Below are 56,042 nucleotides of genomic sequence, written 5' to 3'. Positions count from 1 at the left end.
AAGCCGCTGGTGATGGCAGTTCAGGGCACCTGTCTGACGCTCGGCGTCGAGCTCGCCCTGGTGAGTGACATCGTGATTTCGGCGAAGAACGCGCGCTTCGGCCAGATGGAGGTGCGGCGCGGAATTCTGCCGTTCGGCGGCGCGACCACACGGTTTCCGGCGCGGGTCGGATGGGGCAACGCCATGCGCTGGATGCTCACCGGCGAGACCTTCGACGCGAAAGAGGCCCTCCGCATCGGCCTGGTGAAAGAGGTCGTGTTCAACGATCAGGTTTACAACCGCGCGATCGACATCGCTCACCGGGTTGCGGCCCAAGCACCCCTCGCCGTGCAGGCCACGCTCGCGAACGCCAAGCTCGCCGGCCGGCAAGGCGAGGAAGCAGCCCACGCCGCGCTGCAGGGCGAGCTCGTTCGGTTGATGGCGACCGACGACTCAAAGCTCGGGATGACGTCGTTCCAGAACCGAGGGGAAGCGGAGTTCACGGGGCGGTAGAGCAAAGGATCCGCGGATCCTCGTGGTCATTCGGCCGAGACGCACGAAAGCCCGCCACCGCGCTTGGCGGGACGGGCTTTCGTGAGGGGGAGGTAGATGTCAGCTCTTGAAGACGTCTTTCACGTCTTCGCCGGTCTTCTTCACTGAAGCGGAGGCCTGGTCTTTGTGACCCTCAGCTTCGAGGTTCTCGTTGTTGGTCTTGTCGCCGATGACCTCTTTGGCCTTGCCGGCGATGTCTTGTGCTGCGTTCTGGATCTTGTCTCCGAGTGCCATGAGTGCCTCCTCGTCGCGATGAATTGACACGGGTCCGTGTCTGAAATGGAAAGTACTCCCTGTCCCCCATGCCGCTCTCAGCGAATACTCCGGGATGACACGCGCGGGGTCGACGGCGGGGCGATACGTTCGTGTCATGACCACTACCTACGACCTCATCGTGATCGGAGCCGGCGCGGTCGGCGAGAACGTGGCGGACTACGCCACGCGCAATGGCCTCAAGGTCGCCCTCGTCGAAGCCGAGCTCGTCGGCGGTGAGTGCTCCTACTGGGCGTGCATGCCGTCGAAGGCCCTGCTCATGAGCTCGACCGTGCTCGATGCCGCCAAGGCAGTCGGCGGTGCCCGCGAGGCCGTTACCGGCGAGGTCGACGTGCAGGCCGTCCTGAACCGCCGCAACTCGTTCACCAGCAACTGGGACGACTCGTCACAGGCCGACTGGGTGTCGGGAGCCGGCATTGATCTGATTCGCGGGCACGCGACCATCACGGGCGTGAAAGAGGTCACCGTCGACGGCACCGTCTACACGGCCACGCACGCCGTCGCCGCGGTCACCGGGTCGAGCGCCCTGCTCCCCGACATCGCCGGTCTTGCCGCGGCGAAGCCCTGGACGAGCCGCGAGGCGACCAGCCAGCAGAGCATTCCCCAGAGCCTGATGATCATCGGCGGCGGGGTCGTCGCGGCCGAGATGGCGACGGCGTACCAGCAGCTTGGAGCCAAGGTGACTATCGCCTCGCGCAGCGGCCTCCTCGGCGGCCAGGAGCCCTTCGCCGGTGAGTTCGTCACAGAGGCACTGACGGCTCTCGGCGCAGACGTGCGGTTGAACACGTCGCCCACCGGCGTCGTGCGCACTGAGCACGGCCTGGTCGAGACCACCCTCGACTCGGGTGACGTCGTCATCACCGACGAGATCCTCGTCGCTACCGGCCGGGTCCCCCGCACCTCCGACCTCGGGCTCGAGAACGTCGGCCTGACCCCGGGCGACTGGCTCGAGGTCGACGACACCCTTCTCGTGCACGGCACCGACTGGCTCTACGCGGTCGGCGACGTCAATCACCGCGCACTCCTCACCCACCAGGGCAAGTACCAGGCGCGCGCTGCCGGCGAGGTCATCGCGGCCCGCGCGAAAGGAACCGACCTGCACACCGAGCCGTGGGGTGCTCACGTCGCGACGGCCGACAATGCCGCCGTACCGCAGGTCACTTTCACCAGCCCCGAGGTGGCGAGCGTCGGCCTGACCGCCGACGCCGCCGGCAAGCAGGGCATCGACGTCAAGGTGATCGACTACGACCTCGCCGGGGTCGCCGGCTCGGCGCTGAAGTCGGACAGCTACAAGGGTCAGGCGCGCCTCGTTATCGACGAGTCGCGCAAGGTCATCGTCGGCGCCACCTTTGTGGGCCCCGAGGTCTCCGACCTGCTGCACGCCGCGACCATTGCCGTCGTCGGCGAGGTGCCGATCGACCGCCTCTGGCACGCCGTCCCCTCGTACCCGACGGTCAGCGAGGTCTGGCTCCGACTTCTCGACACGTACGGGCGCCCGTAGCTCGCGATGAAGAACCCTCTGCTCGACTCTTCGGTCTCCCGCGCGGGAGCTGCGTTCGCCACGGCGGTCGGGCTCGCCGTGGGCGTGCCGTTGAGCACCGGGCGGGTGCGGGTCGAGGGTGACCTCATCGTCTGCCGGGGCCTGCCCCGCTGGGCATTCCGGCGCGGGGGCACCTGCATCGGCCGGGTGTACCTGACCCGCGACAACGATGGCCCCGACGTGCTCGAGCACGAAGCCGTTCACGTCGCCCAGTGGCGCCGCTACGGAATGCTCATGCCGCTCCTGTACGCGATCGCGGGACAGGATCCACGCAAGAACCGATTCGAGGTCGAAGCCGGTCTCGAGAAGGGCGGCTACTAATGACTTCAGGATCCGCGCACGACCCCCGCACGATCATCATCACCGGCGCCTCGAGCGGAATCGGCAAGAAGGCCGCGGTCGCCCTCGCCGCGGGCGGTGCGACCGTCGCGGTCGTCGGCAGGCACCCCGAACGCACGCGGGCTGTCGCCGAGGAAGTCGGTGGCATCGCCTACGTCTGCGACTTCGACCGACTCGACGCCGTGCGCGAGCTCGCGCAGAAGCTGCTCGACGCTCACCCGCGCATCGACGCGCTTGCGAACAACGCCGGCGGGCTGGTCAGCCAGAGGGCGGTGACCGCCGACGGCTTCGAGCGCACGTTGCAGTCGAACCATCTCGCGCCGTTCTTGCTGACTCGTCTGTTGCTGCCCCGGATCCTCGAGTCCGACGGTCGAGTGATCTCGACTTCCAGTGCCGCGAACATGTTCGGCCGCGTTCGACTCGACGACCTGAACTGGGGCAAACGCCCCTGGCTCGGCGGCTGGGGCGCCTACGGCACGAGCAAGCTGCTGACGAACATGTTCATCTCCCAGTTGGCCGCACGGTCGCGGGTGAAGGCGTTTGCGTTCCACCCCGGAATCGTGACGACGTCCTTCGGCATGAACTCGGCCACGATGCGGGTCGTCAGTTCGGTCACGAACGGTCATTACGGCATCTCGGCGGACGCGGGCGCTGTCCCGCTCATTCAGCTGGCCGGGCCGACGACGATCGGCGTTCCGAGCGGCACGTACTTCGATCAGCTGAAGCCGTTCGGCCGTCAGGCGCCGCAGGCGAAGAACACCATGCTCGCCGAAGTGGTCTGGGAGCGGACGTCGGAGATGGTCGGCCTGCCGGCGTCGCTCGACTGAGCCGCGCTAGCCCTTCGTGGGCGCCGAGAGTACGCAAATGGCCCTTCCGCCAGTGGTGAGGGGACATTTGCCTACTCTCGGCGATCGCACCCCATGTGTGGCGGCCGGGCCAATGCAGGCAGGGCTGATCTGACAGCCAACCTCGCAAATCCCTCCAGATCGAGAAAGGCCGTTCGGTTCCGTTAGGTAAGGCATGCCATAGTTAGGGTGTGCTTACTTCCGAGACGAACCGACCGGCCCCGGCTCGACCCGCCACTGCCCGACCGGCCCCGGCCCGCCCCGCACATCGGTCGTTCCGTGTCTCCGTCAAGGGGGTCAGGCGCCTCAGCCCGAGTTTCGTGCGCATCACGTTTACCGGCGACGATCTCGGCGACTTCGGCGACGAGGGTCTCGACCAGCGCATCAAGATCGTGCTGCCTCTGCCCGAGTCGGGGTACGACACGTTCCCGGTCGACGACGACTGGTACGGCGCCTGGCGACAGCTGCCCGACGGAGCCCGGCACCCGCTCCGTACCTATACGGCGCGTGCCATTCGCCCGGCCGAGCGCGAAGTCGACGTCGATTTCGTCTCCCACGGCGACACCGGGCCTGCCTCGGCGTGGGCCAATCATGCGAACGTCGGCGACGACATGATGCTCATCGGGCCCGACGGAACGAGCGGCTGGTCGGGATCCGGCATCGAGTGGAAGCCCGCCGGAGCCGCAACGACGCTTCTGGCCGGAGACGAAACTGCCGTGCCGGCCATCGCAGCGATCCTGAACCAGCTGCCGAGCGACGCCCAGGGGTGCGTGTTTCTCGAAGTGCCCACCACGGCCGACGCTCTCGACCTCGTCAAGCCCGACGGCGTCCACGTCGAGTGGCTCGATCGCGAGGCCGACCCTGCGGCGCATGGAACCAAGCTCATCGACGCCGTCCGCAACTGGACGAGCCGCTATCTCACGGCCACGCACCACGGCAAGGCGATCGACCCGGCCACGCTCAAAGACGTCGACATCGACCACGACATCCTCTGGGAGGTGCCGGAGGGCCGCGACCTCTCCGGCCAGTTCTACGCGTGGCTTGCCGGTGAAGCCCAAGCGATCAAGACGCTCCGCCGCTTCCTGGTGAGCGAGGTCGGCATCGACCGCAGTCAGGTGGCCTTTATGGGGTACTGGCGCGTCGGCAAGTCGGAGAACTGATGCACCCGACAAGCACGACCCGTGGCTGAGGCCACGACCACCCCGCGCACCGGCCTGAGCTCGCGAGAAACATCCGCACGTCGCCCGAGGCCGAGTGCTGCTCGTCTGGCACCGGGTCTCGCTCTCTGCGCCGGGATCCTCGCCCTCGTCCTTCTTCTCAGCGTCGCCGTGGGCACGTACTACGTACCGCTCCCCCGCGTGTGGCAGGCGCTCGTCGACCCCGGCACGAGTTACGCCGACACGGTGGTGCAGTCGAGGATCCCGCGGACCGTCCTCGGCCTCCTCGCCGGAGCCGCGCTCGCCGTCTCCGGGGTCATCGTCCAGGGCCTCACGCGCAACCCGCTCGGTGATCCGGGCCTCCTCGGCGTCAACGTGGGCGCCGCCGCGGCTATCGTCACCGGCATCGCCTTCTTCGGCGTCGGCACCGGCTCGGAGCGGGTGTGGCTCGCTCTTCCCGGCGCTCTGGTCGCGGTGGTCGCCGTCTATGCGCTCGGCTCCAGCCGGCGAGGAACCACTCCGGTCAAGCTCGTCCTGGCCGGTGCGGTCATCACCGCGATCCTCAGCGCCTACATCCAGGCGATCACGCTCACCCACCCGAATGCCTTCAACAGCTACCGGTTCTGGGTGCTCGGCTCTCTGGCCGGGCGTGACGCCCAGTTGATCGGGCAGACGCTTCCCTACCTCGTCGCCGGGTTCGCGCTCGCAGCCCTGCTGCCGGGATCCTTGAATGCGCTCGCCCTCGGCGACGACACCGCGACGTCGCTCGGCGCGAAGGTCGGCCGCACCCGCATCCTCGGTGGTCTCGCAGCCGCCCTACTGTGTGCCGGGGCGACGGCCGCCGTCGGTCCGATCGCGTTCATCGGGCTCGCTGTGCCCCATATCGTTCGCAGCTTCACGGGCGGCGACCACCGCTGGCTCCTCCCCTTCTCGGCGCTGCTCGGGCCCGCGATGCTGCTGCTGGCCGACATCGTCGGCCGCGTCATCGCGAGCCCGCAGGAGCTCGAGGTCGGCGTCGTGACCGCGTTCCTCGGCGCTCCGGTGCTGCTGTGGGCCGTGCGCAGGATCCGAGGGCGCGAGTGAGCGCCGGAAGGTCGCGGCCGGGGATCGCTCCCGACGCCGCTCTGAGCTCGACCGCGACGAGGCGACCCGTCGTCCGCGTCGGATCCTGGTTGAGCCTGCCCTATCGGCGTCGGTCGGTCGTCGTGGGAGGAATCCTCGCCGTCGGCGTTCTGCTGCTCGCCCTCCTGACACTCACCCTCGGCACCCTCGGCATCCCGCTGACCGAGCTTCCCGCCGCGATCGCGAGCCCTGAGCCGGGCCGCACCGAGTTCGTCCTCAATGTCCTCCGGGGCCCGCGTCTCGTGACCGCGATCGGCACCGGTGCGGCTCTCGGCGTCGCGGGGGCGCTGTTCCAGACGGTGACGCGGAACCCGCTCGGGAGCCCGGACGTGATCGGGCTCGGTGCGGGAGCAAGCGCCGGTGCCGCCTGCTTCGGATTGCTGCTGCCGGGGATCCTGCCCGTACCCGCCGGGGCCCTCGTGGGAGCACTGGTCGCGATGGGCCTCGTGTGGCTCGGCACCGGGCGGGGCTTTTCGTCGCCGGGCCGGATGATCCTCGTCGGCATCGCCGTCTCGGCCATGGCCGTCGCCTTCGTGCAGTACGTCACGACGCGCGTCAATCAGCAGGAGGCGACGACCCTCGCCGCCTACATCAGCGGCACGCTCGCCGACCGCGACTGGGGCGATGCGACCGAGATCTGGGTTGCCGTCATCGTGCTCGTTCCTTTCGCACTGCTTCTCGGCCGTCGCCTCGACCTGGTCGAGATGGGAGACGACCTCGCAGACTCGCTCGGGGGCCGGTCATCGCTGACCCGCACCCTCGTCGTGCTTGTGGCTATCGGTCTCGGCACGGCAGCCGTGGCCGCGACGGGTCCGATCTCGTTCGTCGCCCTGACCGCACCGCAGGTCGCCCGACGGCTCGCGAAGGCACCGGGGGCCGGGATCCTGCTCTCCGCCCTTTTCGGCGCCGTCATCCTCATGGCGGCCGATCTGCTCGTGCAGCAGTCGCCATTCGGCGCGCAACTACCGGTCGGGCTCCTCACGGCGATGGTGGGCGGCGTCTATCTCGGATATCTGCTGCTCCGCGAATGGAAGAAAGGGACCATCTGATGTCCGCTAACCTCTCTGCTCCCGCTACCGGTGCCGCACCGAGTTCGCTCACCGCCACCGGCCTGCGACTGGCCTACGACGACCGGGTGATCGTCGACGGTCTCGACTTCGCCGTTCCGGCCGGGGAGCTCACCGTGATCATCGGCCCGAACGCGTGTGGCAAGTCGACGCTGCTCAAGGCCCTCGCCCGCACGCTGAAGCCCTCCGCCGGGCAGGTGTCGCTCGACGGCAAGCCGCTCTCGTCGTACCGCAGCAAAGACATCGCCAAGCGGCTCGGCATGTTGCCGCAGAGCCCGATCGCCCCCGAGGCGATCACGGTGCGCGACCTCGTCGGTCGAGGGCGGTTTCCGCACCAGGGGGTGTTCCGGCAGTGGTCGGTCTCAGACGAGGCGGCCTGTGACCGGGCGATGGAGTCGACCGGGGTGGCCGAGCTCGCCGACCGGCAGGTCGCCGAGCTGTCGGGAGGCCAGCGCCAGCGCGCCTGGATCGCGATGGCGCTGGCGCAAGAGACGGAGCTGCTGCTGCTCGACGAGCCGACCACTTTCCTCGACATCGCCCACCAATACGAGGTGCTCGAGCTCGCGGCACGTCTGCACCGGGAGGGCCGCACGCTCGTCGTGGTGCTGCACGACCTCAACCAGGCCGCGCGCTATGCGACCCACCTCGTCGTCATGAAGGAGGGGGCGATCGTGGCCCAGGGCGCTCCGGGCGAGATCGTGACAGCGCAGCTCGTCGACGAGGTGTTCGGATTGCCGTGCCAGATCATCGACGACCCGCAGTCGCACACGCCGATGGTGGTGCCGCTGGCGGCTGTGGCTCGCTGACCGGGCCGCAAATTCGAGAGCGATCCCGGCAGCGAGAGGCAGCTGGCCCGGCGTGTCGCCGCGGATCGCTCTCACATTTGCCCGCGGGCGACTGCTCGACGATCAGTCGCAGACGTTACAGAGCCGGCGCGGGGCTGGCGAACATCTCGCCGAGGTCGTGCCGGAGGTCGTAGGCGAACGAGGCGGGGCCGCCGATCCAGAACACGTAGTCGCTGGTGACGAGTGACTCGGAGTCGACGAAGAACTCCCCCACCCAGGCGCGAACGGCACGGTCGAGGGCCATGCCGGAGAGGCAGCGTTCGCCGGTGCCGGGCCGTCCGCTGCGACGCGACCGGTCGAGCCAGGAGATCGCGACGCGACCGGGAGCGGTGATGGGCACGATCTCAGACGCGTCGGCGACCTCGATGAACACCTGGCCTCGCGCACAGATCGGAAGCACCTCGAGCATCGTCTTAATGTCGTCGATCGACGACGTGTCGCCGGCGAAGAGGATGCGCGTGGCCGACGGCTGGAGCTCGGGGGTGCTGTGTGCGAGGTACATGAGTCCTTCCAATATAGGTAAGGCTTACCTATTCCGCCAGCGCACCCGCCGGGCAGTGGCCGCATTCTCTCGATGCCGTGGTAATTTCTCTTCTGGCCGACGGTTCAGCAGTGATCTTCGGCGGGGGCGATCTTCCGTTCAGCAGCGACGGAATGGTCCGCATCGACAACGTGTTCATCAGCAACAGGTGTCTCCCGGCGTCCACATCCGCTCCGAAAGGTCTGCCTCACTGATGAGCTCTGCTCGCATCCGTACCACCCGCGCCCGTCTTCTCGCCGCCACCGCCCTGGCGGCCACCTCCGCCTTGATCCTCGCGGGCTGCACCGCAGGATCCGCGCCGAACGGCACCGGCACCCCCGATACATCCGCCACCGTCACCGTCGGCCTCGTACTCGAGCCCACCGACCTCGACATCCGCACCACCGCCGGAATCGCCCTCGATCAGGTTCTGATCGACAACGTCTACCAGGGCCTCGTCGGGCGAACCTCGACCAACAAGATCGTCGATGTGCTCGCCAAGAGCCACACCGTCTCGTCCGACGGCCTCACCTACACCTTCCCCTTGCAGACGGGCGTGAGCTTCGGTGACGGGAAGGCCATGACCCCGGCCGACGTCGTCTGGTCGCTCGAGCAGGTCAAGAAGACGAAGACGTTCGTCAATTCGGCCGATCTCGCGAAGGTGAAGACCATCTCGGCGAGCGGCAACACGATCACACTGAAGCTCTCGCAGCCCGATTCGAACCTGCTCTGGGCCCTCTCCGGCCGCGCCGGGCTGGTGCTCGAAAAGGCCGCGACGAACGACCTCAAGACGACCGCGAACGGCACCGGCCCGTACAAGCTGACGACGTGGAAGCAGGGCGACAGCATCGCTCTCACCCGCAACGGAGACTACTGGGGCACCAAGGCCAAGGTCGCGGGCGTGACGTTCCGCTACTACACCAGCCCCTCGGCCGCCATCAACGCGGTCATCTCGGGCGACGTCGACGTGCAGACCGCAGTCGACGCGACACTCAAGTCGCAGCTCACCGGGGTCGACGGCATCAGCCTCAAGTCAGGCAAGACCACCGACAAATACACGCTGGCCTTCAACAACAGGGTCAAGCCGTTCACCGACATCCGGGTGCGCCAGGCGATCCGCGAGGCGATCGACAGCAAGGCGCTGATCGCGGCCCTCGGTGGCTCGGGTGTCACCCAGGGCGGTCCCATTCCCGCCCTCGACCCCGGCTACGAAGACCTCTCGAGCGTCGACGCCTACAACCCCGACAACGCCAAGAAGCTGCTCAAAGCGGCCGACGCGGAGAACCTCACGCTCGACCTCACCTACGCCAACTTCTACCCCGCGGCTATCGGCGACGTGCTCACCTCCGATCTGAAGAAGGTTGGCATCACGCTGAACGTCAAGCAGACCGACTTCACCACCTGGATCAACAACGTGCTCGTCGACCACGACTACGAGCTGAGCATCGTCAATCACGCCGAGTCGCACGACTTCGGCAACTGGGCCAACCCCGACTACTACTTCGGGTACGACAACAAGAAGGTGCAGCAGCTCTACTCCGAATCGCTCTCGGCGACCGACGAGGCCACCGCGGCGGACAAACTGAAGCAGGCAGCGAAGATCGTTGCGAACGACGCGCCCGCTGACTGGCTCTACACCGCGACGACCCTGACGGCCGTGCACGATGGCATCACGGGGTTCCCGACGTCGTCGACCTCCGCCCGCCTCGACCTGGCCGACCTGGCGAAGTCCGAGTGACCGGCCGGTGATCCGGTTCGTCCTGTCGCGACTGGTGCTGCTGGTCGTCGGCCTCGCCGCAGCCAGCGCGCTGATCTTCTTCACGCTGCGGCTGCTGACGGGCGACGTCGCGCAGGTAATTGCCGGCACGCAGGGCACCGCCGAACAGGTCGCCGCTATCCGGTCGTCGCTCGGGCTCGACCGGCCGCTGCCTGTTCAGTACGCCGACTGGATCCTCGGCCTGCTGCACGGCGACCTCGGTCGCTCGATCGTGACCGGCTCGTCGGTGGCGTCGCAGCTCGGCCAGAAGCTCGCCGTCACGCTGCCTCTCGCCGGGCTCTCGCTGGTTATCGGACTCGTCGTGGGCATCCCCCTCGGCGTCGTGTCGGCGATCCGACATCGGCGCCCGAGCGGCACGGCGATCTCGGTCGTCGCTCAGGCAATCGCGGCGATCCCCGCGGTCTGGGGCGCCATGATCCTGATCGCCGTGTTCGCGGTCACGCTGAAACTGCTTCCGACGCAGGGGTTCCCGAGCGACGGCTGGCAGGATCCGGCACGCGCCCTGCGCAGCCTCCTCCTGCCGGCCCTCACGATCGGGCTGATCGAGGGCGCCGTCCTGCTCCGCTTCACCCGATCGGCCACTCTCGGTGCGCTCAACGAGGACTACGTCCGAACGGCCGCGTCGAAGGGCATGACCCGGACGCAGGCCGTCGTGCGGCACGGTCTGCCCAATGTACTGCTCAGCGTCGTGTCGGTCCTCGGCGTCCAGCTGGCAGCGCTGCTCGTCGGCGCCGTGCTCGTCGAACAGCTCTTCGCGCTCCCGGGTATCGGCCGGATGCTCGTCTCCGACGTCGGCGTGCGCGACCTCCCGAAGGTCCAGGGCGAGCTGCTCGCGCTGACGGGCCTCGTGCTGATTCTCGGGTTCGTCGTCGACCTGGTGCACCGCGCCGTCGATCCGCGACTGCGGGAGCCGGGCGAGTGAGCGGCGTGGAGACCGCGAAAGAGGCCCGCACAACCGGGCGCCGGACGCGCCGGGCGCCCTGGTTCGCCGAACTGCTGCGCCGGCCCGCCGGGGTCGCGGCGGGAGCCTGGATCCTGGTGCTCGTCGTCTCGGCGGTCGTCTCGTCGTTCTGGACTCCGCACGACCCGTTCGAGGCCGACCCCGCGTCGATGTGGCAGACCCCGTCGTGGGCGCACCTGTTCGGGACCGACGGCATCGGCCGCGACATCTTCAGCTACGTCTTCGCCGCGAGTCGCACGACGGTGCTCGTCGCGGTCTCGGCCGGGCTCCTCGCCACCGTCGTCGGCGTCGGGCTGTCGGCCCTCGGCTCGCTCACGGCCCGGTGGGTGCGCGAGTCGATGGCCGTCGTGATCGACATCCTGATCGCGTTCCCGACGATCCTCATCGCCATGCTGCTGTCGTCGATTCTTGGCGGGTCGCTGTTCGTCGTCGTCACCGCCGTCGGGATCGGCTACGGCGTGAACATCGCGCGCGTGTCGCGCGCCGAGATCCGCCGTGTGGGGCGCACCGACTACGTGCTTGCCGCTCGCGCGAGCGGAGTCGGACCGGCCGGGATCCTCGGCCGCCACATCCTGCCGAACGTCGCCCCGGTGTTCGTCGTGCAGTTGTCTCTCGCCATGGCGACGTCGATTCTGGCGGAGGCCGGGCTGTCGTATCTCGGCTACGGCGCCTCCGCGTCGACCGCGTCGTGGGGCCGTCTGCTGAACGACCTGCAGGTGTACATCGCGATCCACCCGGGCAGCGTGGTTTGGCCGGGGCTCGCGATCACCCTCACCGTGCTGGCCTTCAATTTGCTCGGCGACGCGATCCGCGAGGTCAGCGATCCGCGACTCCGCACCGCCTCGATCCGCGCCGACCGGCGGAGGAACCACTCATGAGCCTCACCGTCACCGGCCTCACCGTCACCATCGGCGGTCGCACCGTCGTCGACGACCTCTCGTTCACGGTCGCCGACGGGGAGCGCTTCGGTCTCATTGGCGAATCAGGATCCGGCAAATCGCTCACCATCCTCTCGCTGCTGGGCCTCGCCCCCGAATCCGCCCACGTCACCGGAAGCGCCGTTCTCGACGGCACCGAGTTGATCGGCCTCTCCGAGAAGGAGCTCGCGACCATTCGCGGCAACCGGGTCGGCATGGTGTTCCAAGATCCGCAGTCGGCGCTCAACCCGCTCCACCGCATCGGGCGACAGATCGTCGAGCCGCTGCGTCTGCACGCGGGTAGGAACGAGCGGCTGTCGAAGGCCGAGCTGCGCGAGCGGGCCATCGAGGCGGTGCGCGAGGTCGGGCTGCCGGATCCTGAATTTCTCGTCGATGCGTACCCGCACCAGCTCTCGGGCGGGCAACGACAGCGAGTCGGAATCGCGATCGCGCTGGCCTGCCGACCGGGTCTTCTGCTCGCCGACGAGCCGACCACCGCTCTCGACGTGACGACACAGGCCGAAATTCTCGCCCTGTTCGAGCGACTCGTCTCGTCGCGGGGCACCTCGCTCGTCTTCGTCACGCACGACCTCGCGGTCCTGTCGCAGATTGCCGACGACGTGGCGGTGCTCTCGGCCGGGCACGTGGTCGAACGGGGCCCGGTCGCCACGCTGCTCGAAGCTCCGACGCACCCGGTGACCCGGGGTCTCGTCGCCGCCGCCCGCGCTACGACCTGGAGCGCCTCGTGACCGCGCCGTCACCGGGGCTCGGCGGCTCGTCGCCCCTGCTCGTCGGCTCGGGGATCGGCCGAGACTTCACGCTGCCACGCCAGTCGCTCTTCACGCCGGGCGCCACCCGGCACGCCGTGGTCGACGCGTCGCTCTCGGTCGGTGCCTCGGAGAGCGTCGGGCTGATCGGCGAATCGGGGTCGGGTAAGTCGACGCTGGTGCGGATCCTTTTGGCTCTCGCCCCCGCATCCGCGGGAACCGTCCTCTTCGACGGACGCCCGGTCGCGCCGGGACGGGCTGCGTCGCTGCGGTGGTTCCGCAGGCAGACGGGTGTCGTGCTCCAGGATCCGTATGCGTCGCTCGACCCTCGCATGACCGTCGACGCCATCGTCGGCGAGCCCCTCCGCGCCCTTGACATCGCCGGATCGCATCGCTCGCTCATCACGGCCATGCTCGACCGGGTCGGGTTGTCGGCGTCGATGCTCGACCGCTACCCGCACGAGTTCTCCGGAGGTCAACGGCAGCGGATCGCCCTCGCCCGCGCCCTCGTCCACTCGCCTCGTCTGCTGGTCGGCGACGAGCCGCTCAGCGCTCTCGACGTGACGGTTCGCGCGCAGATCCTCGAGCTGCTGGCAACCCTCCGCGACGAGATGGGCCTGTCGCTGCTGATCGTGTCGCACGACATCGGACTCGTCGACCACCTGTGCGACCGAGTGGCGGTAATGCAGGCGGGGCGGATCGTCGAACAGGGCGCGACGTCGGCTGTGCTGCGCTCGCCCGAGCATGCGTACACGCGGCGCTTGATCGCGTCGGTGCCGACGCTGCCCTAGGCCGCCGAGGCCGCCCGGGCTGCGCTGGCTGCGGGGCCGCGCTGCCTGCGGGGTCGCGCGAATCGGCCAGTGTCACAGCGCCGCGGCGCGCGATGTCGGCCGTTTCGCGCGAGGTTGCGTGCCGCTGCTTGGGCGGATGACACGTCACCACTGCGGCGGGTGCCGCCTCTGCCACTTCAACCGCCGCTCGAGCTGCGCCCCGATCGCGAGCAACACGTCTTCGCGGCCCGGCCGCCCGATCAGTTGCACGCCCACCGGAAGACCGTCGACCTCGTGCACCGGGAGCGAGATGGCCGGCAGCCCGGCGACGTTGACGAACGACGTGAACGGCGCGTACTGGCACTGCTGCTCGAAGTTCCGTTCGGCGTCGACCGCGTCGTACCAGCCGTTCGGGCGCGGCGGCAGAGCGAGCGTCGGAGTCAGCACCGCATCGAACCCCGAGAAGGCGTCGATGACCGTGCGCTCGTAGGCGGTCAGACCTGCCAGAGTCGAGGCGAGGTCGAACGCCGACAGGGCACGCCCCTGCAGCACCAGCCAGCGCGTGATCGGCTCGAGCAGGTCGAGGTCGTCGCCGAATGCCGGGATCGTCGACGCACCGGCCTTCCACAAGACGCTGAAGAGCCGCCCGTAGTCGGCCACCGGAACACGCACGCCATCGGGCTCGACTTCGTGACCGACTGCGGCGAGGTGCTCCATCGTGAGGCTCATCGCGGCGAGCACCGACGGGTCGAGACCGATGTCGAACGTGTCGTCCCAGGGGCTCGTGGTGGTGGTCGCGATCCGGAACCGTCCTTCGCCGCGTACCGCCGCGGCGAGGTACGAGAACTCCACGCTCGGCGCAGCCCGCACCGCGTAGAGGTCACGTGGAGGCCTCGAGTCCGGCGACACCATCGCGTCGAGAAGCATTCCGGCATCGGCGACCGTTCGGGCCAGTGGGCCTCCCACGGCGAGACCGCCGAGGCTCGTGAGGCCGGACTGCGTGGGCACCCGTCCGCGCGAGGGTTTCAGCCCGACCAGGCCCGTGGCCGACGCCGGGATGCGGATGGACCCGCCGCCGTCGGATCCTGGTGCGAACGGAACAAGGCCGGCTGCAACCGCGGCAGCCGACCCTCCGCTCGACCCGCCGGCGTTGAGCGACTGGTCGTAGGGGGTGCTCGTCGACCGGCCGATCAGCGACTCGGTGTACGCCGTCAGCCCGAATTCGGGGGTGGTCGTCTTGCCGAGACTGACCGTTCCGGCCGTATCGAGAGCATCGACGATCGGTGACGACGTCTCGGCCACTCGACCCCTCGAGAGCCGCGAGCCTGCCCACGTCGGAACGCCGCGGCGGTCGACGAGGTCTTTGTCGGCGAGCGGCAGACCCCAGAGCGGAGCCGCCGTGCTTCCTTCTCGGTCGAGTGCGTCGGCCCGGGCGCGTGCGAGGTCGGCCGTGACAGTGACGAAGGATCCGACCGAGGCGTCGATCCGCTTGACGCGCTCCAGGTAGTGATCCGTGAGCTCGCGCACGCTGACGTCGCCGCGCCGCAGCCAGTCGTACTGCTCGTGCGCGCTGAGATGGTGGAGTTCGAACATCGATCACGAGCCTAGGGGCCCCGCGTCACTTGCGATGTTCTGCGAACTCCCAGGCACGAATCGTCCGAGCCGGGCGTACTCTGAAGTCACCTTTGGGGCCAACCACCCCGAACGCAGCCCAGCTGCACCAAGAGAGCCAACCACTCTCACTCGATCGACCATGAAGGTGATCGCCCGTGGATCAGACGGTGCGGTGCTCGTCAGAGCACCCGACGGACGGAGTCGCGGCCAGCGGAATAAACCGCTCGGCCCGCACCCCGATCACCGTCGTGCGCCTTCTGCTTCTTTCCGGCCTCGTCGGTCTCGCCCTCGTGGTCATCTCGTTCTTCTTAGGGTCAGGTCAGGCTCATGCCGCCGCCCCCGCCGCTCCCCCATCGCAGCCCGGCTCGGGCTCCAGCCTTGTCGGATCCCTCTCGAAGACCGTCGAGAAGGTCGCGGCACCTGTGTCGACCACCGTCAGCGGAACGGCCAAGACCGCCGGCAGCACCGTCGGTGGCGTGACGAAGACCGTCGAGAAAGCCACCGCCCCGGTTGCGCCGGTGCACAAGGTGGTTTCCGCAGTCGTTCCGGTCGTGCCGAAGGCCGTCGCTCAGGTGGCCACCACCAAGCCGCTCGCCCACGTCGTGGCCCCAGTTGCCACTACCGTCGACAAGGTTGTCGACACAGTGACGCAGGTGGCGCCCCCCGTTGCTGCAGTAACAGGAAAATCCCCGGTCAGCACGGTCACGAAGCCGGTCGCCGACACCGTCGACTCAGCCGTTTCCGGCGTCTCCGACGGTGTCTCACACCCGACGACGCCGATCATCCCGCCGGGCGTCACGTCACCTCCCGCTCCCCACGTCCCGCCCGTCGTGACCTCGAATCCGACCCACGCCGTCCTTGGCGGCGACCCGGTCGCGAGTGTCTCCGAGTCGGCTTCCGCATCTGCGACCGCTCCCGCCGAAAAGGCTCATTCCGCCGCGAGTTCCATCGAGGTGACCTGGGGCACAGCCGCTCCTCGCAGCGCCTCTCTCCTCCCGGTGGCGGCCACCTCGGTGACGGGCGTCTCGACTACGGGATCGACCACGTCGGATCCTGCCGTTCCGACCCCGGCGCACTCCCCCGTTGACCAGCCCGCTCCCGGGCCTGTACCGGCTGCCCCTGCGGGCATGAATGGATCGGCATCGTCGGGCGGCTCCGGATCCGCCGGCGCGATCGCAATGACCGCCGACTTCGGCTACCTCCCCACGCTTGCCCTGCTCACCTCCGGCACGAGTGAACGCAACGCCGTTCCGCTCTCGCCCACCTACGACTCCGACACGACACCCGACTGACGGGCTGCTCGCCCCGCGCTGTGCTCACCGCACGCGCGCCGGGCACACGCATCCCTCCAGCGCCGCGCACTCGCGCTCCGCTCAGTCGAACCATTCGTTACAGGAGTCATCATCATGAACAAGTACGTCTTCCGCGGGCTCATCGGAGCCTGCTTCGTCGGAGGCCTCTGGGCCGTCGGCGCCACGGGGGCCAACGCGGCCACCACGTCAGGATCCGACGGGCTGCTCTCCGGCACCCAGCTCGACGCCGTCGTATCGGCACCCGTCCAGGCCCCCGGTAACGCGGTCAGTGTCGTCGGCGACTCGGTGTCGGGCTCGGCTCCAGCAGCTGCGGCGCCCGTTGCTGCTGCTCCGGCTCCCGCAGCTTCGGCTGGTCCTGCTGCTCCGGCTGCGTCGGCCCCGGCGACTGCTGCTCCTGCAGCGTCGGCACCCACCACGACGGGTGCCTCGGGAATCCTGTCCGGGACCCAGGGCATCGTCTCCGTTCCCGTTCCTGTCACAGTGACGGGCAACGCGATCTCGGTGGTCGGCGACTCGCACTCGGCCTCCGCGGCACCCTCCGCTCCCGCCTCCGCGGCTCCTGCGGCTCCGGCCGCTCCGGCAGCTCCGGCTCCGGCAGCTCAGGCTCCGGCAGCTCCGGCTCCGGCAGCTCCCGCCGCGCCCACCACCTCCGGCTCCGACGCCATCGCCTCCGGAACCCAGGCCGTGATCGACGCTACAGCTCCCGTGACGGTCTCCGGCAACAGCACCTCGGTGCTCGGTGACTCGCGGAGCGCAGGATCCGACGCCCCGGCCCCGGCCACCACGCCGACCTCGCCCGCGACTTCCGGTTCGGGTAGCTCGACGAGCGGATCTGACGGCATCGCGTCCGGCACCCAGATCGTGCCTGTCGTCGGAGTGCCCGTCACGGTCGGCGGGAACGCCATCTCCGTGATCGGTGACAGTTCGTCGTCCGGCAGCTCGACCGGCGGCAGCACGACCGGTACCACGCCGACCACCGGCACCGGCACCACCGCTGGAACAGGAAGCACCACCACTGGTGACGACAGCACCCTCGGGGGCACGCAGATCATCCCCTCCGTCGGACTGCCCGTCACGGTCGGCGGCAACGCCATCTCCGTGATCGGCGACAGCTCGACCGGCGGCAGCACGACCGGAACCACGCCGACCACCGGCACCGGCACCACCACTGGAACAGGAAGTACCACCACCGGTGACGACAGCACCCTCGGCGGCACGCAGATCGTCCCCTCCGTCGCACTGCCCGTCACGGTCGGCGGGAACGCCATCTCCGTGATCGGCGACAGCTCGACCGGCGGCAGCACGACCGGCGGCAGCACGACCGGAACCACGCCGGCCACCGGCACCGGCACCGGCAGCACCACCGGAACCGGCAGCACCACCACCGGTGACGACAGCACCCTTGGCGGTACGCAGATCGCGCCCGTCATCGGACTGCCCGTCACTATCGGCGGCAACGCCGTCTCGGTGATCGGCGACACCAGCACCACCGGCACGACGACCGACCCGGTGACGCCGACTACACCGACCACGCCGAGCGACCCTACGACGCCGACCACACCGACGTCGCCCGCAGAGCCCGGAACCCCGACGCTCCCGACCGACCCGACCGACCCGGTCTCGCCTGCCGAGCCGTCGGATCCCTCGGTTCCTTCTGCTCCCTCGGTTCCTTCCACCGTGCTCGCCACGACGAACGAGGCCGCGACGACAGGTGACTCCGCGAACGGCGGCAGCATCGCCGCAGCGGGACTCGGCGGAACGACGGCCCTGGCCGCAACCACCGCCGTCGCCACCGACGGATCGCTCGCCTTCACCGGCAGCGACTCCACCCTGGCGGGCCTGCTTGCGGCAGCGTTCCTGTTGCTGGGAGGTTTGGCGCTCGCACTGCGAGCTCGAATCCGTCACTGATCAGTCAGGCGGGAGCGGCTGCGCGACCTCATCGGGTCGCGTGGCCGCTCCGGCCTGCCCGGGAGGTGTTCAAAACTCTGGCACAAGTGGCTCGAACCGGCTTGATTGACCGGGTGGTGGCCACTTTTGCCAGAGTTGTGAACGGTGCCGGCCCCGACGCGAACCTCTAGCCCCGGCCGCGCACCGCACGCCGCGATCGACGCGGCAGGTTCTTCTGCATCGTCACCGTGCCGAGCCACCGGTCGAACTTGAAGCCGACCCGACCCATCCGGCCGATCTCGCTGAAGCCGAACGAGGCGTGCAGCCGAATCGACGCGTCGGCACCCTGGTCGCCGATGATCGCGATGATCTGACGCACACCCGCCGCATCGCAGGCTTCGAGCAGCGCGCCGAGTAGCGCACGGCCTAGGCCCTTCCCGGTAGACGCCGGACCGAGGTAGATCGACGTCTCGACGATCGCGCGATTTGCGGCACGGGTCTGCCACGGCACCACATGGGCGTAGCCGAGCAGGGTCCCGCCGGGCGACACCGCCACGAGAAAAGGCAGTTCGAGCTTCTCCGCCTTGGCGAACACTCCGCGCCACTCGGCGAGCTGCTTCGGCGCGGTGTCGAACGTCACGGTCGAGTTCGCGACGTAGAGGTTGTAGACATCTCGGACCGCCGGCAAGTCGGTCGCCACAGCCGGGCGGATCTCGAACGAGAACGGGGCCTCCGCCGCCGGCGGCTTGCGCAAATGGCGCGGGAGCACACGCCGCGGCTGGTATTCCTCTTCGAGCACGCGTTCAGCCTTCCATGTCGGGGGCGTATCCGTGGGCAGAACCGCAGGTCCGGGCCAAGGATCCGCGAGCCGTCACCCACATACCCGCCGCAGGCGCACTCCCCCGAACCCCGCGCCCCCCGCCCCGCGACATCGGCAGAGACCCGCCCGCGCGGCCTAGACCCGCCCGAGTGACTTAGACCCGCCGGCGCGGCCGTGTGCCTACGCCAGCCCTGCGGGTATGTGCCGTTCAGGCCTGTCTACGCCGGACGTACTGCTTCCGGCAAGCGCCAATCGACCGGCTCGGCGCCCTGCTTGGTCAAAAGCTCGTTGACCCGACTGAACGGCTTCGAGCCGAAGAAGCCGCGCGACGCCGAGAGCGGCGACGGATGCACCGATTCGACAGTCGGCGTCGAGCCGAGCAGCGGCTTCAGCTTCTGGGCATCTTTACCCCAGAGCACTGCAACGAGGGGCTTCTCGCGAGCGACCAACGCCTCGATCGCCCGATCGGTAACGGCCTCCCAGCCCTTGCGGCGGTGCGATCCGGCGTCGCCCGGACGCACCGTCAGCACGCGGTTGAGGAGGAGCACGCCGTGCTCCGACCACGAGGTGAGGTCGCCGTGAGCCACAGGCGCGATGCCGAGGTCGTCGTTCAGTTCGCGGTAGATGTTGGCGAGGCTGCGCGGAACGGGCCGGACGTGCGGGTCGACGGCGAACGACAGGCCGATCGGGTGACCGGGCGTCGGGTACGGATCCTGCCCCACGATCACGACCTTCACCTCATCGAACGGAGTAGTGAAGGCCCTCAGAACGGCGTCGCCGGCGGGCAGGTACCCGTGCCCCGCAGCGGTCTCGGCACGGAGGAAATCGCCCAGGTCGTGGATGCGGTCTTCGACGGAGGCGAGGGCCCGAGCCCAGCCCGGATCGAGCAGCTCGACGAGAGAGTGCGTCGTCATCGAGCGGTCAGACGGCCACGCCGAGCGTGCCGACCGACACCCCGACGATTTCGCCGTCGTCGTCGAGCTGGGGTTCGACCCGCCAGACGCTGCCCGTGCCGATGACGCCGAGGGCGCCATCACCGACCACGAGTGCGGTGTTCTCGTCGATGGCGACGCCGCCCGTGACCATTCCCGCCTCGGTTGCCGCGATGAGTCGACTCAGGGTGCCCCATTGAACGGCGTGCACGTCGATAGCGAGGTCGACGAGCCCGAGACCCTGCGCCAGGGTCACCTCGTCGAGGCCTTCGGCCGCATCGGGAGGGCAGACCTCGACCCCACCGATCGTGTAGCCGCCGAGAATGGCGGTGTCGGCAGCGATCATCGCCCCGGCCGAGAAACCAAGATACGGCAGGCCGTCAGCGACGAGGAGTCGCACCTGGTCGATGAGGGGCACCACTGCCTCGAAGTAGGCGGGGGTCGAACCACCCGCGATCACGAGGCCGTCGATGTCGGAAAGCACGCGCGTGTCGAACACGTCGCTCGACACGACCTCGGTGACCAGCGGTTCGCAGGGCCCGATCGAGGCCAGCATCGCCGGGAAACCCGAGCGGAACTCGGACGACGGGACGTCGTCTTCGACGACGACGAGCACAGCGACGCGGGGAACGTCGCGCCCGAGCCGCTTGCCGCGGGCCGCAGCCTCAACGATGAACGGTTCGAAGACAGCGGTCGACTCCGACCAGCCGCCACCCACCAGGTGAATGCTCATGTGCTCACCGTCACCGGGGGCAGTGCGCTCCACGGGAACGTGATCCAGTCGCTGGTGTGACGCCAGACATGGTCGGGTTCGAGAATCGTGCGCGGCTTGGAGTAGAGGCAGACGGTGTGCACGTCGGCACCGTGACCGCGCAGGATGTCGCGGACCAGCTCGAGGGTGCGGCCGGAGTCGGAGACGTCGTCGACGAGGAGCACCCTCTTGCCCGACAGAGCCGGGGCATCGAGCGCGGGCGGCAAAATGACGGGCTTCTCGAGCACGGAGTTGACGCCGGTGTAGAACTCGACGTTGATCGAGCCGCACATCTTGGTGTCGAGGGCGTACGAGATGGCACCGGCGAGAAGCAGACCGCCTCGGGCGATCGCGACGACGACATCGGGGCGGAAACCGCTCGCGAGAACGTCTTGCGCCAGGTCGCGGGAGGCTTCGCCGAATTCGAGCCAGCCCAGGATCTCGCGGGTGGAGTCCCGGGAGGACGTCACGGGGCGGGACGACTGTTCGTCGAAGGAGACCGGCTCGAGGTCGTCAGCACGCACGCCGGGCACGGCGTCATCGGGGAGGGAAACCATGGAGTCAACCGTAGTGGGCGGCGAGGCCGCCGTCATCACGCCGGTCGCGACCACACGGGCCGAAACTGGATGCTGATGCGCGGCCCGATCGCGCGCTTCGTCTTGGCGATCGAGTGCTCGTGCGTGCGTTGGCACGACCCGCCCATGACGACGAGATCACCGTGCCCAACGGGGAAGCGCCGCACCTCGCCACCCGACCGCGAGCGCAGCGCCAGAGTGCGGGCGGCGCCGACCGAGACGATGCCGACCATCGTGTCTCGATCGATGGCGTCGCCGACTTTGTCGCCGTGCCACGCGATGCTGTCGTCTCCGGTTCGGTAGAAGCAGAGCCCTGCCGTCTCGAACACCTGTTGCGGCGGTCGACCGTAGTGGGCGTTGAGGGCGGCCTGGGCCTCGGTGAGTACGGGATCAGGAAAGACGTGGTCGGGGCCGAACCACGAAACGAGACGGGGAACGTCGACGACTCGGTCGTACATCTCGCGCCGGTCGGCCTTCCAGTCGACCCCGCCGGCGAGACGCTCGAACAGTGCGTCGGAGTTCTGCACCCAGCCCGGCCGAACGTCGAGCCAGGCGCCTTCGCCGAGGTCGATCCGCTCGACCGAGCTGCCGAGTGACTCGAGTGTGGGGTCGGCGTCGAGGTCGTCGAAGAGCGAGGTCTGGAACGCGAGTGACATACCTCGATCGTACTGCAGAATTCGAACATATGTTCGATTTCTGGTTCTGGGCTCGCCCTGCCATTTAGGCTTCATGCATGCAGCGGAACGCGTTCTCCCGGATGGTCCTGTCGTCGACCGAGCCCGCCGAGCTGGTGCTCTCGGTGGCCGCTGCCGAGGGGCAGCGAATCACCGAGACGCTGTCGGTCACTCAGGGTGGCAGAGAGGTGCCGATCCGCGAGGTCATTGACGATCGCGGCACTCGCCTTCATGTCGCGCACATGGCTCCGGGTCGACTCGAGATGGACTACCGCGTCGAAGTCACAGGACAGCAGGATCCGATCGCTCTCGGTGCACTCGACAGCATCCAGTACCTGCGGCCCAGCCGCTACTGCGAATCCGACACGCTGTTTCCGACGGCGCGCAGCGAGTTCGCGGGGCTGAGCGGTCTCGACCTGCTGGACTCCGTCGGATCCTGGGTCAACGGGCACCTCTCGTACGTGCCGGGCTCGAGCGCGCCGACCGATGGTGCGGTTCGCACCTTCCTCGACCGGCGCGGCGTCTGCCGCGACTACGCCCACCTCGTCGTCGCACTGCTGCGAGCGCTCGACGTTCCGGCGCGGCTCGTGTCGGTGTACGCGCCGGGCCTGTATCCGATGGACTTCCACGCGGTCGCCGAGGCTCTCATCGATGGTCGGTGGTACGTGATCGACGCGACGCACCTGGCTCCGCGTCAGAGTCTCGTGCGTATAGCTACCGGCCGCGATGCCTCCGACACGGCCTTCCTGTCGTCGTCGGGCGGCTGGGTCAAGCTGCTCGAGCTGGAGGTCGGTGCTGTTGCCGACGTATTGCCGCGCGACGATGTGGCGGAGTTCGTGTCGATCGGCTGATCCGGGTCGAGGGTCAGTCGCGCGTCGTCAGCTCGCCGCGTGTCAGCTTGTACGGCTGCGCCTGCGCTACCGGCTTGATCGTCACCACATCGAGGTTGACGTGGGCCGGCAGCTCGACCGAGTGCACGATCGACTCGGCGATGTCGTCAGCCGTCAGCGGTGCGACGACTCCGTCGTAGACGGCGTCGGCGCGCGCCTGGTCGCCGTCGAACCGCACCAGCGAGAAGTCGGTCTTGACCATGCCGGGGGCGATCTCGATCACGCGCAGCGGCTCGCCGTTAAGCTCGAGCCGGAGGGCCGCGACGAGCGCGTGTTCCGCGAATTTAGCGGCGTTGTAGCCGCCACCGTTCTCGTACGCAATGTGGCCGGCGATGGAGGTGACGGTGACGATGTCGCCGGATCCTGCGTCTTTCGCCCCGGCTCGGAGCGACGGCAGGAGTCCGCTGATCGCGCGCTTCGTACCGAGCACGTTGACGTCGAACATGCGTTGCCAGTCGTCGATCGAGCCCGCCTCGACACTGTCGAGCCCGAAGGCACCGCCCGCGTTGTTGACCAGGGCGTGGATCGGGCCGGTCTCTTCGACGTGAGCGCGAAGAGCCGCCATGTCAGCGTCGCTCGTCACGTCGGCCCGGAACCAGGTCGCGCCCGTCTCGGCGGCGATCTGACGCAGGCGATCTTCGCGCCGAGCCACCGCCAGCACCTCCCAGCCGCGTTCGCGGAACAGCCGAACCGTGGCCTCTCCGATACCCGAGCTCGCTCCCGTGACCACTGCGCGTCGTGCCATACGTCCATCCCTCTTTCGTCGGTGCGTCCACGCTAGCGACTTCGGCGGCGCACCTGTTTCGCCAGAAGGCTCGCCTGTGGACTTGGAGGTCTCGAAGGGTGCACGCCATGAACCCCAGCCGGATCGATTCGATCGACTCAGCCAGCCGCAACGACCGTTGAGCGTGCCTGGCAGTCTTCGCAGCTCGAGGGCGGACGAAGCAGCCGCCAAGCACGAGCACTCCAGCGGAGTTGGGTCGACGGCGAACTCACCTATGCCGAGTTCGGCGCCGAGCTCGACCTGCTGAGGCCGACGGTCGATCGCCGCCGTAAGCGACCCGACGCACTTCGGCCGTTGCGACCCGGCGCGCCACGTCAGTTCGGCCGAACCGCGTCGCCACCCAGGCGACAGGACCGCCTTTACCTCAGCGCACGCAGATACCGACGCCGCGCAACCACCTGCGCCACCCGCAGCAGCGGGTAGAGCCCGCGCCAGGGCTGCTGCGGAGCGGGGCGCGTCAGCGACCGGATGGTGAGAACGACGTCGTCGCCCGAGCGGTGCACGACGAAGGCCTCTTCGCCGTCGACCGGATGGCCGGGCAGCGTCCGATACGAGAAACCGACACGAGACGGATCATCGATTACCTCGACCACCTGAACCGGCTCGACCACTCGCACACCCGCGACCTTCGCCGTCACCGTCACGCGTCGCCCCGCGACCACGGGGCGTCCGTCGTCGACCCGGAACCCGCTTCGGGTCTTCACCTCCCACCGGAGCACGCCCGCGGACGCCCGCGTCCATGCAGCGTCACCCCGCCCGATCACGGCGGAGACCTCCGACCGACGATGACTCGCCGAGGTGGCGGGCCAGGAGGGGAGGGAGGGCGCGGTCGAGTGCATGGGCCGATTGTGGCAAACGTGCTCGCGGATCCTCGTCGTACCCCGTTACGCCGCGTGTCGCCGCCGTGGCGCGCACCGGACGCCGGGCCTACGCTCGCCCCAGAGAGAACGACCGCCCGTTCATCGAGGATCGGCCGGCACCGGAACCCCGAGGAGACCTCAATGCCCGATCAGACGAACGCCTGGAAGTTCGAGACCCAGCAGATCCACGCCGGCGCTCAGCCCGACCCGACGACCCACGCTCGTGCCACGCCGATCTACAAGACGACGTCGTACGTGTTCGACAGCTCGCAGCACGCGAAGAATCTGTTCGCGCTCGCGGAGTTCGGCAACATCTACTCGCGCATCATGAACCCCACCCACGACGTCGTGGAGCAGCGCATCGCCGCTCTCGAGGGCGGCTCGGGGGCTCTGCTCGTCGCGTCCGGACAGGCGGCCGAGACCCTCGCCGTCCTGAACATCGCACAGGCGGGCGACCACATCGTCTCGTCGTCGTCGATCTACGGCGGCACCTACAACCTGTTCAAGTACACGCTCGCGAAGCTCGGCATCGAGACCACATTCGTCGAGAACCAGGACGACGCCGACGAGTGGCACCGCGCCGTGCGCCCCAACACGAAGCTCTTCTTCGCCGAGACCATCGGCAACCCGAAGATCAACATCCTCGACATCTCACTCGTCTCGTCGATCGCGCACGAGGCCGGCGTGCCGCTCATCGTCGACAACACGATCGCTACGCCCTACCTGATCCGCCCGTTCGAGCACGGGGCCGACATCGTCGTGCACTCCGCGACGAAGTTCCTGGGCGGTCACGGCACCGTCATCGGCGGGCTCATCGTCGACGGCGGAAAGTTCGAGTGGTCGAAGAACATCGAGAAGTTCCCCGAGCTCACCGAACCCGACCCGTCGTATCACGGCGCCAGCTATACGGGCGCGGTCGGCGACCCCCTCGCGTACATCATCAAGGCGCGGGTGCAGCTGCTCCGCGACCTCGGCTCGTCCAACTCGGCCGACACCGCCTTCTCGCTCATCCAGGGCATCGAGACACTGTCGCTGCGCATCGAACGGCACGTGCAGAACGCCCAGGAGATCGCCGAGTGGCTCGACGCCCGTGACGACGTCGCCAATGTCTTCTACGCCGGACTGCCGACGAGCCCCTGGTACGCGGCCGCGAACAAGTACGCACCCAAGGGCGTCGGGGCTGTGCTCTCGTTCGAACTTAAGGGCGGCCTCGACGCCGGGGCGGCTCTCGTCGACAACCTCCACCTCTTCAGCCACCTCGCCAACATCGGCGACGTCCGTTCGCTGGTGATCCACCCCGCCTCGACCACGCACTCGCAGCTCACCCCCGAGCAGCAGCTGACGACGGGTGTCACCCCCGGCCTCGTGCGACTGTCGGTGGGCCTCGAAAACATCGACGATCTGAAGGCCGACCTCGACGCCGGGTTCGCCGCCGCGAGGCAGGTGACGACCGGGCTGCTCAAGAGCAGCTGACGCTGGCCGAGGATCCCACGGGGCGGTGACCATCGGGCGTAACAGTCCGGCGGTCGCCGCCTTTTGTTGTCATGCTTGACCCAAATGGACTGGCAGACGACCCCCGAAGACACGGTGCCCTCGCGGGTCATCACGGAGCGCACCCGCCGGACCATGCTCGGCAAGCCACCCGCGACGGGTGCCTGGCGAGACGGCGATCCGGTCGGCGATCGGCTCTTCGTCACTCTCGACGACCTCGAGCTGGAGAGCGGCGAGACGCTCCCCCGACCTCGCATCTCGTACGAGACGTTCGGCACCCGGGCGACCGACGACTCGAACGTCGTGCTGGTGCTGCACGCTCTCACCGGTGACAGCCACCTGGCCGGCCCGGCGGGCGAGGGCCACGCCACCGCCGGTTGGTGGCACGGCATCGTCGGCCCGGGGCTCGCGATCGACACCGACCGCTGGTTCGTCGTGGCACCCAACATGCTCGGGGGCTGCCAAGGATCCACCGGCCCAGCTTCCCTTGACCCGGACGGCCACGAATGGGGCAGCCGTTTTCCGAGACTCACCGTCAGAGACCAGGTCGAGGCGCAGGTGCGCTTCGCCGACGAGCTCGGCGTAGATCGCTGGCACGCCGTGATCGGCGGCTCGATGGGAGGAATGCACGCCCTCGAATGGTCCGTCGGCCAACCGGAGAGAGTGGCGCGCCTCGGTGTGCTGTCGACCACCGCCTCGACGAGTGCCGACCAGATCGCACTCAACACGGTGCAGATCGAAGCCGTCCACATGGATCCCGGGTTTCTCGGCGGCGACTACTACGAGGCCGCCGACGGCGAGGGCCCTTACCGCGGCCTCGCGCTGGCCCGACGGATGGCTCTGCTCAACTACCGTTCGCCCGACGAGCTGAACGCCCGATTCGGCCGGGGATGGCAGAGCGAGCTCTCCCCTCTGACCGGCAGCGGTCGGTTCTCGGTGGCGAGCTACCTCGATTTCCATGGCAACAAGTTCACTCGCCGCTTCGACGCCAATAGCTACGTGAGCCTCGCGCGGGCCATGAACAGCCACGACATCGGACGGGATCGCGGCGGCGTGACCGGAGCCCTGTCGCGGATCACCGCCCGGTCGCTCGTCATCGGCATCGACTCCGATCGGCTGTTCCCACCCCGCGACCAGGTGCTGATCGCGGAGGGCCTCCGCGGCGCGGCCGCCAGCGAGGCGGTGATCCTTCCGAGCGAATTCGGCCACGACGGATTCTTGATCGAAAACGAGGCGGTGGGGAACCACCTTCGAGCCCTACTTGAAGGATGAGCGCGCTTTCCGCCAGAATGAGTCTCGCTCGACACCTTTTTCATCAGCGCGCCGATCCCCCTGTACCGTCCCCCGGCGTGACATCTGTGGAACGATGTGTCTAGGCGCCCTCTCGGGCGGCCCTCTCTTCTGACTGTTGGACTCGAATGGATCTCTTCGCCCAGGAGCGCGATCGTCTTCTCCGGACGACGACCCGCTTTCTCGGGATCTCGGCAACCGTTGTCTCGTTGGTGGCCCTGAGCTACCCGGGCGTGACCGACGTGAGACGGCAAGCTGCCATCGTCTTCTTCAGCCTCGTGATGATCGCTTTTTTCATCATGATCGGCCGAAGCGGCAAAATGCTGTGGGTCGTCTTGGGAATGGCTGCGGGTTTGATCGCCGGGGGCATCGCGCTCGTGCCGGGCGGCATCGACGGGCCTCTTGCGACTGCCGTCATCCCCTTGGTCGGCGGCGCAATCGCCTCCTTCGCGCTCCTGCTCTCCTCGAGCACCAAGCGCGTGCTCCTCGCGGCCGCAGCTGCCGTGGTCGTCGTAGCCGAGGTCGTCATCGGTACGCAGTCGGTCTTCTCCGTGCAGGTCGCCGCCGTGCTCCTCGGTTGGGTGCTCTGCTTCGTCGCCGGATTCTGGATCGGCAACAGCGTCCCCCGCGCAGCCCGCCGCATCTACTCGATCGGAAACGCCCACCGGGCCGAGCGCCAGGCAAGCGAGACCGAGGCCCAACGCCGCCAGGGCGCACGGCTCCTACATGACACCGTGCTCGCGACCCTGACCCTGCTCGCCCACTCGGGTTTCGGAGTCACCCCCGATGCTCTCCGCGCTCAGGCCGCCGAAGACGCCCGCCTGCTTCGCCACCTCCGCCTGGGCTCGACACCGCAGCCACAGGCTTCCGGCGACTACAACCTCGACACCGTCGAAGAGAGCCCCCTCGGCCAGACACTCGAGTCGGTCAAGCAGCGGTTCGGTCGAATGGGCCTGGAAGTCAGCTGGCACGGCACCGGTCAGGTGCTCCTCCCGACCAACGTGCTCGACGCGTTCCTCCTCGCACTCGCCGAGTGCCTCGAGAACGTCCGGCGTCACGCGGGCGTCGTCGAGGCGCACGTCACGATCATCCACGACGACAAGATGGTCCGGGCGATGGTGACCGACGCCGGCGTCGGATTCGAGCTCGAGGGCGTCTCCGAGGAGCGTCTTGGCTTCAAAGAGAGTGTCGTCAACCGGCTGCGAGAGGTCGGCGGCAGCGCCCGTCTCTTCTCTGCTCCCGGAGCCGGCACAACCGTCGTCTTGGAGGCACCGCGATGAGCACTAGCGACCGGAGGCTCCCCGCGTGAGCATCGATGAGAACACCCTCGGCGTGCCCCGACACCGGAGGGCGCCCAGGGGTCTTCCCACCTCTTCGACCGGGGCTCGCTCCATGCGCCAGGCCCAGCAGGCGGGTGCGACCCTCGGTACCGGCTATCTCGGAATGGGCGCCGCCGCCGTCGCGGCCCTGCAGGCGATCTACGGCCTGATCTTCTTCCTGGTGCACCTCTCCTCGTATCCGGTGGCCGCGCCCGCCATCGTCGCCTGGCTCGTCTACCTCGCCGCATTCATCGGAGTGGTCACCCTCGTCGCCATCCAGGGCGAGCGCCTGACCGGCCCAGTGATGATCGGCCTCTGCGCAGCCCTCGCTCTCGTGGTCGTCCTCGACTTCATCGCCATCTGGCCCCTCCACAACGTCGGGGCCTACGCCACCGCCAGCATCTCGGTCGGCTTCGGCCTCCTCCCCCTCATCACCCTTCGCCCGGCCCGCGAGCTCATCATCGCAACGGCAGCCCTGTTCGTCCTCCTCGTCGGCGCAGTGATCTTGACCACGCCGATCGACCGGGTGACGTTCCCGCAGCAGGTCGCCACGATCGCCCTGGCCGTCCTGCCGCCCGCCATCGCCACCTATGCCGTGCAGCGCTTCCGCGGCATGATCCAGATCGAGCTCGACCGCGTCCTCGTGCAGTCGACCGTCACCCAGCCGCGGTTCGCCGTGGGAATGCTCGCGAGCGACGAGTTGGCCCGTCTCGACCTCGCCGCCGAGAAGCTGCTCGACGGAGTGGCCGTAGGCGACATCCCACTCCCTCTCGAACCGCAGGTTGCCTCCACCGCCGCTTCGCTCGCGACCGAGTTGCGCCTCCACCTCATCGAAGGCCGACGCGAGACCTGGCTGTATCACGCCGTCACCGAATCCGAATACCTGGGCCGAGCCGTCAAACTTGCCGATCCGTCGTCTCTCGCGGGCCTGCTGACCCCCGAGCAGCGCGACGGGCTCCTCCAAGCCGTATGGCTCCTCCTGGGCGATCGCCGCACCCGCGCCGCCGGCACGAGCATCACTCTCACCCTGGGCCCCATCGGCACGTCGAACTCGATCGCGTCTCTTGCGGGACGCACCATCGACGTCCCGATCGACGTCACCTCGACGGGCATCCGCCGCAACCGGGTCACCCCCGCCACCTGGAACGCCCTGAACCGCGTCGGTGACTTTCAGACCTCAACCCACCAGGGCAGTCTGCGGCTCGCCATCAGGTGTTCCGTCGAGAACCCTGCAGACGCCTAACATGAGCGCACCGGGTGTTCCCTGTGCGCGTCACTACGCCTCGCGGCTTTCCGAAGCCACCCATCGAAAGAGAGAAACCAGTGCCTGACTCCGAAGGACGAATTCGTCTCGCCCTCGTCGACGATCACAAGATGCTGCTCGGGGCCCTGAGCGAATGGATTCGCGGCGCCGCAAGCGACATCTCCATGGTCGCCGCGGTCGCCTCCTGGCCCGAGCTGCTCACGCACCCGGAGTTTCCGGTCGACGTCGTCCTCCTCGACCTCGACCTCAAAGACAACCTCCCGATCTCTCTCAAGATCTCGACTCTCAAGACGGCCGGCGTCAAGACCGTCCTGATGAGCACCTACTCCGAGCCGAATGTGGTCCGCGAGGCACTCGCCGCCGGTGCCCTCGGCTACCTCGTCAAGAGCGAAGACGCCGAGATGATCGTCGAGGCGATCCGCACGGCCTCGATCGGCGAGTCGTACATCTCGGCCGAGCTCGACCTCGCCCTGAACGCCTCCGAGGTCGGCGGTGTGCCGAAGCTCTCCGCCCAGGAGCGCCGCGTCATGGCCCTCTACGGCGGTGGCGAACCCGTCAAGGCGGTCGCGTACCAGCTCGGCATCTCCGAAGAGACGGCGAAGTCGTACCTCAAGCGGATCCGCGAGAAGTACCGCGTCGCCGGCTTCGACGTGGGCACCAAAGTCGCCCTGCGGAAGCGCGCCATCCAAGACGGCATCCTGCTGCAGACCGACGACGCCGGGCCGACCGGCTTTTAGAACCCACACTGTCGATCCACGTCTTCTCGACCGAGAAGACGTGGATCGACGTCGTTACAGGCCGGCGACGGGCACCGGCTGAGTTCGGGGCGAAGGATCCGCGGAGCCGATCGACGAACCGCCGGATCCTGCGCTACCCGACCCAGAGCCGCCCCGTCCCCGCCGATCGACCGCGAAGCTGATCGTCACGAGCACGACTCCGGCCGAGGCCAGGATCGCCCCGACCCACGCGGGAGAACCCACTCCGAGGCCTGCTGCGAGGACGACCCCGCCGAGGTAGGCGCCGAGGCTGTTGCCGAGGTTGAACGACGAGTGGTTAAGCGCTGCACCGATCACCTGCGCGTCGCCCGAGACCTCCATGAGGCGCGACTGGATGGCCGGGTTGATCACCGAGCTGAAGAAGCCGAGCAGGAAAGCGAAGACGAAGATGCCGATCAGCATCTCGCTGGTCAGCGCGTAGCCGATCAGCGCGACCAGGAGCCCGCCGAAGCCGAAGTAGATCGTGCGGCGGAGGTTGGTGTCGGCACCCCAGCCGCCGAGCAGGTTGCCGATGGTCATGCCGACGCCCACGGCGACGAGCACGAACGGCACCCACCCCTCGGGCATGCCGGCACCCTCGGTGACGGCGGTCGACACGTAGCTGTAGACGGCGAAGAACCCGCCGAACCCGATGGCGCCGACACCCATCACGAGCCACACCTGCGGGCGGCGGAAGGCGCTGAGCTCGCGCCGGATCGAAGCCCCCTCGGCGGCCGGCTGATGCGGCAGCGCCAGGGCCACGGCGAAGAAGGTGAGAGCGAAGATGAGGGCTACCGCGCCGTAGGCCACCCGCCAGCCGGCTGCCTGGCCGAGTGCGGTGATGAGCGGGACGCCGACGATGTTGGAGATGGTGAGACCCGCCATGACGAACGCGACGCCCTTGCCGCGATTGCCCGGGCCCATCAGATTGGCCGCCGCCAGCGACGCGATACCGAAGTACGCCCCGTGCGGGAGCCCGGCGACAAAGCGTGCGAGCACGACGAGCCTGAACGACGGCAGAATCGCACTCGCGATCGTCCCGACCAGGAACGCGGCGAGCAGAATCAGCAGCAGCTTCTTACGCGGCAGGTGCGACGTCGTCGCCGCGATGGTCGGGGCACCGACCACCACCCCGAGCGCGTAGGCGCTGATCATGATGCCGGCGTGCGCGGTGGCGTCTTCCACCGAACCGGCGTAGAGGCCGGGCAGGAGGTCGCGGGCGATGTTCGGCAGGAGCCCCATGGCGACGAACTCGGTGGCACCGATGCCGAAGCCGCCCATCGCGAGGGAGAGAAGCGCGAAGCGCCTCCGGCGGGGTGAGATCTGAGGCACGGGAAGGCAGCCGTTTCGTCGTCGGAAAGGGGATCGACAACTTACCGTCGAGTCGTGCGGGAGCGGTTGTTCTCCCAGTTGATTCTAAGCCTCGCCAAGAGCCCGTTCGAGTCGCTCGATCTTGCCGTCGAGCTCGCCGGTGTGCCCCGGACGAATGTCGGCCTTCAGCACGAGAGAGACGCGACGCCCGAACGGCGCCACGGCCTCGGTCGCTGCCTTGACGACGGCCATCACCTCATCCCACTCCCCCTCGATCTCGGTGAACATCGACGAGGTGCGGTTCGGCAGGCCGGAGTCGCGCACGACCTTGACGGCTGCGGCCACTGCATCGTGTACGGAATCGGGCTCGGAGCCTGCGGGCGGCCCACCGGAGGGAGAAACGCTGAATGCGACGATCATGGCTCCATCCTCGCATTCGTCGCCCCGACCCCGCCGAAGTTCTCCGCAGGGCGGCCAGCGACGACGATCGCCCGCGCGGCGACGACGAGGAGAGCCACGAGAAGCACGTTGCGGAGGGTTGCGACGACGACCATCCACGGCAAGGCGACCACCAGGGCGTCGTACTGCCAGGGGTAGATGACCTGGGTGAGGCCGGCGATCGGCACGGTGAGAATGCTCGGCGCTGTGAAGCGACGGCCGAGAGTCGCGAGTCCGAGCACCACCGGTGCCGCGAGCCACGCCTCGTACTGAGGCGACCCCACCTTGTTGGTGACGATGAAGGCCGTGGTCAGGGCGAGGGCGAGCGGGGGCAGCAGAATCACGGCCGGTGCCCCGCGGCGAGTGGCGACGACGCCGAGGGCGATGAGCAGCAGCAGCACCAGCACCATGATCGGCGTCGTGGCGGCGGCAGCCAACGCTGAGCCGGGCCCCGTGACCTGGTACGTGAGCAGCGTCTGATCGAACGTGGTCGATACTCCCGGGGCTCCGAGCGCCTCAGCCCACAGCCAGAACGTGGTGATCGGTGCCTCCAACTGCAGCCCGCGCCCGGTCTGCTTGCCGACGAACCCCGCGATGCCGGCCAGGTTGCCCCCGCCGAGCACAGCGGCGAGCACGATCGCAAGGCTCGTCGTGGCGGCGGCGGCGAGCACCCGGATCCTTCGTTTTTCGGCGATCACGACCGCCAGAATCAGGGCGAACGGCCAGACCTTGATCCAGGTGGCCAGAGCGAGGAGAACGCCCGCCACCCCCGGGCGCCGAGCGGCGACGAGCAGGCCCGCGATCGCGAGCGGCACTGTGATGCTGTCGATCCGACCGACGGCGATCGGCCCGAGCGCCAGCAGGTAGGCGAGCCACCAGAAGCCGGCGACGAGGTGTCGCCGAGATCGGCCGCTGACGATGACCCCGAGGGCAATGGCGTCGAGCAGCGCCACCAGCACGAGCCACGCCTCCGAGTAGTGGTCGAAGCCGGCAGCCGCTGCGGCGAGCATGGGCACGAGTGCGGCCGTCGGGTACACCCAGGCGAGGTCGACACCGACCCAGCCGTCGCCGAGAGAACCCCGAAGGATCCAGTCGCGATACACGGTCGACACGTCGTTCAGGGGCGTGTGCGGGCCGTTCCACACGGCGACCGACAGCCACGCGTGCACCGCCAGAAACGTGACCCAGAGCAGCACCATCGGCAGGAGGGCTCGAATGCGGGTCACCCTCGAAGGCTAGCGAACCCGACACGTGCCGCTAAGCCTGCACGGCCTGCACGCTTTCAGGACTCGGCAAGGGTGACGCGTCATCGTTTTGGCATGAAGAGACGAAGCAAGGTCCTCATCGGTGTGGCAGCGGGAGTCGTCGTGGTCGGCGGAGTCGTCGCCATCGCCGGCCCCGCTTTCTACCGCGATGTCATCGTCGGTGAGCCCGAGGCCGCGCCCACCGTGTCCGTCACGCCGGGCGACTCCGCACTCGCCGGGTCCGACCTCACCGGGTCGTGGAGCGTCGGATCGGGCAGCACCGCCGGCTACCGGGTCGACGAGGTGTTGAACGGCACCGACGTGACCGTGGTCGGCAAGACCTCCGACGTCACCGGCACGGTCGACTTCGACTCCGACTCGATCACCAAGGCCGACATCACGGTCGACGTCGCGTCGATCGCCACCGATAGCACGAGTCGCGACGAGTACTTCCGCACCTCCGCGCTCGAGACCGACATCCACCCCGACGCGACATTCACGCTCACCTCACCCCTCGACACCGGCGATCTCTCGGACGGCGACGTGACGAAGTTCACGGCCACCGGCAAACTCACCATGCACGGCGTCACGAAGACGGTCTCGGTGCCCATGCAAGCGGCGCTATCCGGCGACGGCGCCGAAGTGAGCGGGTCGATCCCCGTCACCTTCGCCGACTACAAGGTCGCAGCGCCCAGCCTCGGCTTCGTCAAGGTCGAAAACTCCGGTTCGGTCGAGTTCTTGCTGAAGGCGTCGCCCGCAGCCTGATCTCCGCCCACCCATCAGTCCGAGAGCGATCCGCCACCCGCCGCGGCCGCACCAGGCCTGTGGGAGCGGATCGCTCTCACATTTGCGGCCGCTTCAGCAGCACTCCGGATCAGCCCCGGAGCAGCTCGGCAATGGTCGCCGGCAGTGCGTCGATGAGCCCGAGCACCGTGAGCGGCCCTCCGCCTGACGCGCGCTCGGCGGCGAGACCGTGCACGACGCTCGCAGTTGCCGCCAATCGCGCGAGCGCATTCGAGTCGCGCGCGATCTCGTCGGCGTGCGTGGCGACCAGAGCCCCGAGGATCCCGCCCAGCGCATCCCCCGCCCCGGCCGTCGCAAGCCAGGACGGCGCACTCGAGGCCACGAGTCGCACCCCACCGGGTGCGGCGACGTACGTCCGGTGCCCCTTGAGCAGCACCGTCGCGCCCCACTCGTCGGCCACCCGCGCCGCAGCGGTCGCAGGGTCGTCGGCGATCTCGGAGACCTCCTGCCCGGTGGCTCGGGCGAGCTCGCGGAAGTGCGGCGTGACGACGATCGGCCCGGTCGCCTGCTCGCGAAGCTGCAGGGCACCCGCGTCGAGCACCATCGGGTTGCCGGTCGCGACCGCCTCGGCGAAGCGGTTCGTCGTGACGCCGTCGAGGGTCGCCGGGTCGATCCCCGAGCCGAGCAACCAGGCCTGCACCCGACCCGGGCTCGTCACGGCCTCCGGTCGCCGGTGGAGCACGAAATCGGATGCCCGGGAGGGCCCCAGGTAGCGGAGCATGCCGAGGCCCGTGTGCAAAGCGGCCTCGACACCGAGCACGGCCGCGCCCGGATACTGGTCTGAGCCGGTGACGACGCCGAGCACGCCGCGGCTGTACTTGTCGTCGTCCTCGCGGGGAACCGCGATCGAGCCGGCCGCGTCGGAGGGCGTCCAAGGGGTATACGTGGGTTCGGTCGATGCAGTCACTCCCCCACGGTAGGCCTGTCGCGTGTTCACCGGGCTCCGCTAGCGTGACGGGCATGTCTTTATCGATTCCGGGCCGCACCATCGTTTTCGACTACGGCGAGGTGATCAGCGTGTCGCCTCCGGCTTCGACTCGCACCGAGGTGGAGCGCCTCGCCGGGGTTGCCGCTGAGGGGCTGTGGCGCAGCTACGACGCTCACCGTGACGCACTCGACTCGGGCGACCTGTCGATCGTCGAGTACTGGCGCCTGATCGCCGCCGAGAACGACACCGAATTCACCCTCGGGCGCATCCACGAGCTCTGGGCGGTCGACTTCGCCGGGTGGCTCCACCCCGAGCCCGGCACGGTGGCCATCCTCGAAGAGCTGCACGACGGGGGCACGTCGCTCGCCCTCCTCTCGAACGCCGGCTTCGACTTCGGCTCGCCCTTCCGCTTCGGCCCCGTGGGCACCCTCTTCGACCGGCACTTCGTCAGCGCCGAGATGCACGACTTGAAGCCGAGCGCCTCCATCTACGAGACCGTTCTGCGCGAGCTCGCGATCACGCCCGGCGAGATGGTCTTCGTCGACAACAAGCGCGTGAATGTGGAGGCGGCCGAAGCCCTCGGCATCACCGGGCACGTGTTCACGTCGCCCGCCTCGCTCCGGGAGTTCCTCACCGGGCTGGCCGCGTCGGATCCTGCGCTCCCCCTCGACCTGCCGGAATGATCCGCGGCCGACGTCGTTGAAACAGATATGACTTCGCTCTTCGACCCCATCACGCTGCGCGGAACGACCTTCCGCAACCGCCTCTGGGTACCCGCCATGTGCCAGTACTCGGCCGAGAACTTCGACGGGATGCCCGGCACCTGGCACCTCGTGCACCTGGGCTCGTTCGCCCGCGGCGGCGCCGGCGCCATCATCACCGAGGCGACGGCCGTCGTGCCCGAGGGCCGCATCTCGCCGCAAGACCTCGGCATCTGGAACGACGCCCAGCGCGACGCGTTCCGCCCGATCGTCGACTTCGTTCACTCGCAGGGTTCCGCCATCGGCGTCCAGCTCGCCCATGCCGGGCGGAAGGCCTCGACGCCTCGTACCTGGGACGACCAGGTCGGCACGCTGAACGAGTCGCAGCACGGCTGGAAGACGGTGGGCCCGTCTCCGATCGCGTTCGACGGCTACGACGTTCCCCGCGAGCTGACGACCGAGGAGGTCCGGGGGGTCGTGCAGGCGTTCGTCGACGGGGCCGTCCGATCGCAGCAGGCAGGGTTCGACTTCGTCGAGCTCCACGCCGCCCACGGGTACCTCATGCACGAGTTCCTCTCTCCGCTCAGCAACCAGCGCACCGACGAGTTCGGCGGATCGCTCGAGAACCGTGCCCGCATCGTGGTCGACGCCGTTCGCGGCATTCGTGCCGCCACCGGCGACGACTTCCCGATCCTGGTCCGCTTCTCGGCCACCGATTGGACCGAGGGCGGCTGGGACGAAGCCTCGACCGCGATCGTGTCGGGCTGGGCGCGCGACGCCGGTGCCGACCTGTTCGACATCTCGTCCGGCGGAAACGTCGCGAAAGCGGAGATCCCGGTGGGCCTCGGCTACCAGGTGCCGCTCGCCGCGTCGGTCCGCGCCGACGCCGAGGTCGAGACGGGTGCGGTCGGCCTGATCATCGGCGCCGAGCAGGCCCAGGCGATCGTCGCCGACGGCGAGTCGGACGTCGTCTTCGTCGGCCGCGAGTTCCTTCGCGACCCGCACTTCGCCCTCCGGGTCGCGGCCGAGTTGGGCGTCGACCTGCCGTACTACCCGCAGCAGTACCACCGCGCGCCGTTCCACGTGTCGCAGCCCGCGTAGCTGGCCCACCGGCGTAGCCCGCCGCGCCGGCGGCGCCGAGTGACGCGAAATGCCCCCTGCACACTCGTGCAGGGGGCATTTGCCGTCACTCGCGGATCACAGCCACGGCAGACACCACGCTACCGACGCCTGGTGGCGTCCTGCACCTCGCCGATGAGCTCCTCGATGATGTCTTCGAGGAACAGCACGCCGCGGGTCGTACCCTGCTCGTCGAACGACCGCGCGACGTGCACTCCGGCGCGGCGCATGGTTGCGAGGGCGTCTTCGAGTTCGGTGCCCTCGTAGATCGAGATCAGCTGCCGGATCCGCTTCGGGGGCACAGGATCCGAATACTCGTCATCGGCGAGATCGATCACGTCTTTGAGGTGGAGATACCCGGTCGGCTCGGACTGCTCGTTGACGAGCACGTACCGCGAGAATCCGCTCTGCGCCACGGCCCGCTCGACCTCGGCCGGCGTCGCCGCCTCATCGAGCGTCACCAGCGACGGCAGGGCCACCGCGACGTCGGAGACCTTCTTCTCGGTGAACTCGAACGCGGCCGTGAGAGCACCCGTCGTATCGCGGAGCACACCCTCGCGCTGCGACTGAGCGACGATCGTCTGCACCTCTTCGACGGTGAACGCGCTGGTGGCCTCGTCTTTCGGCTCGACGCCGAAAGCCTTGATGATGCAGTTCGTCACCCAGTTCAGCGACCGGATCACGACGCTGAAGATGCGTCCGACGAACACCAGCGGCGGGGCGAGCAGGAGTGCCGCGCGGTCGGGCACCGAGAACGAGAGGTTCTTCGGCACCATCTCGCCGAAGACGACGTGGAGGAACGACACCAGCAGCAGCGTGATGATGAAACCGACGGTGTCGACCAACTCGGTCGAGAGGCCGGTCAGGTGCAACGGCCCCTCGAGCAGGTGGTGGATCGAGGGCTCCGAGACGTTCAGGATCAGCAGCGAGCACACGGTGATGCCGAGCTGGCTGGTCGCGAGCATGAGCGTCGCGTGCTCCATCGCCCAGAGCGTGGTCTTGGCCGCGCGGTTGCCGGCCTCCGCCTTGGGCTCGATCGACGACCGCCGCGCCGAGATGACGGCGAATTCGGCGCCGACGAAGAAGGCGTTGCCGAGCAGCAGCACGACCAGCCAGACGATTCCCCACCAGTCGCTGCTCATCGGGTCACCTGCCCTTCGCGCGAAGCCGCGGCAGTGGCGGCATCGACGTGCTCTCGGGCGATGCTGTCGTCGACCGCCGGCGTGAATCGGATCCGGTCGATGCGGCGACCGTCGAGGCGCTCGACGCGGAAAGTGCCCGCCTCGACGTCGACGGCGTCGCCGACCGCCGGAAGGCGCCCGAGCTCGCTCATCACCCAGCCACCCACGGTCTCGTAGGGGCCGTCTTCCGGCACCTTGACGGAGGCTCGTTCGAGAAGCTCGTCGGGGCGGAGAAGGCCAGGGAAAGTGAGCCAGTCGCGCGACCGCACGACGTCGACGCGCGAGCGATCGTGCTCGTCGGACACCTCGCCCACCAGCTCTTCGATCAGGTCTTCGAGGGTGACGACCCCGGCTGTTCCGCCGTACTCGTCGACGACGACCGCCATCTGGTACCCCTTGCCGCGCACCTCTTCGAGGAGGTTGTCGAGGGTCATCGTCTCGGGCACGCGAATCGCCTCGGTCTGCAGGGCCGACACGGGCACCTCGCCGCGCTTCTCGCGCGGCACGGCGACCGCCTGTTTGACGTGCACGAGCCCGACGATGTCGTCGATGTCGTCGTCGGTGACCGGAAAGCGCGAGTAGCCCGTACGGCGGGCTTCGGCGAGCACGGTCTCGGCCGTGTCGGTGCGCGAGACGCTGGTGACGCGCGGCCGGGGCGTCATGACGTCGGAGGCGTCGTGGTCGCTGAAGACGAGCGTGCGCGCCAGCAACGTCGCCGTGTCGAGGTCGAGGCTTCCCTCGAACGCCGACCGGCGCACGAGCGACGAGAGCTCTTCGGCGGTCCGCGCCCCCGAGAGCTCCTCTTTCGGTTCGATGCCCATGCCGCGGAGGATCGCGTTGGCGGTGCCGTTCAGCACTGCGACGGCGGGCCGGAAGACGGCGGTGAAGGCGACCTGAAACGGGATCACGAGTTTCGCCGTGGCGAGCGGCAGCGCCAGCGCGAAGTTCTTCGGCACGAGCTCGCCGATGATCATCGACAGCAGGGTCGCCAACACGATCGAGACGATCGGGGCAACGACCTCGACCACCTCGATCGGCCCGCCGAACTGGCGGAACGGATCGGCGAGCAAGGTCGAGATCGCCGGCTCCATCGTGTAACCGGTGAGAAGTGTGGTCAGAGTGATGCCGAGCTGTGCACTCGAGAGGTGAGTCGAGGTGACCTTGAGGGCCCCGATGGTCGAGCCGAGGCGTTTCTCACCTTTGGCCTGTCGCGCCTCGAGATCAGCGCGGTCGAGATTGACGAGCGAGAACTCGCTCGCCACGAAGAGGCCCGTACCGACTGTGAGGACGAGACCGATGCCGAGCAGAAGCCACTCGTTCACGAAGCGGACCCTCCCGGCTGGAAGAAGGGCGGATAGGGCGAATGTCTATGGTGATGGTCGTCCATTATCCGATCAGTTTATCGGCGTGCAGCGACGTGCGGGTACCCGGAAACCGAGAATCCGCCAGATTCGTCACAGCCCAGGATCCGGCGGGCCGGATCCTGCGATTTTCGCCGGGGGCGCGCTACCAGCTGACCGGCAGCGCCTTGCCCTCCTCGTACCCTGCAGCCGACTGGATGCCGACCAGCGCGCGCTCCGAGAACTCGGCGAGAGTGCGAGCCCCCGCGTAGGTGAGCGACGACCTGACTCCCGACGTGATCATGTCCAGCAGGTCTTCTACGGAGGGGCGCAGAGGATCGAGGTAGATCCGCGACGACGAGATGCCCTCGGCGAAGAGAGTGCGGCGGGCGAGCTCGTACGGGTCGAGGCGCTCGAAGCGCGATCGCACGGCCTTCGTCGACGCCATGCCCCAGCTCTCTTTGTAGACGCGGCCGTCGGCATCGGTGTCGAGTTCACCGGGAGCCTCGATCGTGCCGGCGAACCACGAGCCGATCATCACGCTGGAGGCACCGGCGGCCAGCGCGAGAGCGACATCGCGGGGATACCGCACGCCGCCGTCGGCCCAGACATGGGCGCCCAGTGCGCGGGCTGCCTCCGCGGTCTCGAGCACGGCCGAGAACTGCGGGCGCCCGACCGCCGTCATCATTCGCGTGGTGCACATGGCGCCCGGGCCGACGCCGACCTTGACGATGTCGGCACCCGCTCCGACGAGCTGACGGACCGCCTCAGCCGTGACGACGTTGCCCGCCACGAGGGGAACGCCCAGCTCGAGTGCGGCGACTGTCTTGAGCGCGCGCAGCATTCCGTCTTGGTGGCCGTGCGCCGTGTCGAGCACGAGGACATCGACGCCCGCCGCGACCAGGGCCTTCGCCTTATCGGCGACGTCGCCGTTGATACCCACCGCGGCGGCGACCCGCAAGCGACCGTCCGCATCCACGGCAGGACGATAGATGGTCGAGCGCAACGCCGTCTTGCGACTGAGGGTGCCGATCACGTGCCCCTGATGAAGCACCGGCGCGAAATCGAGGTCGGCGGCCACGAGGAGGTCGAAGGCGGCGCGCGGGCCGTCGATGTCGTCGGCGTCGAGCGAGGCGAGCTGGCCGTGGAGAAGATCGCCGAGCACCGCGTCGTCGGAGGCTTTCGCCAGACGCGTCGCCGGGATGCAGCCGAGGAACGAACCGTCGGAGTCGCGCAGAACGATGCCCTGACCCTCGGCTGCCGGCAGCGCTCGACGGGCCGTCTCGACGGAGTCGGCCGGAGACATGACGTAGGGGGTGTCGAAGGCGACCGGCTGCTCTTTCACCCAGCGGATCGCCGAGTCGAGATCTTGCGGGTGCATGTCTTGCGGAAGCACGCCGAGACCGCCGCGGCGGGCCAGCGTCGCCGCCAGCCGGTGCCCGGTGACCGAGTTCATGTTCGCCGAGACGATCGGGATGGTCTGACCCGTTCGATCACCCGTGTCGAGCGAGACATCGAGCCTCGACGAGACGCTCGATCGGCTCGGGACGAGGAACACGTCGGAGTACGTCAGGTCGTGCGTCGGAGTGGTCTCGTAGAACCTCATGGCATTCAACCTATTCCCTGTGAGTGCCTCCCACCCAGGACAACGTCGACCGATTAGTCTTGATCTGCACGGGCGACGAGGGCCCTGCGAACGATCAACAATCAACGGAGAGTGGGCGATCGGCTGTGTCTAGCCACGTGACCGGAACGACCGACGACGGCGCCGCAGAGCAGTTTGGCGCCAACGAATGGCTCGTCGATGAGCTCTACGAGCAGTACGTCGTCGATAAGAATTCGGTCGACAAGACGTGGTGGCCCATCCTCGAGAGCTACAAGCCCGGCGAGGGCGCTTCGACGCCCGACTCACCCGACGCAGCGTCGGCAGCAGACGATGCCGCGCCCCAGCCGGTCTCCGCTCCGCAGACCGTCTCCGATCCCGACTCCGCTCTCGACCCGTCGCGCCTGTCCGATCCCGTCCGACCGGCGCCGAGCACCTCGACTCCGCCCGCGTCGACGACCTCCGGCCGCAGCGTCCCGGCCCGCACCACCTCCGTCGCTCCCAAAGAAAAGCCCGTGCCCGCCGAGGCACCGACTCCCCCGTCGAAGAAGCCCTCCGCCTCCGAGCAGCCGACGCCCGAGCCCGAGAACGTCGTGCAACCCCTTCGCGGAATGTCGAAGAGTCTCGCGACGAACATGGACGCCAGTCTCACGGTGCCGACGGCGACCAGCGTCCGCACGATCCCGGCCAAGCTGATGATCGACAACCGCATCGTCATCAACAACCACCTCAAGCGCGCTCGCGGTGGCAAAATCTCGTTCACCCACCTCATCGGCTGGGCTCTCGTCCAGGCCCTGAAAGAGTTCCCGAGCCAGAACGTCTTCTACGACGTGGTCGACGGCAAGCCCTCGGTGGTCACCCCGGCTCACATCAATCTCGGCCTCGCCATCGACATCCCGAAGCCCGACGGCACACGTGCCCTTCTCGTACCCGGCATCAAGAAGGCCGAGACCCTCACGTTCGCCCAGTTCCTCTCCGCGTACGAAGACATCGTCAAGAAGGCCCGAGCCAACAAGCTCACCGCCGACGACTTCGCCGGCAACACCATTTCGCTCACCAACCCGGGCGGAATCGGCACCGTCCACAGCGTGCCCCGCCTCATGAAGGGCGCAGGCGCGATCATCGGCGCCGGCGCTCTCGAATACCCCGCCGAATTTCAGGGGTCCGCCTCGAAGACGCTCGTCGAGCTCGGCATCGGCAAGACGATCACGCTTACTTCGACCTACGACCACCGGGTGATCCAGGGCGCCGGCTCGGGTGAGTTCCTCAAGATCGTCCACGAGATGCTCATCGGCGGTCGACAGTTCTACGAAGGCATCTTCTCGGCTCTGCGCATTCCGTACGCGCCTATCCACTGGAACTCCGACATCAACGTCAACCTCGCTGAGCGCGTGGGCAAGACCGCCCGAGTGCAGGAGCTCATCAACAGCTACCGCGTGCGCGGCCATCTGATGGCCGACATCGACCCGCTCGAATACCGCCAGCGCACGCACCCCGACCTCGAGATCGAACGTCACGGCCTCACCTTCTGGGATCTCGATCGCGAATTCGTCACCGGCGGTTTCGGCGGCAAGGCCGGAATGCTGCTGCGCGACATCCTCGGCGTCCTCCGCGATTCGTACTGCCGCACGATCGGCATCGAGTACATGCACATCCAAGATCCGGCGCAGCGTCGCTGGGTGCAGGAGCACATCGAGGTGCCCTACGCGAAGCCGAGCCACGACGAGCAGATGCGCATTCTCGGCAAGCTCAACGAGGCCGAGGCCTTCGAGACCTTCCTCCAGACCAAGTACGTCGGTCAGAAGCGCTTCAGCCTGGAGGGCGGCGAATCGGCCATCTCACTGCTCGACACCGTGATCCAGGAGGCCGCCGCTGCGGGGCTCCAGGAGGTCGCAATCGGCATGGCCCACCGCGGTCGTCTCAACGTCCTGACCAATATCGCGGGCAAGACCTACGGTCAGATCTTCCGCGAGTTCGAAGGCACGCAAGATCCGCGCACCGTGCAGGGATCCGGTGACGTCAAATACCACCTGGGCACCGAGGGCGAGTTCACGAGTGCCGCCGGCAAGACGATCCCGGTGTACATCGCGGCCAACCCGTCGCACCTCGAGGCGGGCGACGGAGTGCTCGAGGGCATCGTGCGCGCCAAGCAGGATCGCGGTGTGCCGCTGGCGTTCGCGGTTCTGCCGATCCTCGTCCACGGCGATGCGGCCATGGCCGGCCAGGGCATCGTCGTCGAGACCATGCAGATGTCGCAGCTCCGCGGCTACCGCGTGGGTGGCACGATCCACATCGTCATCAACAATCAGGTCGGGTTCACCACCTCGCCGTCCGAGGGTCGCTCGTCGATCTACTCGACCGACGTCGCGAAGACCATCCAGGCGCCGATCTTCCACGTCAACGGCGACGACCCCGAGGCGGTGGCCCGGGTGGCCGAGCTCGCGTTTGCGTACCGCCAGGAGTTCAAGCGCGATGTCGTCATCGACCTCATCTGCTATCGACGCCGTGGCCACAACGAGGGCGACGACCCCTCGATGACCCAGCCGCTCATGTACAGCCTCATCGAAAACAAACGGAGCGTGCGCACTCTCTACACAGAGGCGCTGGTTGGTCGCGGTGACATCACGCAGGAGGAATACGAGGGAGCCCATCGCGACTTCCAGGATCGCCTGGAGCGGGCCTTCGGCGAGACCCACGCCGCACAGACGGGTTCCATTCCCGTGGTCAGCTCGGATGGCGGTGCAGTCGCCGACCTCGAGCGCCCCGTCGCGCAACAGGCCGAAGACTCCACGGCCGGCGATGGCTCCCCCGCCGACAAGTTCGAGACGTCGATCCCCCTCGACCTCGTCCACGCCATCGGTGATTCCTTCGACAACCCGCCGAGCGGATTCAGCGTGCACCCGAAGCTCCAGCAGCTGCTGAAGAAGCGGGTCGAGATGACCCGCAGCGGCCAGATCGACTGGGCGTTCGGCGAACTCCTCGCACTCGGCTCGGTTCTCACCGAGGGCACGCCCGTCCGCATGGCCGGCCAAGACACGCGCCGCGGCACCTTCGTGCAGCGCCACGCTGTGCTCCACGACCGCGAGAACGGCCAGGAGTGGATCCCGCTCCAAAACGTCACCGACAACCAGGCGAAGCTCTGGATCTACGACTCTCTGCTCAGCGAGTTCGCGGCGATGGGCTTCGAGTACGGCTACTCGGTCGAGCGGGCCGACGCGCTCGTTCTCTGGGAGGCCCAGTTCGGCGACTTCGCGAATGGCGCTCAGACGATCGTCGACGAGTTCATCTCCAGTGCCGAGCAAAAATGGGGCCAGCGCTCGAGCGTCGTGCTACTGCTGCCGCACGGCTACGAGGGTCAGGGGCCCGACCACTCGTCGGCCCGGATCGAGCGCTACCTGCAGCTCTGCGCCGAGAACAACATGACGATCGCCCGGCCCTCGACGCCGGCATCGCACTTCCATCTCCTGCGCCGCCAGGCCTACGCGAGACCGCGCCGTCCGCTCGTCGTCTTCACCCCGAAGGCGATGTTGCGACTGCGCGGTGCTACGAGCGATGTCGACGCGTTCACCAGCGGTCGTTTCGAGCCGGTGCTCGACTGCACCCGGGTCGAGAACCCCGCGGCGACCAAGCGCATCGTGCTGCATTCGGGCAAGATCCACTACGACCTCCAGGCCGAGCTCGACAAACGTCAGGTGCCGCGTGATGACATCGCACTGATCCGACTGGAGCAGCTCTACCCGCTGCCTCTCGCCGAGATCACGGCCGTGCTCGAGCGCTACCCCTCCGCCGAGATCGTCTTCGCGCAAGAGGAGCCCGAAAACCAGGGTGCATGGCCGTTCATCGCCCTCGAGCTCGCACCGAAGCTCGGTCGGCCTATCACCGTGGCCTCGCGTCCGGCGTCGGCCGCCCCCGCGACGGGTTCGCCCAAGCGGAGCGCTGCCGAGCTGGCGGCGCTGATTGATCGGGCGCTGAGCCTCTAGCCCGACCGGCCACCTGCCGAATTTGAAGGAGATTTCGCGTCGCGACCCCGTCGGATCCTGATGTCCGCGTAGGAGCCGAGCGAAATCTCCTTCGAATTCGGAGGCAGGCCGCGTCGTCAGACAAGCCGCACCCGGGAGGCAGCGGCCCGGGCGTCAGCCGAGCTTGGTGTACCGCGTGCCCGACTCGTGGTAACCGCGCTTCTGATAGAAGCGATGCGCCGAATCGGTAGCAGCGGCCGAGACCGCCGAGAGCTGCGAGGCCGAGTGCGATCCGGCCCAGGTCTCGAAGTGCGTAAGCAGCTGTGACCCGAGTCCGTCGCGGCGCACATCAGGCCGGACGACCAGGAGCAAGAGCTGCGCGGTCGGTGCATCGGAGTTGTAGGCCCACATGACGTGCGCCCCAGCGACGGCGCTGATCCGTCCAGCGCCATCGCGGACCACCCACGTCTCATGGCCCGCCTCGAGCGAAAGATGCGTGAGCCTCGCCGAAAGGTCGGTCGTCTCGAGCGAGTAACCGAGCGAACGGATCAGTGCGACGAGGTCGTCGAGGTCGTCAGTGCTGGGCGTGCCGAGCGTCTCCACGGTGGCGTTCATGACCCGAAACTACAGGATCCGGCACCACCGTTACGCCACCCGAACGACTAGTGCGCCTGGAGGTCTCTGATCTTCGCCAGCACCATCAACCGGAGGTCTTCGGGGGCCGTCTCTTTGCAGGCTCGCTGCACGGCCTCCGTCATGACCACGTTGACGTGGAATTCACTGGAGCAGTCGGCACAGCCGGCCATGTGCTCTCGGATGTCGTGTGCGTCGTCGCGCGCGAGCTCGTTGTGCAGGTACTCCTCGAGCTCCGCCTTGGCTTTGTCGCAGCCGCAGTCGGTCATTTCGTGCTGCCTTTCGATGGGGTCTTCGAGGTGGAGGGGGGAACGACGATGCCACGCTCGCGGGCGTAGTCGCCCAGGAGCTCGCGCAGCAGGCGTCGACCGCGGTGCAGACGGCTCATGACGGTGCCGACCGGGGTCTTCATGATGTCGGCGATCTCTTGGTACGAGAATCCTTCGACGTCAGCCAGGTAGACCGCGAGTCGGAAGTCTTCGGGAACCTTCTGCAGCGCGTCTTTCACGGCACTGTCGGGAAGGTGGTCGATGGCCTCTGCTTCGGCGGAGCGTGACGTCGAGCTAAGCGTGGCGCTGGTCGCGCCGCCCATCTGCCAGTCTTCGAGTTCGTCGATCGTGCCCTGGTAGGGGTCGCGCTGCTTCTTGCGGTACGTGTTGATGAAGGTGTTCGTAAGGATCCGGTACAGCCACGCCTTCAGATTCGTGCCCTGCGTGAACTGCCCGAACGCGGCGAACGCCTTCACGTAGGTCTCTTGCACGAGGTCGGCGGCGTCAGACGGGTTGCGCGTCATCCGCATGCCTGCCGCATAGAGCTGATCCATGAACGGGAGCGCCTGCTCTTCGAACAGGGCGCGAACGTCGACGGTCTGGTCGGGGGTGTCGCTCGGCGAGGTGCTGGTGTCGGCGGTGCCGTCGGGGGTGCTCATCAGAGCCAATTCTAGTTCGGCGACCCGGGGGGCATCGAGAGTGCTCGTAGCTGCCATGGGTCCTCCTTCATCACGGTGCATTACCCTTGACAACCGATGCAGGTATTCAGGTATTCCGAGCCCGATTTCAACCCGTACGGCGACAGCGATCGCGAGTCGAAAGACAAGCCGCTGCTCGACGAGGGATTCTGGGTCGCGCCGTCGGCGACCGGCCCCGTGACCTCGACACTGAGCCTGCCCGGCTCGAAGTCACTCACGAATCGCGAGCTGGTGCTGTCGGCGCTCGCGTCGGATCCTTCGCTTCTGCGCCTGCCCCTTCACTCCCGCGACTCAGCCCTCATGATCGACGCCCTTCGAGCACTCGGCGTGACCATCGAGGAGCGCGACAACGGCGAACCATACGGCCCCGACCTTCTGGTCACGCCGGGCGAGCTGACCGGCGGCACGTCGATCGAGTGCGGACTCGCGGGCACTGTAATGCGGTTTCTTCCGCCCGTCGCAGCCCTCGCCACCGGGCCGGTCACCTTCGACGGCGACGAAGCCGCCCGACGCCGCCCCATGCGCACCACGATCGAGTCGCTGCGGGCCCTCGGGGTGGATGTCAGCGACGACGGCCGTGGCACTCTGCCCTTCAGCCTCTACGGCACCGGTCGAATCGACCGGTCGGAGGTGTCCATCGACGCGTCCGCCTCCAGTCAGTTCGTGTCGGGCCTTCTTCTGTCGGCCCCGCGCTTCGACGCGGGTATCACGCTGCGGCACACCGGCGAGAAGCTGCCGAGCCTTCCCCACATCGAGATGACGATCGACGCCCTCGCCTCGCGGGGCGTTGCCGTCGAGTCGCCCGAACCCGGAGTCTGGATCGTGCCGGCCACACCGATCAGCGGCCGCGACGTCACGATCGAGCCCGACCTCTCAAACGCTGCGCCGTTCCTCGTGGCCGCGCTCGTCGCCGGTGGCCGCGTGTCGATTCGGCACTGGCCGACCGAGACCACGCAGGTCGGAGCCGACCTTGAAGAGCTCCTGCCGCTCTGGGGTGCCACGGTCACCCGCGACGGCGACACGCTGACCATCGACGGCGGCTCCGGTCTCATCGGCGGAGGCTCGCTGCCGGGCATCGACCTCGACCTGTCGCGCGGTGGCGAACTGGCCCCCGCCCTCGTCGCTCTCGCCGCCCTCGCCTCGGGCCCCAGCACGATCACCGGTATCGGCCACCTGCGAGGGCACGAGACGGATCGCCTCGCAGCCCTCGTCACCGAGATCAACGGGCTCGGAGGCAACGCGACCGAGCTCGACGATGGCATTCACCTCGAGCCCTCCCCGCTTCACTCCGGCCAGTGGAAGACCTACGGCGACCACCGCATGGCCCACGCCGCCGCCATCATCGGTCTCGCCGTGCCGAACGTGGAAGTCGACGACGTGCGCGTCGTCTCGAAGACGCTTCCGCAGTTCGTCGATCTCTGGGTCGAGCTGCTCGGCAGGAAGGTCGACGTGACCCCGGCCGACACGAGTCTGCTCGGGTTCCTGTGATGGGCTGCAGACTGTGAGCTGGTGGTCCGACGGCGAGGAGCCCGTCGATGAGGAGTACTCCGAGTACGACGAGTCGTCGATCCGGATCCGCCCCAACCCCAAAGCCAACCGCCCCCGCACGAAGCAGCGCCCGGCCTACGACCAGGCCGTTCCAGGAGTCGTCTGGACTGTCGATCGAGGTCGCTACGGCGTGCTGATGGACGCCGGCACCCCGGACGAGCGCGAGATCACGACTGCCCGGGCCCGCGAGCTCGGCAAGAAGGCCGTCGTGACGGGCGACCGGGTCGACGTCGTCGGCGACACGAGCGGGGCCGAGGGCTCTCTTGCACGCATCGTCCGGGTGCAGGAGCGCACGACGCTGCTCCGCCGCAGTGCCGACGACACCGACGCCGTCGAGCGGGTGATCGTGGCCAATGCCGACCAGATGCTCATCGTCGTGGCCGCCGCCGACCCGGAGCCGCGTCCCCGTCTGGTCGACCGCTACCTCGTGGCGGCATTCGATGCGGGTGTCGAACCGATCCTGGTGATCACGAAAACCGACCTCGCGGATCCTGAGCCGTTCGCCGCGCACTTCTCCTGCCTGGATCTCAGGATCCTGACGACGTCGTCGACCCAGTTCTCGGGATCCGAGCTCGACACGCTCCGCTCCGTTCTCGACGATCACGTGACGGTGACCGTGGGGCACTCCGGTGTCGGCAAATCGACCCTGGTCAACGCGCTCACCGGCTCGAAGCGCGCGGTCGGCGTCGTGAACACCGTGACCGGCCGCGGGCGCCACACATCGTCGTCGACCGTGTCGTTCAAGGTGCCCTCGGGTGGCTGGATCGTCGACACACCCGGTGTGCGATCGTTCGGGCTCGGCCACGTAAACCCCGAGAACATCCTCCGATCGTTCGCGTCGCACGCGGTGTTCCCCGAGGGATACGAGCCCCCGGGCGGCATTCCCCTGACCGAGGCCCACGACTGGGAGATCATCGACCGCGTCGAGGCCGGCGAGCTCGGCGACATCGGCCGCGAGCGACTCGAATCGCTGCAGACGCTGCTCGGCAACCGCGGGGCGTAGTAGCCCCGAGTGTCGGTTCTGGCGGAGTCGGCGGGTGTTCTCGAGAGTCGGCGGGTGCTGCAGCACCCGCCCACACCTCACAACATCCGCCCACTGCAACCGGGCCCGCCGCACGCAGACCGCGACCGATACGCTGATCGGGTGGCCCACGAAGACGACACCGCCCCCGATCACTCAGCCGACCTCGCCCTCGCGCTCCTCCTCGCAGACGAGGCCGACGCCATTGCGCTCGCTCGCTACCGGGCGGCCGACCTCGACGTCTCGCTGAAGGCCGACCACACCCACGTCACCGACGCCGACAAGGCTGTCGAGCGTGCGATTCGGGCTCGACTCGAGGCCGAGCGGCCCGACGACGCCTTCTACGGCGAGGAGTCCGGCCGCGCCGGCGAGAGCACGAGGCAGTGGATCGTCGATCCAATCGACGGCACCGCGAACTTCCTCCGCGGCGTGCCGATCTGGGCCGCGCTGATCTCGCTCGTCGTGGACGGCGTGCCCGTGGTCGGGGTGGTCAGTGCGCCGGCGCTCGGCAGACGGTGGTGGGGGTCGGCGGGAGCCGGATCCTTCGGTTCTGACATCGGCAAGGCCGCCACTCCCCTGCGAGTGTCTGAGATCGATTCTCTTGCCGACGCGTCGCTCAGCTACAACGGCTTGCAATACTGGATGAAGGCGGGGCGGGTCGACAACCTTCTCGCGCTGGCCGACCAGGTGTGGCGCACGCGTGCCTACGGCGATTTCTGGTCGTACATGCTCGTCGCCGAGGGCGCCATCGACATCTCGGGCGAATTCGACCTGCAACCGTACGACATGGCGGCCCTCTACCCGATCGTGACCGAGGCCGGCGGGCGCTTCGGAGGCATCGACGGCGGCGACGGAATCTGGCACGGAAGCGCCCTGGCCACGAACGGCCGGCTGCACGATGCCGTGGTCGCCGCCGTGGCGCCGGTACCGCAGTCGCAGTCGCTGTCCCCGAGTGACTCCGTGTGACCCTCACGTCGACCACCGCCACGCTGATGAGCTGGAGGTTCGGAGCGCCCAGGACGCTGCCGACCGGGCCTGCTCCGCTCACCTGATCTGTTTGCGGCGGTGACGCACCCCCGCCTGGCCACATCGGGCCCGGCATCCGGGGGTTATCTGGCCAACCCGGGGTGCCTCACCCACTTGCACCCCCGGCCGGGCATTTTCCCCCGCCGCACGGGGGTTCCTCGGCCCGCACGGGGGTTCACGTCCCCTCAGCGGTGCTGACGCACCCCCGCCTGGCCAGATCGGGCGCGGCATCCGGGGGTTATTTGGCCAACCCGGGGTGCCTCACCCACTCGCACCCCCGGCCGGGCTAAACCTCGGGGCGGGACTCCACCGACGGGCCGTCCGAGGACGGGGCGGCACTAGCACCCGCACCCGCACCGGTACCGGCACCTCCACCCGCACCCGCACCACCGACCCTCTTCGCCCGACGCCGCTCGATCAGCGCGTGCACCACGATCGGGCCGACCGAGATCACCACGATCACGATGGCCAGAATGTCGATGTGCTCCGTGATGAACGGGAACCCGCTCAGCAGCGAGCCGATCACGGTGAGGCCCACCGCCCAGAGGAACGCGCCGATCACATTGAAGAGCAAGAATTTGGGGTACTTGTACCGGCTCGTTCCGGCAGCGAGGGGCACGTAGGTGCGCACGATCGGCACGAACCGCCCGAGGATCAGCGCCGGTCCGCCGTAGCGAGCGAAGAAGACTTCGGCACGCTCGAGGTATTCGGTCTTCAGGATCCGGGCGTTCGGCTTGAAGAGACGCCTCCCGAATCGACTCCCCAGGAAGTAGCCGACCTGATCGCCGAGGAACGCGGCGACGAATGCACAGATGGCGATCGTCGCGACGGCGAGGCCGAGCTTGTCGTGCAGGAGGCCAGCCGTGACGAGAAGGCTGTCGCCCGGCAGAAAGGGGAAAAGAACACCCGACTCGATGAAGATGATGAGAGAGAGGCCGGCGAGGGCCCAGGGGCCGAGGTTTTCGAGGAGGGCCTGAGGGTCGAGGAGCATGCCGCAATCCTGACAGCACTCGATCAGAAACCCCGCAGAACCTGCGTAGAGCGCACAAAGAAAGGGCGCCCGTGTGGGACGCCCTTCTCGGATCCGGAGACATTCACGGAGCACGACAGAGACCGATGGTGGAGATGGGGGGAATTGAACCCCCGTCCATCGCTGAGATTGAACGCCTTCTACGGGTGTAGCCGGATGAGTCGTTCTACTTGGCCCCCACCTTTGCTACCGGCATCTAGGTGGACGAGCCCAGCCCGAGTTTGAGTCCCGTGTCACCCTCTGGCGTAGTGACACAGCAAGCCCTCTAGATGACGTCAGGCTCCGGATAGAAGGCGGTCTCCGGTCTGACGGACTTATGTGGCTCTACTGCTTACGCAGCGAGAGCGAAGTCAGTGCGCGATTTATTGGCACTTATTGTTTTCCAGAGATCGTTTACGAGATAACCCTGGATCCTCGACCCGCTTCTCGTTCGCATACAGGCGATGTCGAAACCGATCATCCCCTCGAGTGGGTCTCTGTCGTGCTCTGTGGAGTTGTCGCGGTTCGTTTTGCCAGAAGGCAGCTTGCCAATGATCGGCAGGTTGCTTGGTCTTCGGCAGAGAACTCAGTCTACGTCAGTCGCCCATGTTCCGTCGAGCCGACATGGCCCGGTCGGCCTCGCGTCGGTCGGTCCGTTCGCGCAGGGTCTGGCGCTTGTCGTACTCGCGCTTGCCTTTGGCGACCGCGATCTCGACCTTGGCCCGGCCATCGGCGAAGTAGATACGAAGAGGAACGATCGTGTAACCGCCCTCTTTCGTCTTGTGGCTGATCTTGATGATCTGCTGCTTGTGCATCAGCAGCTTGCGCTTGCGCCGGGGCGCATGGTTGTTCCAGGTGCCCTCGGTGTATTCGGGGATGTGCACGGCGTCGAGCCAGATCTCGCCCCCCTCGATGAAGGCGTAGCCATCGATCAGCGAGGCTCGGCCCTGACGTAATGCCTTGACCTCGGTGCCCCAGAGCACGATGCCGGCCTCGTAGGTGTCGTCGATGAGGTAGTCGTGGCGCGCACGGCGGTTGCTCGCGACCACTTTCTCGCCGCGGTCGCGATCGGACACGCCTTTTTTCGAGATGGGTCTGGAAGAAGAGTCGGTTGCCATGGTCGTCTCCTTCGAGATACGTCGGGCAGGATCCTGCACCCGGCTTTCGAGCGCAGCCTTACAGTATATGCGCCCACCGACGTTCTCCCCGACCGACCGGGCCTGTGCAAATTCGAAGGAGAAACCCGGCAGCGACCCCGCCCGATCCGGAGAAAGTCGTAGCTGCCGGGCAGGATCTCCTTCAAATTCGGAAAGTGGGCAGCTACACCTTGAGGTAGCGGCGGATCGCGACGCCTGCCGAGAGAGCTGCCAGCGCAGCACCGATCACGATCAGCAGCGGCACAACCACGTAGGTGTCGCCCATCGTGACGAACGGCGTCGACGCGAAGTTCTCGGCAAGGTACCCACGCACGAACACCTTCACGATCAGGATCATGGCCCCGCCCGCCAACACCGAGCCCACGAGCGCCGCGATCACGCCCTCGAGGATGAAGGGCGTCTGAATGAACCGGTTCGACGCCCCCACCAGCCGCATGATGCCGAGCTCCCGCCGCCTGCTGAACGCCGACAGGCGAATCGTCGTGGCAATGAGCAAGACGGCCGCGATCAGCATCAGGACGGCTATGCCGATCGCCGTGTACGACGCGGCGTTCAGCACCGAGAAGATCGGCTGGAGATAGCCACGCTGATCGACGACGCTCTGCACGCCCGCCTGGTTGGAAAGGCTCTCGATCAGGATGTCGGACTGCGAGGGATCCTTGAGGTTCACCCAGAAGGTCTCGTTCAGGTACGACGGCTGCACGAACTCGGTCGCGGGGCTGTCGGCAAACTGCTTCTTGAAGCGGTCGTAGGCATCCTGCTGCGTCTCGAAGTACGACTTCTGAATGTACGGCTTCAGCGTCGACGACTGCAGCTGGGCTTCGACCTGGTCTTTCTGCGCGGTCGTCGCTTTGGCGCCCGTGCAGTTTCCGGTGGTGTCGGTGTCGGTGCAGAGGTACACGGCGACCTGCGCCTTGTCGTACCAATAGCCCTTCATCTGATTGATCTGCAACTGCAGCAGCGCCGCCGTGCCGACGAACGTGAGCGAGATGAACGTCACGAGCACGACCGAGATGACCATCGAGAGGTTGCGCTTGAGGCCGGATCCGACCTCGCTGAGCACGAGACGAAGCCTCATTTGTCGGCTCCCCACTCGGGAACGGACTGCTGGGCAACGGATTCAGGATCCAGGCGCGGCGCCGGCACGGTCTGCGTCGGAACGCCCTGCACGCGCGGCTGCGCCCCCTCCTGGCCGACCTGCTGAATGGGAACCGCCTGCGTCTGATACCCGCCCGAGCGCTCGTCGCGGATGATGTTGCCGCCGGACAGCTCGATCACTCGCCGCTGCATCTGGTCGACGATTCCGGCGTCGTGGGTGGCCATGAGCACGGTCGTGCCCGAGGCGTTGATTCGGTCGAGGAGAGTCATGATCCCGGCGCTGGTCGAGGGGTCGAGGTTTCCGGTCGGCTCGTCGGCGAGGAGGATCGCGGGGCGGTTGACGATCGCGCGAGCGATGGCGACGCGCTGCTGCTCGCCGCCCGAGAGCTCGTGCGGAAGGCGCTGAGCCTTGCCGGCAAGCCCGACCATCTTGAGCACGTCGGGAACGGCCTCCTGGATGTAGCCGCGGCTCTTGCCGATCACCTGAAGCGTGAACGCGACGTTGTCGAAGACGGACTTCTGCGGAAGCAGGCGGAAGTCTTGGAAGACGACCCCGAGGTTGCGGCGGAAGTACGGCACCTTGCGACTCGAGAGCGTGCCGAGCCGCTGGCCGAGCACGTGGATCTGGCCCTTCGAGGGCTTCTCCTCCTTGAGCACGAGACGCAGAAAGCTCGACTTACCCGAACCCGAGGCGCCGACGAGGAAGACGAACTCCCCCTTCAGGATTTCGAGGGTGACGCCGTTGAGCGCCGGGCGCGGGTTGCCGGCATAGAACTTGGAGACTTCATCGAAGCGAATCATGACGGGGCAACGATAGGTGGCGGGAGCGACGATTCAGTGCAGGCGCGCCCCCTCGGCGAGCCTCGCAATTGGCTGGGAGCGGCCGGGAGGAACCGGCAGGCGGATCCTTCGGTTCTGTCGGGTTCTGTGGGCCCGCGTCTCACGCTCGCCCGACCCAGGAACCCTTGCCGCTGCGGCTCAGTCGTCGGAGCGCTTACGCCAGCGGATGCCGGCCGAGATGAAACCGTCGAGGTCGCCGTCGAACACGTTCGAGGGGTTGTTCACCTCGTACTCGCTGCGGAGGTCTTTGACCATCTGGTACGGAGCGAGCACGTACGAGCGGATCTGATCGCCCCAGCTCGCGGTAATGGTGCCGGCGAGCTCTTTCTTCTTCGCGTTCTCGGCTTCTTTCTGCAGGAGGAGGAGTCGCGACTGGAGCACGCGCATGGCCGCGGCGCGGTTCTGGATCTGGCTCTTCTCGTTCTGCATCGAGACGACCGTGCCGGTCGGGATGTGCGTGATGCGAACCGCCGAGTCGGTCGTGTTGACCGACTGGCCGCCGGGGCCCGACGAGCGGAACACGTCGACGCGGATGTCGTTCTCGGGGATGTCGATCGACTCGGTCTCTTCCATCAGCGGAATGACCTCGACGGCCGCGAAACTCGTCTGGCGCTTGCCCGCCGCACCGAACGGCGACATTCGTACCAGGCGGTGCGTGCCCGCCTCGACGCTGAGCGTGCCGAACGCGTAGGGAGCGTCGACCTCGAAGGTGGCCGACTTGATTCCGGCCTCTTCGGCGTAGCTGGTGTCCATCACGCTGACCTTGAAGCCGTGCTGCTCGGCGTAGCGCAGGTACATGCGCAGGAGCATGTCGGCGAAGTCGGCCGCGTCGACGCCGCCCGCCCCCGCGCGGATGGTGATAACGGCGGGCCGGGGGTCGTACTCGCCGTCGAGCAGCGTCTGGATCTCGAGGGTGTCCATCATCGACTGGATGTTCTTCAGCTCGACCTGCGCCTCGTCAGCTGACTCCTGGTCGTCGCCCTCGTTGGCCATCTCGACCAGCACCTCGAGGTCGTCGAGACGCTGACCGGTCGTGGTGATTTTGTCGAGCTCGGACTTGCGGTGGCTGAGATCGCTCGTGACCCGCTGGGCGTTCTCGGTGTCGTTCCAGAGATCAGGATCCGAGGCCTGCCGCTCGAGCTCGGCGATCTCGCTCTCGAGACGTTCCACACCGATCACGGCGCTGATGTCGGCGAAGGTGGAGCGGAGGGCCGCGATCCGGTCGGAGAAGTCGAGCTCGATCATAGTTATCGAGCTTACCGTTCGGTGCCAGTGCGGTCGGGGCCGCCCTGGTGTCGGCGGGTGTTCCTCGCCCCGACCGGAGTCGGCGGGTGTTCTTGAGAGTCGGCGGGTGCTTCAGCACCCGCCGACACCTCACAACACCCGCCGACTCACGCCGACTCAAGCCCGACGCACGCGCCCGGCCGCCGGAGACGATCAGCGCAGCACGCCCGCCTCACGGAGC

At 67.9% G+C, this 56,042-nt stretch carries 55 protein-coding genes and 1 other RNA gene (2 of these 56 running past the window's edge); 29 read left to right on the top strand and 27 right to left on the bottom strand.

Annotated elements, in window-relative coordinates; genetic code table 11:
- Window positions 1-492, top strand: partial view of a crotonase/enoyl-CoA hydratase family protein gene (locus EDF39_RS16310; protein ID WP_123944757.1) — the 3' portion only. It extends 339 nt beyond the left edge of the window; 492 of the gene's 831 nt are visible here — the last part of the coding sequence; the start codon falls outside the window, past its left edge; its stop codon occupies window positions 490-492.
- 99 nt (window positions 493-591) lie between these two features.
- On the opposite strand, the gene EDF39_RS16305 is transcribed toward EDF39_RS16310, so the two are convergent.
- The gene (locus tag EDF39_RS16305; protein WP_084815897.1) at window positions 592-765 is read right to left on the bottom strand and encodes a CsbD family protein; all 174 of its coding nucleotides are present in this window, start codon (window positions 763-765) and stop codon (window positions 592-594) included.
- A 136-nt stretch (window positions 766-901) separates the two neighbouring features.
- On the opposite strand from EDF39_RS16305, the gene EDF39_RS16300 reads away from it, so the two are divergent.
- The 7 genes from EDF39_RS16300 (at window position 902) to EDF39_RS16270 (ending at window position 7,680) form a co-directional block, all read left to right on the top strand.
- Complete coding sequence (locus tag EDF39_RS16300) at window positions 902-2,305, top strand: NAD(P)/FAD-dependent oxidoreductase (RefSeq protein ID WP_123944755.1); 1,404 nt, start codon at window positions 902-904, stop codon at window positions 2,303-2,305.
- Window positions 2,306-2,311: 6 nt separating this feature from the next.
- On the top strand, window positions 2,312-2,665 hold the full coding sequence (locus EDF39_RS16295; protein ID WP_123944753.1) for a Fe-S oxidoreductase: 354 nt from the start codon (window positions 2,312-2,314) through the stop codon (window positions 2,663-2,665).
- Entirely contained in the window at window positions 2,665-3,510 is an 846-nt protein-coding gene (locus EDF39_RS16290; protein WP_123944751.1) for an SDR family NAD(P)-dependent oxidoreductase, read from the top strand. The genes EDF39_RS16295 and EDF39_RS16290 overlap by 1 nt, the downstream gene beginning before the upstream one ends.
- 209 nt (window positions 3,511-3,719) lie before the next feature.
- A complete protein-coding gene (locus EDF39_RS16285) occupies window positions 3,720-4,688 on the top strand; it encodes a siderophore-interacting protein (protein WP_123944749.1) in 969 nt (322 codons plus the stop codon).
- A gap of 21 nt (window positions 4,689-4,709) precedes the next feature.
- Complete coding sequence (locus EDF39_RS16280; protein ID WP_233573175.1) at window positions 4,710-5,768, top strand: iron ABC transporter permease; 1,059 nt, start codon at window positions 4,710-4,712, stop codon at window positions 5,766-5,768.
- Window positions 5,765-6,856: an iron chelate uptake ABC transporter family permease subunit gene (locus EDF39_RS16275; protein ID WP_123944747.1), complete on the top strand. Its 1,092-nt coding sequence runs from the start codon at window positions 5,765-5,767 to the stop codon at window positions 6,854-6,856. Before EDF39_RS16280 ends, EDF39_RS16275 begins: the two co-directional genes overlap by 4 nt.
- The gene (locus EDF39_RS16270; RefSeq protein ID WP_233573174.1) at window positions 6,856-7,680 is read left to right on the top strand and encodes an ABC transporter ATP-binding protein; all 825 of its coding nucleotides are present in this window, start codon (window positions 6,856-6,858) and stop codon (window positions 7,678-7,680) included. The genes EDF39_RS16275 and EDF39_RS16270 overlap by 1 nt, the downstream gene beginning before the upstream one ends.
- Before the next feature lie 115 nt (window positions 7,681-7,795).
- Here EDF39_RS16270 and EDF39_RS16265 read toward each other — a convergent pair whose 3' ends face one another.
- Window positions 7,796-8,221 carry an SIP domain-containing protein gene (locus EDF39_RS16265; protein ID WP_055958603.1) on the bottom strand — a complete coding sequence of 142 codons (426 nt, stop codon included), beginning with the start codon at window positions 8,219-8,221 and terminating at the stop codon, window positions 7,796-7,798.
- A 232-nt stretch (window positions 8,222-8,453) separates the two neighbouring features.
- Between EDF39_RS16265 and EDF39_RS16260 the strand changes: the two genes are divergently transcribed.
- Genes EDF39_RS16260 through EDF39_RS16240 form a run of 5 tightly spaced genes read left to right on the top strand, consistent with a single transcriptional unit; the run spans window position 8,454 to window position 13,452 of the window.
- A complete protein-coding gene (locus EDF39_RS16260; RefSeq protein WP_199726231.1) occupies window positions 8,454-9,977 on the top strand; it encodes an ABC transporter substrate-binding protein in 1,524 nt (507 codons plus the stop codon).
- A gap of 7 nt (window positions 9,978-9,984) precedes the next feature.
- On the top strand, window positions 9,985-10,938 hold the full coding sequence (locus EDF39_RS16255; RefSeq protein WP_123944743.1) for an ABC transporter permease: 954 nt from the start codon (window positions 9,985-9,987) through the stop codon (window positions 10,936-10,938).
- Between the two features lie 5 nt (window positions 10,939-10,943).
- Window positions 10,944-11,855, top strand: coding sequence for an ABC transporter permease (locus EDF39_RS16250; protein ID WP_370275200.1), 912 nt, complete (start codon window positions 10,944-10,946; stop codon window positions 11,853-11,855).
- Entirely contained in the window at window positions 11,852-12,643 is a 792-nt protein-coding gene (locus EDF39_RS16245; protein WP_123944740.1) for an ABC transporter ATP-binding protein, read from the top strand. The genes EDF39_RS16250 and EDF39_RS16245 overlap by 4 nt, the downstream gene beginning before the upstream one ends.
- Window positions 12,640-13,452 carry an ATP-binding cassette domain-containing protein gene (locus EDF39_RS16240; protein WP_233573173.1) on the top strand — a complete coding sequence of 271 codons (813 nt, stop codon included), beginning with the start codon at window positions 12,640-12,642 and terminating at the stop codon, window positions 13,450-13,452. Before EDF39_RS16245 ends, EDF39_RS16240 begins: the two co-directional genes overlap by 4 nt.
- Window positions 13,453-13,596: 144 nt before the next feature.
- Here EDF39_RS16240 and EDF39_RS16235 read toward each other — a convergent pair whose 3' ends face one another.
- Window positions 13,597-15,024, bottom strand: a complete 1,428-nt coding sequence (locus tag EDF39_RS16235; protein WP_123944738.1) for an amidase — start codon at window positions 15,022-15,024, stop codon at window positions 13,597-13,599.
- A 176-nt stretch (window positions 15,025-15,200) separates the two neighbouring features.
- Between EDF39_RS16235 and EDF39_RS16230 the strand changes: the two genes are divergently transcribed.
- Together EDF39_RS16230 and EDF39_RS17650 are read left to right on the top strand one after the other, a co-directional pair.
- Window positions 15,201-16,337, top strand: a complete 1,137-nt coding sequence (locus tag EDF39_RS16230) for a hypothetical protein (protein ID WP_123944736.1) — start codon at window positions 15,201-15,203, stop codon at window positions 16,335-16,337.
- Between the two features lie 114 nt (window positions 16,338-16,451).
- Window positions 16,452-18,266 (top strand): chaplin family protein, encoded by a 1,815-nt coding sequence (locus tag EDF39_RS17650; protein ID WP_123944734.1) that lies wholly within the window; start codon window positions 16,452-16,454, stop codon window positions 18,264-18,266.
- A gap of 166 nt (window positions 18,267-18,432) precedes the next feature.
- Here EDF39_RS17650 and EDF39_RS16220 read toward each other — a convergent pair whose 3' ends face one another.
- The 5 genes from EDF39_RS16220 to EDF39_RS16200 all read right to left on the bottom strand — a co-directional run bounded on the left by EDF39_RS16220 (window position 18,433) and on the right by EDF39_RS16200 (window position 21,979).
- Window positions 18,433-19,044, bottom strand: a complete 612-nt coding sequence (locus EDF39_RS16220; RefSeq protein WP_123944732.1) for a GNAT family N-acetyltransferase — start codon at window positions 19,042-19,044, stop codon at window positions 18,433-18,435.
- 239 nt (window positions 19,045-19,283) lie between these two features.
- A complete protein-coding gene (locus tag EDF39_RS16215; RefSeq protein WP_123944730.1) occupies window positions 19,284-19,979 on the bottom strand; it encodes a uracil-DNA glycosylase in 696 nt (231 codons plus the stop codon).
- Between the two features lie 7 nt (window positions 19,980-19,986).
- Entirely contained in the window at window positions 19,987-20,730 is a 744-nt protein-coding gene (locus tag EDF39_RS16210) for a Type 1 glutamine amidotransferase-like domain-containing protein (protein ID WP_123944728.1), read from the bottom strand.
- Window positions 20,727-21,305, bottom strand: a complete 579-nt coding sequence (locus EDF39_RS16205; RefSeq protein WP_123944726.1) for a phosphoribosyltransferase — start codon at window positions 21,303-21,305, stop codon at window positions 20,727-20,729. Before EDF39_RS16205 ends, EDF39_RS16210 begins: the two co-directional genes overlap by 4 nt.
- A 35-nt stretch (window positions 21,306-21,340) precedes the next feature.
- A complete protein-coding gene (locus EDF39_RS16200; protein WP_123944724.1) occupies window positions 21,341-21,979 on the bottom strand; it encodes an alpha-ketoglutarate-dependent dioxygenase AlkB in 639 nt (212 codons plus the stop codon).
- A gap of 77 nt (window positions 21,980-22,056) precedes the next feature.
- Between EDF39_RS16200 and EDF39_RS16195 the strand changes: the two genes are divergently transcribed.
- Window positions 22,057-22,848: a transglutaminase family protein gene (locus tag EDF39_RS16195; RefSeq protein ID WP_123944722.1), complete on the top strand. Its 792-nt coding sequence runs from the start codon at window positions 22,057-22,059 to the stop codon at window positions 22,846-22,848.
- Window positions 22,849-22,861: 13 nt separating this feature from the next.
- On the opposite strand, the gene EDF39_RS16190 is transcribed toward EDF39_RS16195, so the two are convergent.
- Window positions 22,862-23,632, bottom strand: coding sequence for an SDR family oxidoreductase (locus EDF39_RS16190; protein WP_123944720.1), 771 nt, complete (start codon window positions 23,630-23,632; stop codon window positions 22,862-22,864).
- A 126-nt stretch (window positions 23,633-23,758) separates the two neighbouring features.
- Between EDF39_RS16190 and EDF39_RS17940 the strand changes: the two genes are divergently transcribed.
- On the top strand, window positions 23,759-24,094 hold the full coding sequence (locus tag EDF39_RS17940) for a hypothetical protein (protein WP_158613252.1): 336 nt from the start codon (window positions 23,759-23,761) through the stop codon (window positions 24,092-24,094).
- On the opposite strand, the gene EDF39_RS16185 is transcribed toward EDF39_RS17940, so the two are convergent.
- A complete protein-coding gene (locus EDF39_RS16185; RefSeq protein ID WP_123944718.1) occupies window positions 24,031-24,510 on the bottom strand; it encodes a DUF1990 family protein in 480 nt (159 codons plus the stop codon). The two genes, EDF39_RS17940 and EDF39_RS16185, sit on opposite strands and share 64 nt — an antisense overlap.
- A gap of 162 nt (window positions 24,511-24,672) precedes the next feature.
- Here EDF39_RS16185 and EDF39_RS16180 point away from each other — a divergent pair, with 162 nt between their 5' ends.
- From EDF39_RS16180 to EDF39_RS16160, 5 genes are all read left to right on the top strand, one after another.
- Window positions 24,673-26,004 (top strand): bifunctional o-acetylhomoserine/o-acetylserine sulfhydrylase, encoded by a 1,332-nt coding sequence (locus EDF39_RS16180; RefSeq protein ID WP_123944716.1) that lies wholly within the window; start codon window positions 24,673-24,675, stop codon window positions 26,002-26,004.
- Window positions 26,005-26,088: 84 nt separating this feature from the next.
- Window positions 26,089-27,294 carry a homoserine O-acetyltransferase gene (locus EDF39_RS16175; protein ID WP_123944714.1) on the top strand — a complete coding sequence of 402 codons (1,206 nt, stop codon included), beginning with the start codon at window positions 26,089-26,091 and terminating at the stop codon, window positions 27,292-27,294.
- 146 nt (window positions 27,295-27,440) lie between these two features.
- A complete protein-coding gene (locus EDF39_RS16170; RefSeq protein ID WP_123944712.1) occupies window positions 27,441-28,592 on the top strand; it encodes a sensor histidine kinase in 1,152 nt (383 codons plus the stop codon).
- A gap of 25 nt (window positions 28,593-28,617) precedes the next feature.
- A complete protein-coding gene (locus EDF39_RS16165) occupies window positions 28,618-29,874 on the top strand; it encodes a hypothetical protein (RefSeq protein WP_123944709.1) in 1,257 nt (418 codons plus the stop codon).
- A gap of 80 nt (window positions 29,875-29,954) precedes the next feature.
- Window positions 29,955-30,632: a response regulator transcription factor gene (locus tag EDF39_RS16160; RefSeq protein WP_255410131.1), complete on the top strand. Its 678-nt coding sequence runs from the start codon at window positions 29,955-29,957 to the stop codon at window positions 30,630-30,632.
- Window positions 30,633-30,686: 54 nt separating this feature from the next.
- Here the strand turns inward: EDF39_RS16160 and EDF39_RS16155 are convergent, their stop codons facing one another.
- The 3 genes from EDF39_RS16155 to EDF39_RS16145 all read right to left on the bottom strand — a co-directional run bounded on the left by EDF39_RS16155 (window position 30,687) and on the right by EDF39_RS16145 (window position 33,625).
- Window positions 30,687-31,931, bottom strand: coding sequence for an MFS transporter (locus EDF39_RS16155; RefSeq protein ID WP_123944904.1), 1,245 nt, complete (start codon window positions 31,929-31,931; stop codon window positions 30,687-30,689).
- 135 nt (window positions 31,932-32,066) lie between these two features.
- Complete coding sequence (locus tag EDF39_RS16150; RefSeq protein WP_055958657.1) at window positions 32,067-32,381, bottom strand: thiamine-binding protein; 315 nt, start codon at window positions 32,379-32,381, stop codon at window positions 32,067-32,069.
- A complete protein-coding gene (locus EDF39_RS16145) occupies window positions 32,378-33,625 on the bottom strand; it encodes a glycosyltransferase 87 family protein (RefSeq protein WP_123944707.1) in 1,248 nt (415 codons plus the stop codon). Before EDF39_RS16145 ends, EDF39_RS16150 begins: the two co-directional genes overlap by 4 nt.
- A gap of 93 nt (window positions 33,626-33,718) precedes the next feature.
- On the opposite strand from EDF39_RS16145, the gene EDF39_RS16140 reads away from it, so the two are divergent.
- Window positions 33,719-34,408 (top strand): YceI family protein, encoded by a 690-nt coding sequence (locus EDF39_RS16140; protein ID WP_123944705.1) that lies wholly within the window; start codon window positions 33,719-33,721, stop codon window positions 34,406-34,408.
- Between the two features lie 109 nt (window positions 34,409-34,517).
- Here EDF39_RS16140 and EDF39_RS16135 read toward each other — a convergent pair whose 3' ends face one another.
- Window positions 34,518-35,354, bottom strand: a complete 837-nt coding sequence (locus tag EDF39_RS16135) for an ADP/ATP-dependent (S)-NAD(P)H-hydrate dehydratase (protein WP_123944703.1) — start codon at window positions 35,352-35,354, stop codon at window positions 34,518-34,520.
- A gap of 53 nt (window positions 35,355-35,407) precedes the next feature.
- Here EDF39_RS16135 and EDF39_RS16130 point away from each other — a divergent pair, with 53 nt between their 5' ends.
- Complete coding sequence (locus EDF39_RS16130) at window positions 35,408-36,058, top strand: HAD-IA family hydrolase (RefSeq protein ID WP_123944701.1); 651 nt, start codon at window positions 35,408-35,410, stop codon at window positions 36,056-36,058.
- A 27-nt stretch (window positions 36,059-36,085) separates the two neighbouring features.
- Entirely contained in the window at window positions 36,086-37,177 is a 1,092-nt protein-coding gene (locus EDF39_RS16125) for an NADH:flavin oxidoreductase/NADH oxidase (RefSeq protein WP_123944699.1), read from the top strand.
- 119 nt (window positions 37,178-37,296) lie between these two features.
- On the opposite strand, the gene EDF39_RS16120 is transcribed toward EDF39_RS16125, so the two are convergent.
- From EDF39_RS16120 to EDF39_RS16110, 3 genes are all read right to left on the bottom strand, one after another.
- On the bottom strand, window positions 37,297-38,337 hold the full coding sequence (locus EDF39_RS16120) for a hemolysin family protein (protein WP_123944697.1): 1,041 nt from the start codon (window positions 38,335-38,337) through the stop codon (window positions 37,297-37,299).
- The gene (locus EDF39_RS16115; protein WP_123944695.1) at window positions 38,334-39,698 is read right to left on the bottom strand and encodes a hemolysin family protein; all 1,365 of its coding nucleotides are present in this window, start codon (window positions 39,696-39,698) and stop codon (window positions 38,334-38,336) included. Before EDF39_RS16115 ends, EDF39_RS16120 begins: the two co-directional genes overlap by 4 nt.
- Before the next feature lie 184 nt (window positions 39,699-39,882).
- A complete protein-coding gene (locus EDF39_RS16110; protein WP_123944693.1) occupies window positions 39,883-41,322 on the bottom strand; it encodes a GuaB1 family IMP dehydrogenase-related protein in 1,440 nt (479 codons plus the stop codon).
- A gap of 125 nt (window positions 41,323-41,447) precedes the next feature.
- Here EDF39_RS16110 and EDF39_RS16105 point away from each other — a divergent pair, with 125 nt between their 5' ends.
- Window positions 41,448-45,299, top strand: coding sequence for a multifunctional oxoglutarate decarboxylase/oxoglutarate dehydrogenase thiamine pyrophosphate-binding subunit/dihydrolipoyllysine-residue succinyltransferase subunit (locus tag EDF39_RS16105; protein ID WP_123944691.1), 3,852 nt, complete (start codon window positions 41,448-41,450; stop codon window positions 45,297-45,299).
- A gap of 153 nt (window positions 45,300-45,452) precedes the next feature.
- On the opposite strand, the gene EDF39_RS16100 is transcribed toward EDF39_RS16105, so the two are convergent.
- The 3 genes from EDF39_RS16100 to EDF39_RS16090 are packed head-to-tail and all read right to left on the bottom strand — an operon-like array spanning window position 45,453 to window position 46,839.
- On the bottom strand, window positions 45,453-45,893 hold the full coding sequence (locus tag EDF39_RS16100; protein ID WP_123944689.1) for a GNAT family N-acetyltransferase: 441 nt from the start codon (window positions 45,891-45,893) through the stop codon (window positions 45,453-45,455).
- A 47-nt stretch (window positions 45,894-45,940) separates the two neighbouring features.
- The gene (locus EDF39_RS16095) at window positions 45,941-46,180 is read right to left on the bottom strand and encodes an anti-sigma factor (RefSeq protein ID WP_055958685.1); all 240 of its coding nucleotides are present in this window, start codon (window positions 46,178-46,180) and stop codon (window positions 45,941-45,943) included.
- Window positions 46,177-46,839 carry a sigma-70 family RNA polymerase sigma factor gene (locus EDF39_RS16090; protein ID WP_194604827.1) on the bottom strand — a complete coding sequence of 221 codons (663 nt, stop codon included), beginning with the start codon at window positions 46,837-46,839 and terminating at the stop codon, window positions 46,177-46,179. The genes EDF39_RS16095 and EDF39_RS16090 overlap by 4 nt, the downstream gene beginning before the upstream one ends.
- Window positions 46,840-46,935: 96 nt before the next feature.
- Between EDF39_RS16090 and aroA the strand changes: the two genes are divergently transcribed.
- The 3 genes from aroA to EDF39_RS16075 all read left to right on the top strand — a co-directional run bounded on the left by aroA (window position 46,936) and on the right by EDF39_RS16075 (window position 50,413).
- Window positions 46,936-48,366: a 3-phosphoshikimate 1-carboxyvinyltransferase gene (gene aroA, locus EDF39_RS16085; protein ID WP_123944685.1), complete on the top strand. Its 1,431-nt coding sequence runs from the start codon at window positions 46,936-46,938 to the stop codon at window positions 48,364-48,366.
- A 13-nt stretch (window positions 48,367-48,379) separates the two neighbouring features.
- Window positions 48,380-49,429: a ribosome small subunit-dependent GTPase A gene (rsgA, locus tag EDF39_RS16080; RefSeq protein ID WP_123944683.1), complete on the top strand. Its 1,050-nt coding sequence runs from the start codon at window positions 48,380-48,382 to the stop codon at window positions 49,427-49,429.
- A 141-nt stretch (window positions 49,430-49,570) separates the two neighbouring features.
- Window positions 49,571-50,413, top strand: a complete 843-nt coding sequence (locus tag EDF39_RS16075; protein ID WP_123944681.1) for an inositol monophosphatase family protein — start codon at window positions 49,571-49,573, stop codon at window positions 50,411-50,413.
- A 346-nt stretch (window positions 50,414-50,759) separates the two neighbouring features.
- Here the strand turns inward: EDF39_RS16075 and EDF39_RS16070 are convergent, their stop codons facing one another.
- The 7 genes from EDF39_RS16070 to EDF39_RS16040 form a co-directional block, all read right to left on the bottom strand.
- Complete coding sequence (locus EDF39_RS16070; protein ID WP_123944679.1) at window positions 50,760-51,464, bottom strand: DedA family protein; 705 nt, start codon at window positions 51,462-51,464, stop codon at window positions 50,760-50,762.
- A 126-nt stretch (window positions 51,465-51,590) separates the two neighbouring features.
- Window positions 51,591-51,967: a transfer-messenger RNA gene (ssrA, locus tag EDF39_RS16065) on the bottom strand.
- A 111-nt stretch (window positions 51,968-52,078) separates the two neighbouring features.
- Window positions 52,079-52,600 (bottom strand): SsrA-binding protein SmpB, encoded by a 522-nt coding sequence (gene smpB / locus EDF39_RS16060; protein WP_055958703.1) that lies wholly within the window; start codon window positions 52,598-52,600, stop codon window positions 52,079-52,081.
- A gap of 202 nt (window positions 52,601-52,802) precedes the next feature.
- Complete coding sequence (gene ftsX, locus EDF39_RS16055) at window positions 52,803-53,717, bottom strand: permease-like cell division protein FtsX (RefSeq protein WP_123944677.1); 915 nt, start codon at window positions 53,715-53,717, stop codon at window positions 52,803-52,805.
- Complete coding sequence (gene ftsE, locus EDF39_RS16050; protein WP_084815901.1) at window positions 53,714-54,538, bottom strand: cell division ATP-binding protein FtsE; 825 nt, start codon at window positions 54,536-54,538, stop codon at window positions 53,714-53,716. The genes ftsX and ftsE overlap by 4 nt, the downstream gene beginning before the upstream one ends.
- 177 nt (window positions 54,539-54,715) lie before the next feature.
- On the bottom strand, window positions 54,716-55,822 hold the full coding sequence (prfB, locus tag EDF39_RS16045) for a peptide chain release factor 2 (RefSeq protein WP_123944675.1): 1,107 nt from the start codon (window positions 55,820-55,822) through the stop codon (window positions 54,716-54,718).
- Between the two features lie 192 nt (window positions 55,823-56,014).
- Window positions 56,015-56,042, bottom strand: the final stretch of a protein-coding gene (locus EDF39_RS16040) for a hypothetical protein (protein WP_123944673.1). 572 nt of this gene lie beyond the right edge of the window; 28 of the gene's 600 nt are visible here — the last part of the coding sequence; its start codon lies beyond the right edge, outside the window; its stop codon occupies window positions 56,015-56,017.

The organism is Frondihabitans sp. PhB161 (assembly GCF_003814635.1).
GTDB lineage: Bacteria > Actinomycetota > Actinomycetes > Actinomycetales > Microbacteriaceae > Frondihabitans.
This window is presented reverse-complemented; position numbering and strand designations above follow the sequence as displayed.

What these genes read in the sequence shown, in the direction of transcription:
- EDF39_RS16305 (WP_084815897.1), bottom strand. Translation starts at nt 765, where the DNA reads ATGGCACTCGGAGACAAGATCCAGAACGCAGCACAAGACATCGCCGGC.
- EDF39_RS16300 (WP_123944755.1), top strand. Translation starts at nt 902, where the DNA reads ATGACCACTACCTACGACCTCATCGTGATCGGAGCCGGCGCGGTCGGC.
- EDF39_RS16295 (WP_123944753.1), top strand. Translation starts at nt 2,312, where the DNA reads ATGAAGAACCCTCTGCTCGACTCTTCGGTCTCCCGCGCGGGAGCTGCG.
- EDF39_RS16290 (WP_123944751.1), top strand. Translation starts at nt 2,665, where the DNA reads ATGACTTCAGGATCCGCGCACGACCCCCGCACGATCATCATCACCGGC.
- EDF39_RS16270 (WP_233573174.1), top strand. Translation starts at nt 6,856, where the DNA reads ATGTCCGCTAACCTCTCTGCTCCCGCTACCGGTGCCGCACCGAGTTCG.
- EDF39_RS16265 (WP_055958603.1), bottom strand. Translation starts at nt 8,221, where the DNA reads ATGTACCTCGCACACAGCACCCCCGAGCTCCAGCCGTCGGCCACGCGC.
- EDF39_RS16260 (WP_199726231.1), top strand. Translation starts at nt 8,454, where the DNA reads ATGAGCTCTGCTCGCATCCGTACCACCCGCGCCCGTCTTCTCGCCGCC.
- EDF39_RS16245 (WP_123944740.1), top strand. Translation starts at nt 11,852, where the DNA reads ATGAGCCTCACCGTCACCGGCCTCACCGTCACCATCGGCGGTCGCACC.
- EDF39_RS16235 (WP_123944738.1), bottom strand. Translation starts at nt 15,024, where the DNA reads ATGTTCGAACTCCACCATCTCAGCGCGCACGAGCAGTACGACTGGCTG.
- EDF39_RS17650 (WP_123944734.1), top strand. Translation starts at nt 16,452, where the DNA reads ATGAACAAGTACGTCTTCCGCGGGCTCATCGGAGCCTGCTTCGTCGGA.
- EDF39_RS16215 (WP_123944730.1), bottom strand. Translation starts at nt 19,979, where the DNA reads ATGACGACGCACTCTCTCGTCGAGCTGCTCGATCCGGGCTGGGCTCGG.
- EDF39_RS16210 (WP_123944728.1), bottom strand. Translation starts at nt 20,730, where the DNA reads ATGAGCATTCACCTGGTGGGTGGCGGCTGGTCGGAGTCGACCGCTGTC.
- EDF39_RS16205 (WP_123944726.1), bottom strand. Translation starts at nt 21,305, where the DNA reads ATGGTTTCCCTCCCCGATGACGCCGTGCCCGGCGTGCGTGCTGACGAC.
- EDF39_RS16200 (WP_123944724.1), bottom strand. Translation starts at nt 21,979, where the DNA reads ATGTCACTCGCGTTCCAGACCTCGCTCTTCGACGACCTCGACGCCGAC.
- EDF39_RS16195 (WP_123944722.1), top strand. Translation starts at nt 22,057, where the DNA reads ATGCAGCGGAACGCGTTCTCCCGGATGGTCCTGTCGTCGACCGAGCCC.
- EDF39_RS16190 (WP_123944720.1), bottom strand. Translation starts at nt 23,632, where the DNA reads ATGGCACGACGCGCAGTGGTCACGGGAGCGAGCTCGGGTATCGGAGAG.
- EDF39_RS16185 (WP_123944718.1), bottom strand. Translation starts at nt 24,510, where the DNA reads ATGCACTCGACCGCGCCCTCCCTCCCCTCCTGGCCCGCCACCTCGGCG.
- EDF39_RS16180 (WP_123944716.1), top strand. Translation starts at nt 24,673, where the DNA reads ATGCCCGATCAGACGAACGCCTGGAAGTTCGAGACCCAGCAGATCCAC.
- EDF39_RS16175 (WP_123944714.1), top strand. Translation starts at nt 26,089, where the DNA reads ATGGACTGGCAGACGACCCCCGAAGACACGGTGCCCTCGCGGGTCATC.
- EDF39_RS16170 (WP_123944712.1), top strand. Translation starts at nt 27,441, where the DNA reads ATGGATCTCTTCGCCCAGGAGCGCGATCGTCTTCTCCGGACGACGACC.
- EDF39_RS16155 (WP_123944904.1), bottom strand. Translation starts at nt 31,931, where the DNA reads ATGGGCGGCTTCGGCATCGGTGCCACCGAGTTCGTCGCCATGGGGCTC.
- EDF39_RS16150 (WP_055958657.1), bottom strand. Translation starts at nt 32,381, where the DNA reads ATGATCGTCGCATTCAGCGTTTCTCCCTCCGGTGGGCCGCCCGCAGGC.
- EDF39_RS16140 (WP_123944705.1), top strand. Translation starts at nt 33,719, where the DNA reads ATGAAGAGACGAAGCAAGGTCCTCATCGGTGTGGCAGCGGGAGTCGTC.
- EDF39_RS16130 (WP_123944701.1), top strand. Translation starts at nt 35,408, where the DNA reads ATGTCTTTATCGATTCCGGGCCGCACCATCGTTTTCGACTACGGCGAG.
- EDF39_RS16125 (WP_123944699.1), top strand. Translation starts at nt 36,086, where the DNA reads ATGACTTCGCTCTTCGACCCCATCACGCTGCGCGGAACGACCTTCCGC.
- EDF39_RS16120 (WP_123944697.1), bottom strand. Translation starts at nt 38,337, where the DNA reads ATGAGCAGCGACTGGTGGGGAATCGTCTGGCTGGTCGTGCTGCTGCTC.
- EDF39_RS16110 (WP_123944693.1), bottom strand. Translation starts at nt 41,322, where the DNA reads ATGAGGTTCTACGAGACCACTCCGACGCACGACCTGACGTACTCCGAC.
- EDF39_RS16100 (WP_123944689.1), bottom strand. Translation starts at nt 45,893, where the DNA reads ATGAACGCCACCGTGGAGACGCTCGGCACGCCCAGCACTGACGACCTC.
- EDF39_RS16095 (WP_055958685.1), bottom strand. Translation starts at nt 46,180, where the DNA reads ATGACCGACTGCGGCTGCGACAAAGCCAAGGCGGAGCTCGAGGAGTAC.
- EDF39_RS16090 (WP_194604827.1), bottom strand. Translation starts at nt 46,839, where the DNA reads ATGAGCACCCCCGACGGCACCGCCGACACCAGCACCTCGCCGAGCGAC.
- aroA (WP_123944685.1), top strand. Translation starts at nt 46,936, where the DNA reads ATGCAGGTATTCAGGTATTCCGAGCCCGATTTCAACCCGTACGGCGAC.
- EDF39_RS16070 (WP_123944679.1), bottom strand. Translation starts at nt 51,464, where the DNA reads ATGCTCCTCGACCCTCAGGCCCTCCTCGAAAACCTCGGCCCCTGGGCC.
- smpB (WP_055958703.1), bottom strand. Translation starts at nt 52,600, where the DNA reads ATGGCAACCGACTCTTCTTCCAGACCCATCTCGAAAAAAGGCGTGTCC.
- ftsX (WP_123944677.1), bottom strand. Translation starts at nt 53,717, where the DNA reads ATGAGGCTTCGTCTCGTGCTCAGCGAGGTCGGATCCGGCCTCAAGCGC.
- ftsE (WP_084815901.1), bottom strand. Translation starts at nt 54,538, where the DNA reads ATGATTCGCTTCGATGAAGTCTCCAAGTTCTATGCCGGCAACCCGCGC.
- prfB (WP_123944675.1), bottom strand. Translation starts at nt 55,822, where the DNA reads ATGATCGAGCTCGACTTCTCCGACCGGATCGCGGCCCTCCGCTCCACC.